The sequence below is a fragment of the Dysgonomonas sp. genome (genome assembly GCF_035323175.1).
Classification (GTDB): domain Bacteria; phylum Bacteroidota; class Bacteroidia; order Bacteroidales; family Dysgonomonadaceae; genus Dysgonomonas.
The window spans coordinates 1-57,671 of sequence record NZ_DAOKYH010000002.1 but is presented as its reverse complement, the minus strand read 5'-3'; the positions used below and the strand labels follow the sequence as shown (position 1 = coordinate 57,671).

41 protein-coding genes (1 of these 41 running past the window's edge) are annotated in these 57,671 nt (G+C 36.7%); 23 read left to right on the top strand and 18 right to left on the bottom strand.

Annotated features, from left to right (window positions below):
* The 3 genes in view from PKC55_RS03335 to PKC55_RS03325 are tightly spaced (at most 50 nt apart) and all read right to left on the bottom strand, a layout consistent with a single transcriptional unit that may run on beyond the window.
* Positions 1-442, bottom strand: the 5' portion of a protein-coding gene (locus PKC55_RS03335; protein WP_291128922.1) for a M48 family metallopeptidase. The gene continues 407 nt to the left of window position 1, outside the view; the window shows 442 of its 849 coding nt (coding positions 1-442); its start codon is at positions 440-442; the stop codon falls past the left edge of the window.
* Between the two features lie 40 nt (positions 443-482).
* Complete coding sequence (mscL, locus tag PKC55_RS03330) at positions 483-893, bottom strand: large-conductance mechanosensitive channel protein MscL (RefSeq protein ID WP_291128923.1); 411 nt, start codon at positions 891-893, stop codon at positions 483-485.
* Positions 894-943: 50 nt separating this feature from the next.
* A complete protein-coding gene (locus tag PKC55_RS03325; protein ID WP_291128924.1) occupies positions 944-1,768 on the bottom strand; it encodes a hypothetical protein in 825 nt (274 codons plus the stop codon).
* Positions 1,769-1,801: 33 nt separating this feature from the next.
* Between PKC55_RS03325 and gldG the strand changes: the two genes are divergently transcribed.
* From gldG to dapA, 5 genes are all read left to right on the top strand, one after another.
* Positions 1,802-4,195 (top strand): gliding motility-associated ABC transporter substrate-binding protein GldG, encoded by a 2,394-nt coding sequence (gldG, locus tag PKC55_RS03320; RefSeq protein WP_291128926.1) that lies wholly within the window; start codon positions 1,802-1,804, stop codon positions 4,193-4,195.
* Between the two features lie 119 nt (positions 4,196-4,314).
* A complete protein-coding gene (ligA, locus tag PKC55_RS03315; protein ID WP_291128928.1) occupies positions 4,315-6,312 on the top strand; it encodes an NAD-dependent DNA ligase LigA in 1,998 nt (665 codons plus the stop codon).
* A 35-nt stretch (positions 6,313-6,347) separates the two neighbouring features.
* Positions 6,348-7,490, top strand: a complete 1,143-nt coding sequence (gene galK, locus PKC55_RS03310; RefSeq protein WP_135104048.1) for a galactokinase — start codon at positions 6,348-6,350, stop codon at positions 7,488-7,490.
* Between the two features lie 90 nt (positions 7,491-7,580).
* Positions 7,581-8,093: a DUF6913 domain-containing protein gene (locus PKC55_RS03305; protein WP_324371855.1), complete on the top strand. Its 513-nt coding sequence runs from the start codon at positions 7,581-7,583 to the stop codon at positions 8,091-8,093.
* Positions 8,094-8,166: 73 nt separating this feature from the next.
* Positions 8,167-9,060: a 4-hydroxy-tetrahydrodipicolinate synthase gene (dapA, locus tag PKC55_RS03300; RefSeq protein WP_283686500.1), complete on the top strand. Its 894-nt coding sequence runs from the start codon at positions 8,167-8,169 to the stop codon at positions 9,058-9,060.
* Here the strand turns inward: dapA and PKC55_RS03295 are convergent, their stop codons facing one another.
* Positions 9,061-9,825, bottom strand: a complete 765-nt coding sequence (locus tag PKC55_RS03295) for a DeoR/GlpR family DNA-binding transcription regulator (RefSeq protein ID WP_291128932.1) — start codon at positions 9,823-9,825, stop codon at positions 9,061-9,063.
* A gap of 241 nt (positions 9,826-10,066) precedes the next feature.
* Here PKC55_RS03295 and PKC55_RS03290 point away from each other — a divergent pair, with 241 nt between their 5' ends.
* The 12 genes from PKC55_RS03290 (at position 10,067) to PKC55_RS03235 (ending at position 24,377) form a co-directional block, all read left to right on the top strand.
* On the top strand, positions 10,067-11,662 hold the full coding sequence (locus PKC55_RS03290; protein WP_291128935.1) for a glycerol-3-phosphate dehydrogenase/oxidase: 1,596 nt from the start codon (positions 10,067-10,069) through the stop codon (positions 11,660-11,662).
* A gap of 45 nt (positions 11,663-11,707) precedes the next feature.
* Complete coding sequence (gene glpK / locus PKC55_RS03285) at positions 11,708-13,198, top strand: glycerol kinase GlpK (protein ID WP_291128937.1); 1,491 nt, start codon at positions 11,708-11,710, stop codon at positions 13,196-13,198.
* 18 nt (positions 13,199-13,216) lie between these two features.
* Complete coding sequence (locus PKC55_RS03280) at positions 13,217-13,912, top strand: MIP/aquaporin family protein (protein ID WP_252636468.1); 696 nt, start codon at positions 13,217-13,219, stop codon at positions 13,910-13,912.
* 55 nt (positions 13,913-13,967) lie between these two features.
* On the top strand, positions 13,968-14,921 hold the full coding sequence (locus PKC55_RS03275) for an HAD family hydrolase (RefSeq protein WP_135104054.1): 954 nt from the start codon (positions 13,968-13,970) through the stop codon (positions 14,919-14,921).
* Positions 14,922-14,923: 2 nt separating this feature from the next.
* Positions 14,924-16,096 carry an OprO/OprP family phosphate-selective porin gene (locus PKC55_RS03270; RefSeq protein ID WP_324371847.1) on the top strand — a complete coding sequence of 391 codons (1,173 nt, stop codon included), beginning with the start codon at positions 14,924-14,926 and terminating at the stop codon, positions 16,094-16,096.
* 146 nt (positions 16,097-16,242) lie between these two features.
* The gene (gene glpA, locus PKC55_RS03265; RefSeq protein WP_324371845.1) at positions 16,243-17,859 is read left to right on the top strand and encodes an anaerobic glycerol-3-phosphate dehydrogenase subunit A; all 1,617 of its coding nucleotides are present in this window, start codon (positions 16,243-16,245) and stop codon (positions 17,857-17,859) included.
* A 7-nt stretch (positions 17,860-17,866) separates the two neighbouring features.
* Entirely contained in the window at positions 17,867-19,144 is a 1,278-nt protein-coding gene (gene glpB / locus PKC55_RS03260; protein ID WP_291127089.1) for a glycerol-3-phosphate dehydrogenase subunit GlpB, read from the top strand.
* Positions 19,125-20,339: an anaerobic glycerol-3-phosphate dehydrogenase subunit GlpC gene (gene glpC / locus PKC55_RS03255; RefSeq protein ID WP_291127087.1), complete on the top strand. Its 1,215-nt coding sequence runs from the start codon at positions 19,125-19,127 to the stop codon at positions 20,337-20,339. The genes glpB and glpC overlap by 20 nt, the downstream gene beginning before the upstream one ends.
* A gap of 384 nt (positions 20,340-20,723) precedes the next feature.
* On the top strand, positions 20,724-20,897 hold the full coding sequence (locus PKC55_RS03250; RefSeq protein WP_291127085.1) for a hypothetical protein: 174 nt from the start codon (positions 20,724-20,726) through the stop codon (positions 20,895-20,897).
* Between the two features lie 377 nt (positions 20,898-21,274).
* The gene (locus PKC55_RS03245; protein ID WP_291127083.1) at positions 21,275-21,844 is read left to right on the top strand and encodes a helix-turn-helix domain-containing protein; all 570 of its coding nucleotides are present in this window, start codon (positions 21,275-21,277) and stop codon (positions 21,842-21,844) included.
* Positions 21,845-21,924: 80 nt separating this feature from the next.
* Positions 21,925-24,138 (top strand): heavy metal translocating P-type ATPase, encoded by a 2,214-nt coding sequence (locus PKC55_RS03240; RefSeq protein WP_291127082.1) that lies wholly within the window; start codon positions 21,925-21,927, stop codon positions 24,136-24,138.
* 20 nt (positions 24,139-24,158) lie between these two features.
* Positions 24,159-24,377, top strand: coding sequence for a heavy-metal-associated domain-containing protein (locus tag PKC55_RS03235; RefSeq protein ID WP_283686510.1), 219 nt, complete (start codon positions 24,159-24,161; stop codon positions 24,375-24,377).
* A 173-nt stretch (positions 24,378-24,550) separates the two neighbouring features.
* On the opposite strand, the gene PKC55_RS03230 is transcribed toward PKC55_RS03235, so the two are convergent.
* From PKC55_RS03230 to dpp5, 3 genes are all read right to left on the bottom strand, one after another.
* A complete protein-coding gene (locus PKC55_RS03230; protein WP_283686511.1) occupies positions 24,551-24,931 on the bottom strand; it encodes a DUF3244 domain-containing protein in 381 nt (126 codons plus the stop codon).
* A 167-nt stretch (positions 24,932-25,098) separates the two neighbouring features.
* Complete coding sequence (locus tag PKC55_RS03225) at positions 25,099-26,805, bottom strand: tetratricopeptide repeat protein (protein WP_283686512.1); 1,707 nt, start codon at positions 26,803-26,805, stop codon at positions 25,099-25,101.
* A 197-nt stretch (positions 26,806-27,002) separates the two neighbouring features.
* Positions 27,003-29,081, bottom strand: a complete 2,079-nt coding sequence (gene dpp5, locus PKC55_RS03220) for a dipeptidyl-peptidase Dpp5 (protein WP_324371839.1) — start codon at positions 29,079-29,081, stop codon at positions 27,003-27,005.
* 402 nt (positions 29,082-29,483) lie between these two features.
* Here dpp5 and PKC55_RS03215 point away from each other — a divergent pair, with 402 nt between their 5' ends.
* Positions 29,484-30,515 carry a M57 family metalloprotease gene (locus tag PKC55_RS03215; protein WP_283686514.1) on the top strand — a complete coding sequence of 344 codons (1,032 nt, stop codon included), beginning with the start codon at positions 29,484-29,486 and terminating at the stop codon, positions 30,513-30,515.
* 164 nt (positions 30,516-30,679) lie between these two features.
* On the opposite strand, the gene PKC55_RS03210 is transcribed toward PKC55_RS03215, so the two are convergent.
* From PKC55_RS03210 to PKC55_RS03160, 11 genes are all read right to left on the bottom strand, one after another.
* Entirely contained in the window at positions 30,680-31,972 is a 1,293-nt protein-coding gene (locus PKC55_RS03210; RefSeq protein WP_291130542.1) for a 3-keto-disaccharide hydrolase, read from the bottom strand.
* 193 nt (positions 31,973-32,165) lie between these two features.
* Positions 32,166-32,987, bottom strand: coding sequence for an N-acetylmuramic acid 6-phosphate etherase (murQ, locus tag PKC55_RS03205; RefSeq protein WP_291130539.1), 822 nt, complete (start codon positions 32,985-32,987; stop codon positions 32,166-32,168).
* A 6-nt stretch (positions 32,988-32,993) separates the two neighbouring features.
* Positions 32,994-33,851: a BadF/BadG/BcrA/BcrD ATPase family protein gene (locus PKC55_RS03200; protein WP_324371833.1), complete on the bottom strand. Its 858-nt coding sequence runs from the start codon at positions 33,849-33,851 to the stop codon at positions 32,994-32,996.
* Positions 33,848-35,017, bottom strand: a complete 1,170-nt coding sequence (locus PKC55_RS03195) for an acyltransferase family protein (RefSeq protein WP_291128086.1) — start codon at positions 35,015-35,017, stop codon at positions 33,848-33,850. The genes PKC55_RS03200 and PKC55_RS03195 overlap by 4 nt, the downstream gene beginning before the upstream one ends.
* A 128-nt stretch (positions 35,018-35,145) precedes the next feature.
* A complete protein-coding gene (locus PKC55_RS03190) occupies positions 35,146-36,381 on the bottom strand; it encodes an exo-beta-N-acetylmuramidase NamZ family protein (RefSeq protein ID WP_324371830.1) in 1,236 nt (411 codons plus the stop codon).
* A gap of 22 nt (positions 36,382-36,403) precedes the next feature.
* Complete coding sequence (locus tag PKC55_RS18170) at positions 36,404-38,266, bottom strand: MFS transporter (RefSeq protein ID WP_524536932.1); 1,863 nt, start codon at positions 38,264-38,266, stop codon at positions 36,404-36,406.
* Between the two features lie 25 nt (positions 38,267-38,291).
* Complete coding sequence (locus PKC55_RS03180) at positions 38,292-39,587, bottom strand: SpoIID/LytB domain-containing protein (RefSeq protein WP_324371828.1); 1,296 nt, start codon at positions 39,585-39,587, stop codon at positions 38,292-38,294.
* A complete protein-coding gene (locus PKC55_RS03175) occupies positions 39,572-40,525 on the bottom strand; it encodes a DUF4922 domain-containing protein (RefSeq protein ID WP_291128077.1) in 954 nt (317 codons plus the stop codon). The genes PKC55_RS03180 and PKC55_RS03175 overlap by 16 nt, the downstream gene beginning before the upstream one ends.
* A gap of 85 nt (positions 40,526-40,610) precedes the next feature.
* Complete coding sequence (locus tag PKC55_RS03170) at positions 40,611-42,068, bottom strand: glycosyltransferase family 2 protein (protein WP_324371826.1); 1,458 nt, start codon at positions 42,066-42,068, stop codon at positions 40,611-40,613.
* Positions 42,069-42,078: 10 nt separating this feature from the next.
* Positions 42,079-43,557: a sodium:solute symporter gene (locus tag PKC55_RS03165; RefSeq protein ID WP_291130692.1), complete on the bottom strand. Its 1,479-nt coding sequence runs from the start codon at positions 43,555-43,557 to the stop codon at positions 42,079-42,081.
* A 12-nt stretch (positions 43,558-43,569) separates the two neighbouring features.
* Positions 43,570-44,733 (bottom strand): exo-beta-N-acetylmuramidase NamZ family protein, encoded by a 1,164-nt coding sequence (locus PKC55_RS03160; RefSeq protein ID WP_283686521.1) that lies wholly within the window; start codon positions 44,731-44,733, stop codon positions 43,570-43,572.
* Between the two features lie 557 nt (positions 44,734-45,290).
* Here PKC55_RS03160 and PKC55_RS03155 point away from each other — a divergent pair.
* The 5 genes from PKC55_RS03155 (at position 45,291) to PKC55_RS03135 (ending at position 57,554) form a co-directional block, all read left to right on the top strand.
* A complete protein-coding gene (locus tag PKC55_RS03155) occupies positions 45,291-47,147 on the top strand; it encodes a BamB-related PQQ repeat family beta-propellar protein (RefSeq protein WP_291128350.1) in 1,857 nt (618 codons plus the stop codon).
* Between the two features lie 148 nt (positions 47,148-47,295).
* Entirely contained in the window at positions 47,296-50,412 is a 3,117-nt protein-coding gene (locus PKC55_RS03150) for a SusC/RagA family TonB-linked outer membrane protein (RefSeq protein WP_291128351.1), read from the top strand.
* 19 nt (positions 50,413-50,431) lie between these two features.
* On the top strand, positions 50,432-51,907 hold the full coding sequence (locus PKC55_RS03145) for a RagB/SusD family nutrient uptake outer membrane protein (protein WP_291128354.1): 1,476 nt from the start codon (positions 50,432-50,434) through the stop codon (positions 51,905-51,907).
* 276 nt (positions 51,908-52,183) lie between these two features.
* Positions 52,184-55,693 (top strand): SusC/RagA family TonB-linked outer membrane protein, encoded by a 3,510-nt coding sequence (locus PKC55_RS03140; RefSeq protein ID WP_291128358.1) that lies wholly within the window; start codon positions 52,184-52,186, stop codon positions 55,691-55,693.
* 13 nt (positions 55,694-55,706) lie between these two features.
* Positions 55,707-57,554 carry a RagB/SusD family nutrient uptake outer membrane protein gene (locus tag PKC55_RS03135; RefSeq protein ID WP_291128361.1) on the top strand — a complete coding sequence of 616 codons (1,848 nt, stop codon included), beginning with the start codon at positions 55,707-55,709 and terminating at the stop codon, positions 57,552-57,554.
* The last annotated feature ends 117 nt before the right edge of the window (positions 57,555-57,671 follow it).

The window sequence follows — 57,671 nt, the reverse complement described above, 5'->3', positions numbered from 1 at the left end:
CATTTGCGTGTTTTGCTACAGCATGTGCGACTTCATGTCCTAAGACAACAGCCAGACCAGTTTCGTCCTGAGTGTAAGGCAGTATTCCTTCATATACGACAATTTTCCCGCCGGGCATGCAAAAAGCATTAACATCAGCACTCTTCACGAGGTTGAATTCCCACGCATACGATGCTAATTCATCTGCATAACCATTGTTTTTTAGATAAGTTTCAACAGCATTCGCTATATTTCTACCAACTTTCTGTACCAATGCCGTATTCTTCTTATCGGTTGATATTGGCGCAGATTTTATAAATTGTTGATATTGCTGCAAACTCAACGAAAGAACCTCTTGGTTCGAAACCAGATTCAATTGTTTACGTCCGGTTACAGGTACGCTGCCACAACTGGAGAACAATAGTGACATCGCTATAAATAAAATAGGGAAATACTTTACCATAATGCTTGTTTGTTAAGTTCAATTTATAAAAGGTATATATTTAATTTTTATTTTGTTCCTTCAATAAATCTCTGATTTCTGTTAGTAACGTTTCCTCTTTAGTTGGAGCCGGAGGGGCAGCAGGGACTTCTTCTTTTTTCTTTTGTAGCATATTGATACCCTTGATAGCAAAAAATATGGCACTGGCTATGATAACAAAATCAAAAACAGTTTGTACAAAAGAACCATAATTGATTGTTACAGCTGCTGCGTCACCTACTGCATCTTTTAGCGTTACCTTCAGGTCCGAAAAATTGACACCGCCAAGTACAACTCCAATTGGAGGCATGATAATATCGCTTACAAGCGATGATACAATCTTGCCGAATGCTCCACCTACAATGACACCGACAGCCATATCAACTACGTTGCCACGCATCATAAACTCCTTTAATTCTTTTAATACCGACATAATTATTTTATTAAATTGATAAATTGTAATATATTTTTATAAACACGAATTTAAAACTTTTTGTTTAGAAATATTTTTACGCTTACCGGTTTGTTGCCATTTTGTATGTTTATGCTGTCGATGCACATTCTATTCGGCAAATCCATTAATAAAGGGATTGTTGCGTAATCTAATTTGGTCGAATCGTTTGCTGCCTTCTGTTTGTTTTCTAGTATATAGCCTATTAGTTGTATTGAGCTGTTATAAGGAACATAATTAAGAGCCAACGTTTTGTCCTGCACTTTTGTGAAAATACAGACAGGTGTGCTGTTTCGAATTTTGGTTATAAACTCGATGTTATTTTCGTCCGAAAAGAATGTGTTTTCCGAGTCAGAATCAATAAATATTTCAATAGGCCTGAGATGGTTGCTGATGGCAAGCATTCCTTTGTAAAAAGAGCAAACGAGAAATTTATCATCCGGCTGAGTAAAATACCATACGATTGCATCTTTATATTCTCTTTTGTGAGGAGGAAAGTCCGATGCTATCTGATTTCTTATATAATCTGCTATCTCCGATTCTTTCTCTTGTTTTATTTTTGTTATTAAAATACTACTATTGTCTTTATACTTTGAAATAATCGTAGGAAAAGATAAATTTTCTCCGAGTACACTCGTTAAGCCGCGAAGTGAAGGATCGTACTGGTATAGCATATCCAGATTATACTCTCTATTGATATTTATTACAGCCACTGCCTGAGGAGATATATATTCATAAATATCAACAGAGAAAGATTGTTTGTTCTTTTCAAGTTTGTTATATAATCGCCATCCTCCGATAAGGACTGCAATTATCAGAACAAATAAAATAACTATCTTTATCTCTCGTTTAGCCATTGTGTAATTAAACATCAATTTATACAAAGATATATGAAAGCTTTAGTATTTAAAGAACTTAAGTCTGTTTTTTGCTCTTCCTTCGGAGCGTTCTTTTCTTTAGCTTTTCTTCTCATTATAGGAGGTTTACTATGGTTCTTCTCCGGAAAATACAATCTGGTGGATACCGGTTACGCTGATCTGAGCGGCTTTTTCGCTTTGTCTCCCATACTACTTTTGGTATTGATTCCGGCTCTTACCATGCGCTCTTTTTCAGATGAACGAAAGGGAAAAACTTTAGATATTCTAATGACGAGACCTGTTAGTATCTTCCATATCTATCTAAGTAAATACCTGTCTGTAGTTATCTTCATATCTATTACCTTATTGCCTACATGTGTTTATGTTTATTCTTTATCTCAACTAGCCAATCCAGAAGGAAACATTGACCTTAATGCTATTTTAGCCTCGTATTTTTCTTTGCTATTATTGGTTATGGTTTTTGTATCTATCGGTCTATTGGGATCGGCTTTGTCTAAGAATCAGGTTGTAGCACTTATCACTTCAGTAATCTTAAGTGTTTTTGTTTACTATGGCTTCGATTTGCTCTCCGGCTTATTTCTTACCGGAAAAACACAGGCTGCCGTGTCATCTCTGGGACTGCTTCATCATTACGAATTGATGCAAAAGGGGGTTATACGATTTAAGGACTTGCTTGTTGTTAATTATTTGGTTTTGTTTGTAATTCTTGCTCTTGTAGTATTAAGTGGGAGCAAATTAAGAGTTTTAGTCAGGGGGGGAGTTTTGTTTGTTATACTTAATGTTGGATTGTACTTTATACCTAATTATAGAATTGATTTTACATCCGATAAGCGTTATACACTAAGTGATTATACAATAAACCTCTTGAAGGGTACGAAGAATGAGATTCCTCTTAATATAAATATATATTTGAGTGGAGATCTCAACTATGGATTCCAGCGTTTGCAGGATGCAACCGTTAATCTATTAAATGATTATAACCGATATGTGAATAGTAATCTCGAAATAAGACAAACGAATATATATCAGTCCGAAAGCTCTGCCTCCGAGATATATGAGGCGATGGCACAAAGAGGTATGCCCGGTATTATTCTTAACGAGATCGATAGGGAAGGGAAAGCCAGCAAAAAAATAATATATCCATACGCCCAGATATCAAATGGAAAAGATACTCTGGTTGTTCCTTTGCTCAAAAATATTGCAGGGTACACAGCGGAAGAAAACATAAATGCATCTATCGAAGGTCTGGAGTTTGAATTTACAGACGCTATTCGCTTACTAAATCAGGAAGCATCTAAGTCTATTGCCTTTATTGAAGGTCATAATGAGATTTCACGTACGTATGTATATGATGCCGAGGAAGTATTATCTAAATACTACACAGTGAATAGGGGGCAGATTGGTAACGAAATTAATATATTGGACAACTTTGATGCCGTGATTATTGCCGGGCCTTTATCAAAATATAGCGAAACGGATAAGTATATCCTCGATCAGTATATAATGTCGGGAGGTAAGGTCTTATGGCTTATCGATGGAGCTTTTTACTCTCATCAGGATCTCGCTCAATTAGGACATTCTGCAAGTATGAAAAATGATGTCAATCTCGATGATATGCTTTTTTCATACGGTGTACGCATAAATTCAAACCTTATTCAGGATAGCCAGTGTGTTTCTACATATTTAATGAGTGATGCAGGAGGGCAGTCGGCTTCGGTTGTGCCCAGTTATTTTCAGCCACTGTTGATTCCGTCCCAGGATTTTCCCATCACAAAGAATATAAGGGACGTAAAAGCCGGGTTTGCCAGTTCTATCGATATTGTAAACAATTCTACTAATGTGACAAAGCATATATTATTGACTACTTCAGCTAACACGCATTTAGTAAAAGTGCCTGATGCGATTGATTTTGATATTGCAAAAATACAAAACAATAAAGACTATTTCGATCAGCAATTTGTTCCTGTGGCGGTAAGTCTCGAAGGTGTATTCACTTCTGTATTCCAAAATAGGATAATGCCTGATAGCATTAAAGCTGATAGTCATAAAACTAAGAATATAAGTGAAAGAACAAAAATGATCGTTGTTTCATCTTCCGATATCATAACAAATGAGATTCAGGGGCATGGACAAAGCTCACAGGTATTACCTATGGGTTATGATAGAGTTTCGCAACAGCAGTTCGGTAATCGTGATTTTATTGTGAATGCCGTAAATTGGCTGACAGGAGATGACGGACTGATGCAGTTGAGGACAAAGCAACAAAAGTTATATATACTGAACAAAAAAGAGGCTTATGAGAACAGAAATCAATATGCTATACTAAATATTGCTTTTCCTGTATTTTTTATTGCTTTGGTCATGGGTTCGATTTCTCTGTATAGAAAAAGAAAATATGAGAAGTAACTTGATATTCCGTTAGCTGAAGATAAGTCAATGTGTAAATAGATTTCTGAAAAATATCTAATTTTGCACATTTTCAACCTATTTCTTTTTATATTTGTATTTACGATTTTAACGAAATAATGGATCATATAAAGCACCAAATTGATACTCTTCGGGAAGAGTTGAACAAACATAATTACGACTATTACGTACTTTCAGCACCAACTATTTCAGATTTTGAATTTGATAAGAAATTAAAAGAATTGACCGATTTGGAAACTCAATATCCTGAGTATTTCGATCCTAATTCTCCGAGTCAACGTGTTGGCAGCGATATTAATAAATCATTCAAACAAGTCCCTCATAAATATCCCATGTTATCGTTGGGAAATACATATACAGAGGCAGAAATTACAGATTTTTACAATCGGGTAAAGAAAGGGTTGAATGATGATTTCGAAATTGTATGTGAATTAAAGTACGATGGAACATCTATTTCTCTTACATATATCAACGGTCAGTTAACTCAGGCCGTTACACGTGGCGATGGTGTGCAGGGTGATGATGTGACAGCTAATGTGCGTACTATTCGTAGTATTCCTTTGCGATTGCATGGAACAGATTATCCTGCCGAGTTTGAAATCAGAGGAGAGATTCTGATGCCGTGGTCTGTGTTTGATCAAATAAATAAGGAAAGAGCCGAACAGGAAGAAGCCCTTTTTGCTAATCCGCGTAATGCCGGATCAGGAACACTTAAGCAGCAAGACCCTAAAATAGTGGCTTCACGTAAGCTTGACTCTTATCTCTACTATTTGTTAGGAGAAGAATTGCCTACTGACGGACATTACGAAAATCTGATGAAAGCGAAGGAATGGGGCTTTAAAATTTCGGATGCAACCAAGAAGTGTAAGACTTTAGACGAAATATTCGCATATATACACTATTGGGATAAGGAGCGTAAAAACCTGCCTGTAGCTACAGATGGAATAGTCCTTAAAGTAAATTCGCTGACACAGCAAAAGAATCTAGGCTTTACCTCTAAGTTTCCTCGTTGGGCTATTGCCTTCAAGTTTCAGGCAGAGCAGGCTGTTACAACGCTAGAGTCTGTCTCATATCAGGTGGGGCGAACAGGAGCTGTTACACCTGTGGCCAACCTTAGACCGGTAAAGCTGTCAGGAACTACCGTTAAGCGAGCGTCACTTTATAACGAAGATTATATTAACTCTCTTGATTTACATATCAATGATCAGGTTTATGTAGAAAAAGGAGGAGAAATAATACCTAAGATCACCGGGGTAGATGTTACCCAAAGAAATATATTTGATACTAAAGTCGAGTTTATAAAAGATTGTCCCGAATGTGGTACACCTCTTGTCAAAGATGAAGGAGAGGCTATATATTATTGCCCGAACGATGTGTCATGTCCACCTCAGATAAAAGGGCGTATCGAGCACTTTCTGACCCGAAAAGCGATGAATATTGCCGGAGGGACAGAAACTGTAGAGCACCTTTACAATGCCGGATATATTCGAAATATTGCAGACCTATATACACTAAAGTGGCAGGATGTCTCTCGTCTTGAGCGTTGGGCTGAGAAGAGTGCCAAGAATCTAATAGATAGCATTCATGCATCGGTATCTGTACCTTACGAAAGAGTGCTTTTTGCTTTGGGAATCCGTTATGTCGGCGAAACCGTAGCGAAAAAACTAGCATTGGCTTTTCCTGATATCGACTTGTTACAAGCCGCTACAATAGAAGACTTGACACAGGTTGATGAAATTGGTGATCGGATAGCTCAAAGCATCGTTAAATATTTTAGTAATCCTAACAATCTTGAAGTCATAAATAAACTTCGTACATTTGGATTGCAATTTGAGCTTAGCGAATCTATTATTGCCCAGAGAACAGAAAAACTGAAAGACTTGTCAATCGTAATTAGCGGGACTTTCGAAAAATATTCCCGCGATGAATACAAGAGTATGATAGAACAGAATGGAGGTAAGAACAGCGGTTCTATATCTTCAAAAACTAATTATGTCTTAGCCGGTGACAATATGGGGCCTGCTAAACTCGAGAAAGCGAAAAGTCTGGGTATTCCTATTATTAATGAAGATGATTTTCTCAAAATGTTGGAATAATTTTTTGTATAAACCCTAAATAATTAAAATCGACCATGGAGCTAAATTTATTAAAAGAAAAATTTAAATCGCTATTCGGAACTGAAGGTACAATGTATACATCGCCGGGACGTATCAACCTTATTGGTGAACATACAGATTACAATGGCGGATTTGTGTTGCCGGGAGCAATCGACAAAGCCATGTATTGTGTGATCAAGCCCAATGGAACACCCGACCGTATTAAAGCATACGCTATGGATTTGTCTGAAATGGATGAGTTCGGACTAGACGATATTCCGATCAAACAATGGGGGAAATATATCTTCGGCGTATGTCACGAAATAATGAAGCTAGGAAAACAAGTTCAAGGTTTTGACTGCGTGTTTGCCGGTGATGTGCCTCTCGGAGCAGGAATGTCTTCGTCAGCAGCTTTGGAAAGTTGTTTCGGATTTGCGATCAATGATATGTATAATCTTGGCTTAGACCGTTTTCAACTAGCCAAAATAGGACAAGCTACAGAGCACAATTATGTAGGAGTCAAATGTGGTATTATGGATCAGTTCGCGTCTTGCTTTGGTAAGGCCGGATCATTAATTCGCCTAGATTGTCGCTCTCTTGAATATAAATATATTCCGTTCAATCCGGAAGGATATCGCTTGGTATTGTTAAATACTTGCGTAGAACATGAGTTGGCTTCCTCAGCTTATAACAAACGTCGCGAATCGTGCGAAAATGCGGCATCATACATTCGTAAGTATCATCCTGAAGTGCAGTTATTGCGTGATGCTACAATCGACATGTTGAAAGAAGTGGCTAACGAAGTTAGTGCCGAAGATTACATGCGTGCCGAATTCGTTATCGAAGAAATTCAACGTATGAGCGAAGCGTGTGATGCTTTGGAAAGAGGCGATTACGAAACCGTTGGTAAGAAAATGTACGAAACGCATATCGGACTTAGCCGTAAGTATGAAGTTAGCTGCGAAGAACTTGACTTCCTGAATGATATCGCACGTCAGTGTGGCGTAACCGGATCTCGTGTAATGGGAGGCGGCTTTGGTGGTTGTACTATCAACCTTGTGAAAAATGAGCTTCATGATGATTTCATCAAACGTGCTACCGAAAGCTATGAGCAAAAGTTCAGAATCAAGCCGAAGGTATACGATGTGGTGATCAGTGATGGTGCCAGAAAATTATAAAAAATAATAGAAGCAGAATTTATTTTTCCCGGTTGAAAACGAAATATACGACTGCTGGTTTATTATGATATCTAACACAACAAAATTATTATGTTTGATTTTTTAGTAAAATGGAAAATAAATTCTGCTTTCCGAGATAATAAAAGAAAACATGCTTTCCGAAATTTAGAGAGCATGAAAAGTGTACTTATTCTGTTCTCATATAACGATTGGTCGGCTATAGATGCTATATCAAAAGATTTAGCAGCAAATGGTAAAAAAGTTGTTTTGTGGACGTATCAATCTACAAAGAAGGCTCCGGGGAATACAATATTTCCGGCGAATGTGAGAATTATTCATCCTCAGGAAATGTCTTTCATTCAGATACTTGATCCATCCGTCCTGAATGAGTTCAAGGCATTGGAATATGATACGCTTATTGACTTGACTACTACCGAAAGTAAGGTTTATGAATATCTACTGTCTAATAATTCTTCTGAATTTAGTATCGGTATTGCAAAGCCGGATCAGCCTTACTATGACTTTCTGGTGCTCAAAACTGATGAAATGAATCTACAGGAAACTTATCAGCAAATAAAAAATTACCTGAGCAAAGTGCTATAGGGTGTAAATTAATTCTTAATTTTGCACAAACTGAAAAGAGATATACACTTTTCTAAAGATAAAGATTGACTTTATGTCCAGGATAAATCTGAGAGGAATGGGAGTTGCTTTAATTACTCCTTTTAAAGAAGATGAGAGTGTCGATTATGATGCCCTGCTTCGGCTTGTTGATTATCAGTTGCAAAATGGAACTGATTATCTGGTTGTACTTGGTACAACAGCAGAAACCCCAACATTGACCGAAGGAGAAAAAAAACAGATTGTCGAATTGGTAGTAAATAAAGTCAACGGTCAAATTCCTGTTATTATAGGAGAAGGTGGAAATAATACGCGTGCCATTGTCGATAAGTTAAAGAAAAATGATTACGTCGGCATAGACGGTATTCTTTCGGTAGTTCCTTACTATAACAAACCATCACAGGAAGGTATATATCAGCATTATAAAGCTATCTCGGAAGCATCTTCCCTCCCTATTATAGCTTATAATGTTCCGGGGCGGACAGGTGTTAATATGACGGCTGATACAACGTTGCGTATTGCTAATGAGTTCAGAAATATTGTTGCGGTAAAAGAAGCCTCCGGAAATATGACTCAGATGGATGATATCATAAAGCGTAAGCCCGAACATTTTGATGTGATATCAGGTGATGATGGGGTTACCTTTCCTTTGATAACCCTCGGCGCTGTTGGTGTCATATCAGTGATTGGCAATGCATTCCCTCGCGAATTTAGTCGTATGACTCGTTTGGCACTTGAAGGTGATTATGCCAGTGCTTTGACTATCCATCATAGCTTCAACGAGCTATTCAACCTTCTTTTCGTGGATGGAAATCCGGCAGGAGTAAAATGTATGCTCAATATGATGGGTTATATTCAAAATAAGCTTCGTCTGCCTTTAGTTCCTACACGTATAACTACCTATGAGCAAATAAGAAACGTATTGCTCGAACTCAATATTAAATGTTAGTTAGACAAGGGTTACTTCTATTTCTCTTTCTCTCATCATCTCAATTATATGGGCCGGTGCGTTTTTGTCTGTAATGATGTGATGTATTTTATTTAAATCACATATTTTACAAAACCCTCTTCTGCCAAACTTTGACGAGTCTGTAAGTACAATAATTTTTTGTGCGGCATCTATCATTTGCTGATTGATTCTAGCTTCGCTCATATCGCTGGTTGTTAGTCCATAATCGAGATCAATTCCGTCTACCCCCAAGAATAGCTTGTTGCAGGAGAGGCTTTCCAATATGTTTTCAGCATAGTGTCCAATCACTGATACCGAGTTTTTTCTCATAATGCCTCCTAATTGAATGATCTCAATATTCGGGTTGTAGCATAAGCTTAATGAAACTTTTACCGAAGATGTGATTACTGTAATACCTTCGCTGGTATTTATTTCGTTTGCGAAAGCGAGTAGGGTTGTTCCCGATGCTATTATAATTTTATCGTTTGGCTCCAATAATTTACTTGCTGCTTTTGCTATCGATGATTTTTCATCCATATTCAGCTTTTCTTTCACATCTATATGTTTGTCTGATATAATTGAACTGAGACTACTGGCACTTCCATGATTACGATATAACATCTTTTTGCTTTCGAGAAACTTTAAATCTTTTCGTATCGTAACTTCCGAAACTCCCAGTTTTTCGCTTAAGTCCAGAACTTTTACATATCCGTCTTCTTTAAGTTGCTCCAGTATATATTTATGTCGCTTAGCTATATTTCCCATATTATTTGCTAATTAGTTGTTAGATCTTGCTGCAAAGGTATAAATATTTCTATTGTTTATGTAATATGCCTTGCATCTTTATTGTTAAGTTTTTTATTTTGTTATATGTATTTCATTTCGTAATAGTATGTTTTTATTTCGAATTAACTATAAATAACTCCGAATTATAATAAAAAAGTTTCGAATTTATTTGTTTATTTCAAACTCTTAATTAATTTTGTGTGTATATAGATGTGATACAATGAAACGAGATGATTATATAAAACAAATAGCAGATAAATCTCTAATATGGGATTTTGTTGTTGTCGGAGGCGGAGCAACCGGGCTTGGTGCTGCAGTTGATGCTGCTTCACGAGGGTTCAAGGTTGTGTTGTTGGAGCAGGCTGATTTTACAAAAGCCACTTCCAGTCGTAGTACGAAACTTGTGCATGGTGGTGTGCGTTATTTGGCACAAGGAGATGTTAGTTTGGTTGTTGAGGCTCTTCGTGAAAGAGGTCTGATGAAAAAGAATGCTCCACATCTTGTGAAAGATCAACGTTTTATCATCGGAAATTATAAGTGGTGGGAAAAGCCATTTTATACAATTGGTCTTACTGTTTATGATTTATTGGCTGGGAAGAGAGGTTTGGGGCGTTCTTTGCCTATGACAAAGAAGGCTGTAGAATATGAGATACCTCAAATAAATAAGACTCGGCTAAGAGGAGGTGTTGTTTATCACGATGGTCAGTTTGATGACTCTCGTATGGGGATTAACTTGATGCAGACTGCAGCTGAACAAGGTGCAGTTGTGATTAATTATGCTAAAGTGACCAATTTGATAAAGGATGATTCTGGCAAAATATCAGGAGTAAATGTTTATGATGAAATAGGTAAGCAGCTATATTCGCTAAAAGCAAAAGTTGTAGTGAATGCTACCGGAATATTTGTGGATGGTTTAATGAAGATGGATGCTCCGGAAAAAGACAATATAGTTCGTCCGAGTCAGGGTGTCCATCTTGTTGTAGATAAATCATTTTTAGGAGGAGATACAGCAATAATGATCCCAAAAACGAGTGATGGACGTGTTCTGTTTGGTGTGCCATGGCACGATAAGGTTGTTTTAGGTACAACAGACACTCCATTAAAAGAGTTTGTTTTGGAACCTCAGGCATTGGAAGAGGAGATAGAGTTTATTCTGAGAACTGCCGGAGAATATTTAGCGAAGAAGCCAACACGGAACGATGTCCTTTCTGTCTTTGCTGGTTTGAGACCTTTGGCTGCGCCTAAAAAGGAATCTGACGGTAAGAAAACAAAAGAAATATCAAGAAGCCACAAAATTGTAATATCAGATAGTGGGCTCATTACTATTACAGGTGGTAAGTGGACTACCTATAGAGATATGGCTCAGGATGTTATTGATAAAGGTATTACTATAGGGGAATTGTCTCGCAAAGAATGCGTTACCAAAGATCTGCGAATACATGGATACAAGGAAAAGGTAGACAGGTCCAACTTTAACTATGTTTACGGAAGTGATATTGATAAGATTGTTGAGCTTCAAAACCAATCTCTGAAATTTGCCGAAAAATTACATCCCGATTATGATTATACGGTGGCTGAGGTTCTGTGGGCTGTTCGGGAAGAAATGGCTTTGACTGTAGAAGATGTACTTGCAAGACGTTTTAGGATTTTGTTTTTAGATGCGCGTGCAGCAATTGATATGGCTTCACAAGTTGCGTCGATTATGGCTATAGAGATGGACAAAGATAAGGAGTGGGAGGCGATACAAGTTCGTGAATTTGTGGAACTGGCTCAGCATTATTTATTAGTAGACTATAAGACGAATTATATACCTTAGCATATGGAATGATAGCAGAAAAACTAATCATATAACTAATATACCATGGAACAGAAATACATTTTATCATTTGATGCCGGTACTACCAGCTCAAGGGCTATCGTATTCAATCGCAAGGGGGAGATATGCTCTGTAGCCCAGAAGGAGTTTCCGCAGATTTTTCCACAGAGCGGTTGGGTAGAACATAACCCCCTCGAAATATGGGCTTCGCAAGCTGCCGTAGCTGCTGAAGCTATTACAAAAATTGGAATCAATGGTACGAATATCGCAGGAATCGGAATTACCAATCAGCGCGAAACTACCATTGTCTGGGATCGCGAAACAGGAGAGCCCGTATACAATGCTATTGTATGGCAAGACCGAAGAACATCCGAGTATTGCGATGCTCTGAAAAATGAAGGGCTACTTCCTGTTATCAAAGAAAAAACAGGCCTGATTGTTGATGCATACTTCAGTGCTACAAAAGTAAAATGGATACTGGATAATGTTCAGGGGGCGAGAGAAAAAGCAGAAAAAGGAAAATTGGTGTTCGGTACAGTTGATACTTGGATTGTATGGCAACTAACAAGAGGCTCAGTACATGTAACCGATGTTTCGAATGCTTCACGTACAATGTTGTTTAATATTCATACTTTGCAATGGGATAATGATCTTCTCGAGTTGTTTAATATACCGGTGAGTATGATGCCTAAGGTATGTGCTTCCAGTGAGGTGTATGGACATACGAGAACTACAATTTTTGCTTCCAAAGTTCCTATTTCGGGTATTGCCGGCGATCAGCAAGCCGCACTATTTGGGCAAATGTGCCTTGAACAAGGAATGGTAAAGAATACATATGGAACAGGTTGTTTTATTTTGATGAATACAGGGGATAAACCCGTTGTTTCAAAAAATAATTTAATATCTACGATAGCATGGCAGTTGGATGGAAAAACAACTTATGCTCTCGAAGGAAGTATTTTCGTTGGTGGAGCAATCGTACAATGGCTCAGGGATGGCCTTAAAATTATAAACTCTTCTTCCGAAATAGAGGAATTGGCTACACAGGTTAAAGACAATGGAGATGTATATTTCGTGCCTTCTTTAACTGGCTTGGGGGCTCCTTATTGGGATCAATATGCACGGGGTACAATTGTTGGAATATCGCGAGGAACTACTTCTGCACATATTGCTCGTGCTGCACTTGAAGGTATTGCTTATCAGACTATGGATGTAATCAATGCAATGATCTTGGATGCAGGCGTAGGGCTTAAAGAGCTCAGAGTAGATGGTGGCGCTGCTAAGAATAATTTATTGATGGAGTTTCAGGCTAATGTGCTTGGGCAAACTGTGATTCGTCCTCAAACTACCGAAACCACCGCTCTGGGGGCTGCTTACCTTGCCGGGCTTGCTGTTGGCTATTGGGAGAATGTAGAGGAGATAAAGAAACAATGGCATATTGATACTAAATTCGAGCCTGATCTTAAGATTGATATGCATTTGGCTAAGAAAAAATGGTCTGAGGCTGTTTACCGTGCCCAATCGTGGGTGAGATAATATTCTAATCTATATACCATGGGACAAGATATTTTATTCGAATTTATAGGCACAGCTATACTCATTTTATTGGGTGCAGGTGTTTGTGCAAATGTTAATCTCAAGAAGACATTGGGTAATAGTTCCGGTTGGGTTGTGATTTCTTTCGGTTGGGGCTTGGCTGTTTTTGTTGCTGCTTTTATTTCTGCTCCATATTCGGGGGCTCATCTTAATCCGGCTCTTACTATAGGCTTGGCAATTGCAGGCAGTTTCAAAGGGAGTGTAATCGGGTATATAGTAGCGCAGATGTTGGGTGCTATACTTGGTGCATCTTTAGTTTTTCTGATGTATAAGCCTCATTTTGATGCCGAGGAAAATCCAAATGCTAAAAAAGGTGTGTTCTGTACGGGTCCTGCAATAAAGGCCTATACTTATAATTTTATCAGTGAAGTAATCGGAACATTCGTCCTCATGTTTGGGGTGTTGATGGTCGGCGGTGCGCAAATAGATGGACCGCTTCCGGTATCGTTGGTTATAGTATCTATAGGTATGTCATTAGGGGGAACTACCGGATATGCTATTAATCCGGCTCGTGACCTTGGACCACGTATCGCACATGCAATACTACCTATAAAAAATAAAAGAGATAGCGACTGGGGCTACTCTTGGATACCTGTTCTCGGACCGATAGTTGGTGCTGCTCTAGCTTCGGGACTATATTTATTAATCAAGTAGAAACTATATCTAATACCAAAATCTAGTTGTTAAAACCTTTTTAAATTACTAAGTTATGAAAAAGATTAATTTTATGCGTAAGGCATTATGTCTTGCGGTAGTGATGATTTTGACTTCTTCGTTCGCTTTAACGGCTCAAACATACCGTTATATAAAAGGCTGGCCGAAAGAAGCTAACGATCGTATTGAGAGCTTTTTGAACTCTACGATTCCTATGAAAGAACGCAAAGTAGCCATATTTGACTGCGATGGTACACTGTTTGGTCAGGTTCCTTATTATCTGGCGGACGAAGCTCTTTTCGGTTTTGCACAAAAAACTTATGGAAATAGAACAGACAAAGAAGCAAAAGAAAAAATGGCAATTGTAGATGATATGCTTCATGGAAAAGATAATGTGGGAATCGCTTATGTGCAAAAGCGTGTGAGATTTTTTGCCGGATTATCTCCAGACGAAATATCTACAATAGGGAATGATTGCTATCACGAGAAATTTCAAGGGAAGTTCTATCCTGAGATGAAAGAATTCTTAGCAAATCTACAAGAGTATGGAATCGAAATATGGGTATTGACTGCATCTCCCGAGTTTTTGTATCAACGCTTTGTTCACGAACAGCTAGGTATTCCTGTAGACCGTATTATCGGAGTGAAATCTGCTGTAAGAAATGGAAAGACAACAGACGAATTAGTATTACCCACACCTCAGGATTGGGGTAAAGCTGAAACTATTCACACGTTTATAAAAGCTCGTCCGATTATCGTTGGTGGTAATAGCCGTGGTGATATGGAAATGATGGATGAGTCCGTAGGATTGAAGTTAATGGTTAATCCTGATAATGTGAAGATAGAAAAAGAACATGCCGGAAATATGGAAGGTATGACAGTAAAACAATATTGGGATAAAGATCCTAATTGTGTTATTGTTTATTGTAACGATGTTCCCGAAGGAAACTATAAATATACTACTCAGGAATGGGGTGTGAAAGTTAATAAAACCAATAAGAAACAATAGTCATGTCTAGTTGTAGATTAACTATATTGGCTACTCTTTCTCTGTTTGCATTTTCTTCATTGTTTGCCCAATCTGTGGATGTAAAAATCGCAGATGAAACCGTGAAAATAACTCCAATGGGTCGTTTTTATTTTGACGGAGCAACTTATATAGAAGACGGAACAGACCTAAGTAATGGGGTAGCTATGTCAGATGTCCGGTTAGGACTGAAAGCGAAATATAAAAGTTTCGATATGAAAGTTGATCTCGGATTTGCCGGAGGGAAAGTAGGCTATAAAGATATTTTCTTACAGTATAATCTGAATAAAACATCTTATGTTAGAGGTGGACATTTTGCCGAACCATTTGGTATCGATCATATGGAGAGTTCTGCTAACATCAAGTTTATTACAGCCAATGCTACATCGTTTGCTTTCTCTCCGGGAAGAAAACTGGGAGTTGAGTATATCGGTTGGAATAAATATGCATGGGTAGGCATAGGAGCATTTGCTGATGGCGACTCTATGACTAATTCTATTGAAGGAGATGATGGATATTCGGCCACAGGGCGTGTTGTCTTTAATCCGTTGCAGCAAGATGGTAAAATATTCCATATAGGCTTAGCCGGTTCTTACCGTAAGGCTGATGCTAATGGATTTGATGCCAACGGTGTACAGAAGCCGAAAGTAATCAGCTATGGAAGTTCGTTGATCACAAATGTAGAAAAGCGTAAATTTATTCAGGCGAGTATATCAAATGCCGATTATCAGGCTAAATATGCTGTGGAACTCATCGGAGCATATGGTCCTTTGTATCTTCAAGCTGAATATTTTCATAGTAATGTGGAAAGGAAAGATGATCTGCCTGCATATAAAGCCAGTGGGGCTTATGCTCAAATCGGTTTCTTGGCTATTGGTGGCAATTATACTTATTCATCTTCTTGGGCGAGGATGGGTACTCCTAAACCGAAGTCTTTAGAGTTTGCATTGAGGTACAACTATACCGATCTTGATAATAAAAACTCAGGGGTAAAAGGAGGTAGGATGAGCGATTGGACGTTTGCCGCAAATTATTATTTAAATAAATATATAATGTTAAGATTAGACTATTCTAATATTTCTTTAGGTAATACAAATCCTTTGGCTGCAGGAGAAACTATTAATGCTGTTCAAGGCAGGCTTCAAGTTGTCTTTTAATTATATATAGTTTTATATATTAACATCGTAATGAGAGGGTGGATTTAATTTCTACCCTCTTATTTTATTTATAAAATATTTCGATACCTTTCTTTTGTATTTCGAATAGTTTCGTATATTTGTGGATCATCATAAAAGTTATTCTTATGAAATATTCTTCAGATGTTTTTGATGTTGTAGTCATCGGTGGCGGAATTACCGGAGCAGGTGTTGCTAGAGATTGCTCCCGTAGGGGATTGAATGCTGTTTTGCTCGAGCGTTACGATATATCTACAGGTGCTACAGGACGTAATCATGGATTGTTGCATAGTGGTGCGCGTTATGCTGTAACAGATAGAGAGTCTGCTGAAGAATGCATCAAAGAAAATATGATATTGAAACGAATAGCCAGCCATTGTATCGAAGAAACCAATGGTTTGTTTCTAACACTTCCTGAAGATGATATAAACTATCAGGCAAAATTTGTAGAGGCTTGTAATCTTGCAGGGATAAGAGCTTATATAATAGATCCAAAAGAAGCGCTCTTACTCGAGCCCTCTGCCAATCCGTCGATAGTAGGAGCAGTACAAGTTCCGGATGGATCAGTAGATCCGTTTCGTCTGACGGCATCCAACATGATAGATGCAAGAGATCATGGAGCAAAGATATTGACATACCATGAAGTAATAGGGATGTTGAGAGAACAGGATCGCATAATTGGAGTAGAGGTATTTGATCATAAAGAGAAAGAAACAAAAAAGATATACGGTTCGATTGTTGTCAATGCCGGAGGAATTTGGGGACAGCATATTTCTATACTTGCAGGTGTTACAGTGAAAATGTTACCCGCCAAAGGTTCTCTATTGATTTTTGGTCACCGTGTTAATAATGTGGTGCTTAATCGATGCCGAAAACCTGCCGATTCGGATATCTTGGTTCCGGGAGATACTATTTCTCTGATCGGTACAACATCCATGAATATTCCATACGGTGAAATTGATAACATGACAGTGACTCCCCAAGAAGTTGATATTCTGATAAGGGAAGGAGAAAAGCTTGCTCCACGATTGGCGCAAACTCGCATCTTGAGAGCTTATGCCGGAGTCAGGCCGTTAGTTGCGTCCGATAATGATCCTACGGGACGAAATGTTAGTCGTGGTATCGTACTGCTAGACCATGCCGAACGTGATGGGCTGCAAGGTTATATAACGATAACGGGAGGTAAGCTGATGACTTATCGTTTGATGGCAGAATGGGCAACAGACCTTGTGTGTAAGAAGTTGAATGTTTCGTCGCCATGCACTACGGCCGAAGAGAGATTACCGGGATCTCGAGAAAATATAGAAGAAATAAATAAAAAAATAGTTTCGTTACCCGCTACGCAACGAAAAGCTGCAATATATCGCCATGGAGACTTGGCTGAAAAGCTCATAGATAATACACAATTAGATAATAGTCTGGTTTGTGAGTGTGAGGGCGTATCGGTAGGTGAAGTAAAATATGCTTTGGATGAATTGAATGTGAAAAGTCTTGTCGATCTAAGACGAAGAACACGCATTGGAATGGGTACTTGCCAAGGAGAGCTTTGTGCTTGTCGGGCATCCGGTGTAATGCGAAGTACTGAACGGTTTTGTACTAAGAGAGCAAAAGATGATTTGACATCTTTCTTGACTGAGCGTTGGAAGGGTATCTATCCTATAGCATGGGGTGATACTTTGCGTGAAAGCGAATATACTGCTTGGGTTTATCAGGGTGTGTGCGGGTTAGATTCAGTTGAAAAATAATAATATTATGAAGTTTGATACGATTATAATAGGAGGTGGATTGTCGGGGCTTGTTTGTGGTATCAAATTAGCTCAACAGGGAGAACGTTGTGTTATTGTTTCTTCCGGGCAAAGTGCTTTACATTTTTCTTCCGGTTCGTACGATCTATTGAATGCATTACCTGACGGAACAGCGGTGGATAATCCTTTATCCGCTTTGCCTGATTTAATAAAGCAAATGCCCAACCATCCTTATGCAAAACTGGGCGTAGACCGATTTCGACGTTTGGTTTCTGATGCAGAAAGTTTTTTTACAAATGTTGGGCTTCCTATGTTTGGGTGTGGTGATGCGAATCACTACCGAATTACTCCAATGGGGACATTAAAGCCAACATGGCTGACCTCTTTGGGCTTTGCAACAAGCGAACAAATTGATAGGCTAAGATGGAAAAAGGTCTCAATGTTCAATCCTGTAGGCTTTCTTGATTTTTATCCGCAGTTTATAGCTGATGAGTTCTTGAAGCTAGGCACAGAGAGCGAGATTCATTTGTTTGATATTCCCGATTTAGATTATCTCAGGCGTAATCCGACCGAAATGCGATCAACTAATATTGCTCGGGTTTTGGATCGAAATATAAGCCTTGTGGCTGAAATATTAAATGATAAAAGTGCAGATGCTGAAGCTATTATTTTACCTGCATGTATAGGGCTAAATGCAATAGCCTTTCAGAATTTACAAAAAGAGGTAAATAAACCAATCTTCCTGATTCCCACGATGCCGCCTTCTATTGTTGGGATTTATACACAACAATATCTTCATGATCATTTTTTGAAGCTGAGGGGAGTTTATATGCTTGGTGATAGTATCAAAAAAGCAGAAATTGAGAATAATACGATAAAGAGGGTTTATTCATTCAATCATGGAGACATTCCTTTTGTGGGTAAAAACTATATTTTGGCTACCGGAAGCTATTTCAGTCAAGGACTGATTGCCACATCGGATCGGATATATGAGCCGATTTTTAACCTGGATGTCGCATATTCAGATAACAGGCAAAAATGGTATAGCTCAAAAATGTTTGATACACAAGGTTATCAGCAGTTTGGTGTTAAAACAGATAATAATTTCAGAGGACTTTTTAACGGAACTGCATTGGATAATCTATATGTTTCAGGAGCTATCCTCGAAGGATTCAATCCTATAAAAGAAGGCTGTGGAGCTGGTGTGTCTATTCTGAGTGCACTAAGTATAGCCGAAAGCATAATAAAAATAAATAGGGAGAATTATGAATTTGCAACAACATAATATAAGTGAAAACAACTTTGAACAATGTATAAAATGCACCGTTTGTACTGTTTATTGTCCTGTAGCTGCTGTTAATCCCGATTATCCGGGGCCTAAGCAAGCCGGGCCGGATGGTGAACGCTTGCGTTTGAAAGAAGCTGATTTTTATGATGAGGCTTTGAAGTATTGTATCAATTGTAAAAGATGTGAGGTTGCTTGCCCGTCGAATGTTAAGATTGGCGATATAATACAATCTGCCAGAATTAAATATAGTAAAAAGAAACCCAAGGTTCGGGATTTTATTTTAGCAAATACGGATCTGGTTGGTAGCTTTGCTACTCCATTTGCTCCAATTGTGAATGCAACACTCGGTTTGAGCCCTGTAAAGTCTGTACTCGATTCTGTATTTAAGATAGATCATCGCAGAACTTTTCCTAAGTATTCGTTGGGTACATTTGAGGGTTGGTATAAGAAGCATGCTTATGAACAAAAGGTATTTCCGAAACAAGTGAGTTATTTTCATGGTTGTTATGCCAATTATAATAATCCGCAGTTGGGGAAAGATCTGGTTAAGGTTTTCAACTCATTGGGAATAGGTGTGCAGTTGCTAAAGAAAGAAAAGTGTTGCGGAGTCGCATTGATCTCTAATGGGTTTATTGATCAAGCCAAAAAACAGGCTAGGACAAATATTGCATCTATCCGTGAATCTATATTGGAGAAAAATATTCCAGTGGTTGCAACATCATCTACCTGTACTTTCACGATAAGAGATGAATATCCGCACTTATTGGGAATTGATACCAAGGATGTCAGAGAGCATGTTGAGCTTGCTACACGTTATATCTACAGGTTATTGAGTACATCTGATACAAATCTGAAGTTGGGAGATAAAAGAATAAAGGTAGCATATCATACACCGTGCCACATGGAGAAGCTGGGTTGGTCATATTATTCGATAGAGCTGTTGAAATTAATTCCGAATATCGAGCTCAAAGTATTAGACTCTCAATGTTGTGGTATAGCCGGTACTTATGGTTTCAAGAAAGAAAATTATAAAACATCGCAAGATATAGGAGAGTCTCTCTTTAACCAAATTGAAGCAGAGGATTATGATTATATAGTGACGGATTGCGAAACCTGTAAGTGGCAGATAGAAATGTCGACTACAAAACGTTGTGAACATCCAGTTTCTATATTGGCAGAAGCTTTGGCTTAGAGATAGAGATGATAAATTAAGTAGAGTATAACGTGGTTTCGAATAGGGTTTCGATCATTTTGGTGTTTTATAGGATAGCGAAAGGTATCTTATCCTATATTTTTCCAGATAGAGCTGATGATTTACTTTTTTAATTTGTGTATCGTATCTTATAGCGTTTTCAAAGTATTGGAATTGATCGCTTTATAGATATAGGTGTTGGTTTGTTTCGAACCGAAACTTTTCGAAGCTTTTTGTTGTCTTAAAATTAGTAAAAAAAGTATATTATTCGTATATTTGTTATAGAGGATAGTAGTAGAACTATTTATAATTTCAGATCGGGTTATTTTGTTGTTTTGCTATTATTACAGATGGGATTATAAACTTTATAAAATATAAAATATTATGTCAAAAGTCTACAGTATAAAAACAACTCAGAATATGAACGTGAATGATTATAATATCTTTGATAATTATGAAGTTATAAATAATTTATCACCAACATATATGGAGATACTGAAAATATTTAAAGAAATATTCAAGCATGTTGATATTTCTAAAATAATTAATGATAAGTAGTTAATTGTTTTATTTCAGACCTTCCTCTCTTCGATAAACTCCTATAAGAAGTTTTTATAGCTTCTATCTGTTCCTTACACACTATTCTTTTCTTTATTTTTATATTTGGTCTTATTAATCCTATCGATTGTTTATATTGGATAATTATAATTATCTAATATAAACTAACTTTTATGTAATTAGAGGTAATTAATAAAGTGACATTAAAAAACATATTGTAATCTGTCACTTTTGTCACCTTTTGATTGTATTGCTTTGTTCATTAGTGTGTTATGTTTTTCTGCTTTGTCACCTTTTCTAATAGAAGACAAGCATTGATAATTGAACTATTTGGTGCTATTTTTGTATATAAATAGTTAGTAAACTAGGAGTCCGATATGTTAGAAGAAAAATTATATATAAAGAATATGGTTTGCGATCGTTGCATAATGGTTGTGAAATCCGAACTTGAAAAGCTCGGAATTAGCCCTGCATCTATTATATTAGGTGAAGTAACCTTGTCGGGAGGTTTAAGTCCTGAACAGAAAGATATGTTGAGTAAAAAACTTGAAGACTTGGGTTTTGCTCTGATAGATGATAAAAGAGCACGCCTGATAGAGCAAATCAAGAATGCGATTATAGAACTGGTGCATTATAATAATAATGATCTGAAGGTGAATCTATCTGATTATATAAGCGATAAGCTTCATCACGATTATAACTATATTAGTAATCTCTTTTCGGAAATAGAAGGCACAACAATTGAAAAATACTTTATAGCACAAAAGATAGAGAGGGTAAAAGAGCTACTCGTATATGATGAACTGACGTTGAATGAGATTGCGTTTAAGTTAAACTATTCGAGTGTGGCACACTTAAGTTCGCAGTTCAAAAAAGTAACAGGACTTACGCCTAGTCATTTTAAACAGATCGAAACCAATAAGCGCAAACCTTTAGATGAGGTGTAAATCTCATAAACTTTTCGAGGAATAATATAACAGCCTTCTAGGCTATTGTTTCCATATTTGTATCACAAAAGAATACAATTATGAAAACTGATAATAGAGTAAAAAAAATATTTCCTGTATTGCAAATGAGTTGTGCTTCTTGTGCTATTAGTGCCGAAAGCATAGTAAAAGGGTTGAATGGTGTAAACAATGCTTCAGTCAATTTTGCTACGGCTACTCTAAGCGTAGAATACCAACCAGAAATAATTACCCCTGAGCAAATACGAACAGCCGTTCAAGATGGCGGATATGACTTGTTAATAGAGGATGACAAAGATACTGTAGCTGATGTATTAGAAGATATGCATATCAAAAAGTTTAATGTCTTAAACAGGAAGACAATTTTTGCAGTTATCTTCTCTCTGCCTGTTGTTATTATCGGCATGCTCTTTATGGATATTCCGTATGCCAATGAAATAATGTGGGTGCTTTCCACTCCTGTTATATTCTGGCTCGGAAGGGGTTTTTTTATCAACGCATGGAAGCAGGCGAAACATCGTTCGGCTAATATGGATACATTGGTTGCTCTCAGTACAAGTGTCGCATATCTGTTTAGTGTCTTCAATACCTTATTTCCTCAAATTTGGCTAGATAGGGGAGTTCATCCTCATGTTTATTTCGAGGCAGCCTGTGTTATTATAGCATTTATCTTGCTTGGACGATTACTAGAGGAGAAGGCCAAAGGGAATACATCTTCATCGATAAAAAAACTGATCGGGCTCCAACCTAAAACAGTTACAGTTTCCGAAAATGGGAATTATACAGAGCTTCCCATAGAGCAGGTAAATATTGGCAATATAATAGTTGTGAAACCCGGTGAAAAAGTCGCTGTTGATGGAGTGGTGATAGAAGGTTCATCTTATGTTGATGAAAGTATGCTTAGTGGTGAACCGATACCTGTATTAAAGAAAGAAGGGGAGAAGGTTTATGCCGGAACAATAAATCAGAAAGGGGCTTTTTTGTTTCAGGCAGAAAAAGTAGGAGCGGATACAATACTCGCTCAAATTATCAGGATGGTACAAGAAGCTCAGGGAAGTAAAGCCCCTGTACAAAAGTTGGTAGATAAAATTGCAGGTATATTTGTTCCCATCGTGATGTCTATTGCCCTCCTTTCTCTTGCTGTTTGGTTTATATATGGAGGCTCTGATGGGATTACTCATGGTATCTTAGCATTGGTTGCCGTGTTAATCATTGCCTGTCCTTGTGCTTTGGGATTGGCTACACCTACAGCTATTATGGTTGGAATAGGAAAAGGTGCCGAAAAAGGGATATTGATAAAGGATGCCGAAAGTCTTGAGTTAGCAAAAAAAGTAGATGTCGTAGTGTTAGATAAAACCGGAACCATAACAGAAGGTAAACCAGTTGTTACTGATATTTATTGGCTGAATGGCGATGATAATAAAAAAGATGTTTTGTATAGCCTAGAAAAACAATCTGAACATCCTTTGGCTGATGCTGTAACAAATTATTTGGCTGGTATTGTTTCAGTGCCTATTTGGGAATTTGAGAGTATTACAGGAAAGGGTGTGATTGGGCTTGTTGATGGAGAAAAATATTTTGTTGGAAATGAGAAATTCCTCGATGAAAACGGCGTAATTGTCGACAAGGTGCTACTTGAAAAGATGGAAAATTCAAGCCATTCTTTAAAAACTATGATATGGTTTTCTGACAGTAAAAAGGCCATTGCTTTAATAGCTATTACAGATGAAATAAAGACCACATCTTTATCAGCAATACAACAGCTTCAATCTTCAGGTATAGAAGTGTATATGCTAACAGGTGATAATTATGCCACGGCAAAAGAAATAGCTTCAAAAGTAGGTGTAAATCATTTTCATGCAGAAGTTTTGCCTCAGGATAAAGCTGAGTTTGTGGAGCAGTTACAATCAGAGGGTAAAGTTGTGGCTATGGTTGGAGATGGTATAAATGATAGTACTGCATTAGCGCAGGCGGATTTGAGTATTGCGATGGGAAAGGGGAGTGATATCGCCATAGATGTGGCTAAAATGACCATTATCTCTTCAGATCTGACAAAGATATCTGAAGCTATAAAATTATCAAAACAAACAGTCGCCACTATTCGCCAAAATCTATTTTGGGCGTTTGTATACAACCTGATTGGCATTCCTTTGGCTGCAGGAGTTCTTTATCCAATAAATGGATTCTTATTAAACCCTATGATAGCCGGTGCAGCAATGGCTTTAAGTAGTGTGAGTGTTGTAAGTAATAGTTTGAGATTAAAATGGACTAAATAGTTAATTTATATATTAAAGTTATGGAAAATAATATTTTGAAATTCAAAACAAGCATTAATTGTGGAGGGTGTATAGCTAAAGTGACTCCTTATCTAGATTCTGTGAAAGGTATATCTAAGTGGGAAGTAGATACAGCTGATAAAAATAAAGTATTGTCTGTCATATCTGATGAGGTTGTGGAATCAGATATTGTCAATGCTGTTCAGCAAGCAGGATTTAAAATAGAAAAGATCAATTAAATAAAAAAATAAAAGTCTGTCATTACCACAACGATAGACTTTTACAATAATTTAATTGAATGAAAATAAGTAACCGTAGTGCAAGCTGTAAATAAGAAGTATTGAAAAGCAAAATAATTGCCGCACTACGGTAATGAAAATCAGAAAAACCACTCTATATTTTTATGCTAACTTTATAAGATAAAATTAGCTGTTGCAGACTTTTTATAGGTAACGTTATTTAATACAATTTTATAAGATCCTGAAGCCCAGGTTGCCATGTCAATTGATAATACTTTACCTCCGTATTTAACAACAGTTTTAGTATATACTAATGTATTTGCAGCATTGTATACTTCTATCTTAAACTCACTCTTCGTATAAAAATACAAATCTAGATTAGTCCCTTCGATGTACATATCGATAGGCTCTACACCCGAAGTCTTAGTTGTACCTTCATCGGCTATATCACCTTTTATTTGTATTTTGTTATCGTTGATGGCAGTTGTGTCAGCATTTATAGTCGCCGGCAGTAAAAGAAAAATAAATGATAGAAGGTAAAGATATTTTTTCATAACATGCATTAATTTAATGTTTGTAATTCCAGACACTAAATTACTCAAGATATGCTATGCTTGTGCTATATATATAGGTGGATATGACTTTTTTTGACTATCCGTTTTTGATAAGTCTTTTTGTTACAGTTGTTTATTTCTATTCGAGAGGAACCGAAATATGACTTTTATTTTGACTTAGTCGGTGTTGAAAATGTCTCGTTTTGGTTCTTTGCAACATTACTATCCAAATAATCGACTATATTTCCATAATCTTTTACCCCAATTTTCTTTCTAATCGAAGATCTTTTCGAAGTAATTGTATTAATGCTTTGTTCCATGATAATGCTTATTTCAGCATTCGTAAAATCTGAATATATAAGACAACATATTCTAAATTCAGATTCATCTAGCTGAGGAAAGGCTTCTCTCAGCGAATCAAAGAATCCATCGTGTAGTTCATTCATTGTTTGATATAGCAAATCCCAATCAAGACTAGCTTGATTATATACAATTTCATTAAACTTCTTTAGTAGTTTTTCTCCATGCTTCTTTTCATCTTCGCGTAAAAAACCTTCCAGCAGAGCTGACTTCTTTAGGATATCGAAGTGGTGTAGTAGTTTATTTCTGAACGAATCTTCTTTTTTATCGTAACTTTTAGCCATTTGGTTCAATTGGCTTATTTTTTGTTCGGCTTCTAATAATTCTCTACCATTTTTCTGTGTTTTATAATAAAAGAAGAACCCTATAATAAGCGTAGTAAGTCCAAGTCCTAATAATATGATAAACAAAAATTGCCTTTGAATTAACAGTCGGTTATTCGTGTTTTTTACCAGCTCATAATCATACTTTTTCTGTATATCCAGAATAGCTTGATTTTCATTGTTTTCATAAATATTATAAAGATTATTAATACAATCTTTATTATAGTCTAATGCTCGTCTATAATTGTTTTTTTCTTCTTCTATCATAGATAAAGATTCATATATTCTAGATGTTAGAAATGGATCATTACTCTCTTTCAAAAATTTCAGAGATTTCTCAAAATAGAAAATAGCTGAATCACTTTTATTTTCACTATAAAGTACTTGCGCCAAAGATGAGTATATCTTAGCTCTGGTAATGCTACTGTTAGCGAAAGGGATCGCTTTATTCAGATATTCTTTTGATTTAGCAAAATTCCCTTCTTTTTTAAATATGAGTCCTAGATTATGCCTTATGTTTGATTGACAAATCGAGTCTTTTGTAATATCGGCAATTTCAAGCCCTTTTTGATAATAATAGAACGCACTGTCATTTTCTTTTTTCAACAAAAAACTGTTTCCTATATCTCTGAGCGAAAATGCTTCATTTTTATAGTTGCCTGCTTTTTCAAAATAGCTGGCAGCTCTCTTAAAACGAATAAGAGATTCATCTTGTAAGAGTTCATTATAATACAAATATCCTATATGTGATTGAATTAACCCTTTAATATTGAAATTGTTTATTGTTTGGTCTGCATAGGTCTCGGCATCCAAGTAAGCACTCATAGCCTCTTTGTTCTTTTTTTGATCTTTCAGAACCCTGCCGGAGTAAAAGCTAGCGAGAGTTCCGTTAACCATATCATTGTGTTTTATATAATAGTCTTTTACATTGAAGATTATAGTATCCTTCGAAATGTCTTTGTTGCTTTTATCTCTAGCCTGAATTCTTAAGAGATTGTATTTGTTGAATTTTTCTTTATTCAGATTTTCGGGATATAAAATAGAATCTAATAGAGCAAGAGCACTGTCGGGCTTGTTGTCTATAAGTGATTCTGCTTCAAAAATATACCTTTCAGCATTTTCTGATCCGGGGTTACATGCAAAACACGTAAAGGCTAAGATTAGAATAACAAATAATCTTATATATCTCATAATTCGTAAACTTCAATGTGAAAACTGTATACTTCTCTATATACAAAGTTACTTTTTATATTTTTTAATCTAACAAATGTTTGTTCTAAAATAGTTAAATTTTCGTTGTGTAGATTAATAATAATAGAATTAAATAGAGCAAACAAAAAAGGTTATTACCAATTAAGATAATAACCTTTTATATGAGTGCTAAATTTTTATTTTAGGTATGCATCAAACCAACGGAAGAACTCTCTCTGGAACAGAATTCCGTTTTGAGGTTGAGATATCCAGTGGTTCTCGTTTGGATAAATCAGCATTCGAGCTGGAATGCCTTTAAGTTTTGCAGCATTGAATGCCATCATACCTTGAGATGCAAGAATTCGGTAGTCAAGTTCGCCATGAGTGATCATAATAGGAGTATCCCACTTGTCTATAAACTTATGAGGAGAGTTAGCATAGGAGCGTTGAGCAATAGAATTGCTTCTATCCCAGAAAGAACCGCCTAAGTCCCAATTTGCAAACCACATTTCTTCAGTTTCAAGATATTGGGCTTCCAAATTGAAGATTCCTGCATGCGCAAGGAATGCCTTAAACCGTTTGTTATGATTTCCGGCTAACCAATATACCGAGAACCCGCCATAACTAGCGCCTGTGCATCCTAATTTGTCTGCATTTACATAAGGCTCTTTTGCTAAAGCATCAATTGCAGAAAGATAATCCTTCATATTCTGACCGCCATAATCTTTACTGATTTGCTCCAGCCATTCTTGACCAAAGCCGGGTAAACCTCTACGGTTAGGGGCTACAATGATATATCCGTTAGCTGCCATCATTTGTAAATTCCAACGATAAGACCAAAACTGGCTCACAGTACTTTGAGGTCCTCCCTGGCAGTATAATATTGCAGGGTATTTCTTATTCGGGTCAAAGTTTGGAGGATAAACAACCCATGTAAGCATTTTCTTGCCATCGGTAGTCGGTATCAAGCGTTCCTCTACTTTACCCATCGTTAATTGGCTGAGTATATCTTTGTTTTCGAAACTTAGTTCAGTCGCTTCTCCTGTAGAAATATTTACAGAGTATATTTCATTCGGCTTAGATAATGAATGACGAAGTGCTATAAGTTTGTCTCCGGCTATCTCAAATGATTCATAATCATGATCGCCTTTGGTGATTTGTTTTATCTCTTTTGTGTGAATATAAGCCTGGAACAATTGAGTTTTAGCTTCAACACAAGAAACAAAATAAATACTCTGATTATCATCACTCCATAAAAGGAAATCGGTATTATAATCGAATGCTTCGGTCACATATGTCTTTTCTTTTGTCGCTAGATTCATGACAAACATTCTGTTTTTGTCTGACTCGTAGCCTTCACGTTCCATACTTTGCCAAGCTATATATTTGCCATCGGGAGAGAATACAGGGTTTATATCATATCCCATCATACCCTCTGTGAGGTTTTCGGTCTGCTTATTTTCTATATTGAATAGATAAATATCTGAATTGGTAGACAAAGCGTATTCCAATCCTTTTTTCTTGCGACATGTGTATGCGATGGACTTGCTATCAGGGCTCCAAGCCAACTGCTCGGTGCCTCCAAATGGAAGCATTGGACATTCGTATGGTTCATCGCCAAGAATATCAATTCCGTCTGATACTTTTTCTCCATCAAAATCAGCAACAAAAGTATGAGGGATTTCTTCAACCCACTCAGACCAATGTTTATACATCAGGTCATCAATAATTCGTCCCGACGCTTTAGGTAGATCTTTGTAACGGTCAGTAGTACGCTCTCCGAATTTTATGTTTTTGATGTACATAATTCTTTTCCCGTCAGGAGAATAAGAGAATCCATTAACATCACCTTCTATATTGCTTATTTGCTTACGGTCGCTACCATCTGGATTCATTTCCCATATTTGAGAAGATCCACTCTCGCTACTCAAGAAGGCAATCTTAGTACCAACTTTCACCCAGATAGCGTTGTTTTCGCTTTTAGGAGTCTGTGTTATTTGTTTTTTGTCAGAACCATCTACGTTCATCGTAAATAGTTCTTTGTTTGTTTTATTCTGCTCAATGCTTACATAAGTTACACCATACAATATCTTCGATTTGTCAGGTGAGACCTGAACATCAGATACACGTCCAAAACTATACAATACTTCGGGCGTCATTATTCCGTTTTCTACCTTTACGGAGGCTTTGCCTATGATGGGCTCATCTTTTTCTGTATTTGCCTTCTTGTCGGCAGAATTACATGCGGCCAAGACTGTACCTAAAACTAATGCCATAATGGATTTATATTTCATATACTTATTTATTTTATGGCTTCAAAGGTATTGGTTTTTTGTAATACATACAACTTTAATTATAATTGTGAGGACAATATATTTTACATCTTTTTTATCCTTTTTATCTAGGATTACAGAATGATGCTTTGAGTATTTTTTTCAGAATACATGTTATAGCTTGAGACTAAATATCTATATGTAAATATTTTATACATCCAATAAAAAGTCATATATTAAGAAATTTATATTCTGTTAATTGTTTGTATATCAATTGTTTGTGTAGTTTGTGCTGAAGTAAAAAGTCACATTCAAAATAAAATTTTAAATATATGCATATATTTAATTTAAATTTATCTCTACATAGCAATATTGCTAAAGAACAGACCTTAGCTATCAATTATTATGAAAAAATTAACCTTTTCCTTATTATTCCTACTTACAATAGGATTTTTAAGTTGTCAGAACGATGATGTAGTTGATGAAAGTATATTTATTAACGTTTTAGAATTAGAGAATGATAAGTCTATAATTAAAGAATTAGGCTTTGATGTATCAACTCTAGTTGACAGAGGAGATTATTATTTGGTCGAGGGGGATATTGGTTTAATAAAAAAGAACTTAAAGCAACATCTCGCAGAATTTAAAGGAGAGTCTTATAAGAGTTCCAAAACTAAACAAGGATACTTTAGTGGAAGATTAGTATCTCTTGATAATGCAAAATCTATGTCAGTCAGGATAGATGCATCTGTTCCTGTTTCTGGTACAGGCTCTGATTGGAGAACAGCCGTGCAGACTGCTATAAATGCATGGAATAATATTTCCGGAAGTTGTATTTATTTCTATTTTACAACAAGTTCAACAGCAGATATTACAGTGAGGCGTGAATATAGTTCAGGTGGTGAATATGCTAGAGTCTCTGATTTTCCTCTAAATCAGAAACCATCAAAAGAAATTGTTGTAAACTCGATGCATGACAATGGGTATGCTTATAAGGCAAACACCTTAATACATGAAATGGGACATACTATTGGTTTCTTGCATACACATTACACTCCTGCTCAACAAGGTGGTGTGCTAGTTCCTAATACTCCCACAATAGATGACAATTCTATAATGTCTTATAATCGCGATCGCTCATTGATACCCGGATTTAGTTCTAATGATATTGCAGCAACTAAATTTTTATATCCGGTTTTACCTACTGATTATATTCCGATTCATGTAGGATATGTAAAAGTTGGTGATACATTCTCAATTCCATTAAATGGTAAAACCGTACAAGGATATGCTGCTTCTTTTTTACATCTTGGCGGTGGTCAATTTAGGGTAGAATATATTTCTAATGCTGTCGAAAGACAAGTTTTTGGTGAAATAGCGACATGGGATTCTTTCCAAAGAAAACAATTTGTATACAGGATCTTTTATGGTAATTGATATCTGTTAAATGAAGACAATATTAGAATCGCCAAGGTTTTTCAATCGCTATATTTTAGTTACACTATAATAAAAAGAAGATTCTATTAAAAAAAGTAGTGACGGTAGGAATGAATTCCTACCGTCACTATATTAAATTAAGTCTATATGAATTACCTTTTCTATTACAGTGTTTTTAGCTTTAAATTACGCCATAGAACTTTTATGCCGCCGCCATCATGTATTTGAAGCGCTATACGTCCTTGTCCTGCACCGATTTTCTCATCATCAAAGTTGACCATCTCTTGTCCATTAAGCCATGTCGTTACTTTGTTACCCTGAACGAGTATACGCATAGTATTCCAGTCGCCAACCTTAAGAAACTCTTCTTTCTCTTTAGGTATTTGAATCAACCATCCTCTGCCGTACGATTCGTAGATGCCACCTGTTCCATGACCTTTAGGCGCTACTTCTACTTGCCAGCCATTCACTTTTACATCTTCTTCGATAAACGAACGGATAAATACTCCCGAATTCCCATCTGCTTCTTGTTTAAATTCAACAGTCAGGTCAAAATTATCATAATATTCGCGCGTAGCTAGATACCCATATTGTTTGTCAGGCCCGCTTTCGCAGACCAAAAGTCCATCTTGTACGTACCATTTTTCTGTTCCATAAACGTCCCAGCCTTTCAGGTCAGTCCCGTTGAACAGATTTACTTCTTTCGATTTCGTTGGTAGTTCTTTAATCTTTATATTGCGGAACGATGCCGGATATCCATGATCCTGAAGACATAATACACCTTTTTTCGCCAGTCCGTATTCTGGAGCATCTTTCCATTTTCCACTATTCTTTCGTTCGAACCAATCATCAGTCCATGCTTCGAACTCTAATATTTTTACACCATTCAACCAGTGTTCTACATGTCCATTGTCAAATACAATTTTAGAATTGTTCCATTCTCCCTGAGGATTGACTTTCATTTTTGTTGTATCAGGAATATGCATAGCATAATCTGCACCCAGATCTTGCCAGGCTTCAAGTTTTTCCGCGAAATTAGGGGTGTCTATCAATTGGTATTCAGGTCCTGTAACATACGGAACTTTATATTGGGGTCTTTCCACTACATGATATAGCATACCACTATTCCCACCTTTCGATAATTTCCAATCCCAAGATAGCTCGAAATTTTCATACTTTTTTTCTGTAACAATGTATCCACTGGCATCGCTACCATCACCTTTAGCCTGAATGCAGCCATCTACAACATGCCAAGGCTCTGTGAGTGATGTGCCATTGTAGTCGCGCCATCCATTAAGTGTTTCTCCATCAAATAAAAGTTGCCAACCTTCTTGCTTCTCTTTTTCGGTCAGAGTGTTAGGCTTTTCTCCACCGATGCAGGCTGTAAAAGATACTGCCACAATGGAGCATAGTGCCAGTAGGATTTTAGGAGTCTGTTTTTTAATTGTAAACATCATATTTGATTTTGGTTTATAAATAGGTTAAACTTATCGGTAAAGATAATGAATTATGTATAAAACACTTACTGCTCAGCAGCAACACTTTGTATAAATCTACTTTTGGGGACGAATGACCCAATAATGCTGACGTATCGAATAAGTGCATAATCTTCTGTATAGTAGTGATCTATATGTTTACTATTTAGAGTGATTATTTATTGTCAGTTCTGTATGCATCCACAGCTTTTTTAACAGAACCATGTAGTAACAGTAAATGCTTTGCTTGTTCATAATCCAAGCCTAACTCTTCGGATACCATGCGTGTTCCTCTGTCTACAAGTTTTGCATTCGATAATTGCATGTTGACCATTCGGTTACCTTTCACCCGTCCTAACTTTATCATGGTAGCCGTAGTGATCATATTCAATATCATTTTTTGACCTGTGCCGGATTTCATGCGCGAACTACCTGTAACATATTCAGGGCCAACTATCATTTCTATTGCTATTTCTGCTTCCTGAGCAATAGGCGAATCGGGATTGCTCGAGATGGATGCTGTAAGAATTCCATGTTTGCGAGCTTCACGTAAAGCTCCTACAACGTATGGCGTTGTACCTGATGCTGCAATTCCAATTACTGTATCTTTATCATTTATGTTGTGAGCTTGTAGCTCTGTCCACCCAGATTCCATATTGTCTTCGGCTTTTTCTACAGGATTGCGCAATGCTATATCACCTCCTGCAATGAGCCCGATAACCAATGTTTTTGGCATACCAAATGTTGGTGGAATTTCGGAAGCGTCCAATACACCAAGACGTCCGCTGGTTCCCGCTCCCATATAGAAAATACGCCCTCCTTGTTGCATCCGGGGTACTATTTGCGAAACAAGTTTTTCTATTTGTGGTATCGCCTTTTCTACAGCTAAAGCTACTTTTTTATCTTCATTGTTTATATCTGTCAAGAGTTCAAGTACAGACTTGTTCTCAAGATTGTCATATAGCGACGGTTGCTCTGTTATCTTTACAAAAGCCATGTTGAATTAATTATGTATTGTTTGACATTCGCCTGCATAGTATTTGATGAGGCCCTCCATCGGAGACTGAGAGATGATACCTACCTTAATATTTAAGTCAGCACCAACTTTGCGCACCAAATCTTTATAATAGTATGCTACCGACCCGGTGAAATGTACATCATTATTTTTGTAGTCATATTGCATCACATTTTTTACAAAAAAGTCTTTGAAAGCATTGTATACTAGATCATACACCGTTTTATCATGTATATTCTCTACCAAAAACGGTGATAAACTTGCCAAAAAACGATTTGCTAGAGGTTGTCTATATACCATATCCAGAATAGCTGTAGGAGTGAGATCAAACTCTTTCAGGAATTTTTCTTTCAATCCTTTTGTTAATTGGTTTTTCAGACATGCTCCTAAGAATAACCTGCCAAGTACAGCGCCACTTCCTTCGTCACCTAAGACATAGCCCAGCGGAGAAACATTCTCAACAATTTCTTCTCCGTCGTAAAAACAGGAGTTTGATCCAGTGCCAAGTATACAAGCTATACCTTTTTTTGTTCCACATAATCCTTTTGCCGCTGCAACCAAATCACTATTTACTTCAATGTGAGATGTCTTTATGTTATCGGCTATCGCATCTCTTACAATTTTATTCTTTTCGGGTGATGCACATCCTGCGCCAAAAAAATGGACAGAATCTATTGTATGTCCATTAAGGACGGGGTTAATAACTTTCTTTATTTCTTCACTAATATTTTCTCGAGACCGAAAAAATGGATTTGCACCTTTGGTAGAAATCTGTTTGATCTCTTTAGTACCCTCTACTAAACGCCAATCGACCTTTGTAGAGCCGCCATCTGCTAATAATATCATATTTTAATATAGATTTTCTTTTTATACAATATATTTCCTATTATCCAATTAAATCCTACAAACAAAAGGGCATATACAAGCGAACCGAGGTAATTACCCAGATAAGGTTGTAGGCAGATTTGGTATATGAAATTTTTTAAATTAATTATATTTCCGTCATATGTAAAAATTATGTTTCCGAGCAAAATAGAGAAAATGCCTGCTGCAACATATATAAATAAAGGATTTACACCGAATGATTCAAAAAATACACTCCATTTTTTATGCCCTTTTATATCAATGATCCATATCAGAAGAGCAAGCAATGTTGATGCTAACCCACATGTTGCCAAAACAAATGTAGGAGACCATATTTTTTTATTAATCGGACAACCGTAACTAAGTAAAAAGCCCAAGAATGTCATTACCGCTCCAATTATAAATAAACGTTGTATTCGCTCGTTATTGTCTTTGGTTGTTAGGAGAATTTCTCCGCAACAGAATCCAATTAGTACGTGGCAGATTGCAGGAATTGTACTTAATAGCCCTTCAGGGTCAATTGCCAAACCGCTATCTTTATACATGTGATTTGTACCCAAAACAGCTCTGTCAAAGACTGAGATAATATTATCCTCGCTAAAGTCGAATCCGTTGCCAAATAAGAGCAGTAAAAAATATCCAATGAGTGTAACAACTATGATATAAGGGATATACTTATGTTTTACAAATATAGCTATCAGAGCTGTAGCACCGTATGTAAGTGCCAGTCGTTGCATAACACCGAGTATTCGGATATGCTTGAAGTTTGTAATAGCTGTTATAAATCTTTCAAAAAAGCCAATATCTTCACTCGATAGACTATTAAATGTTCTGAATGACAATGAGAGCCAGCCCAATCCAATCCCGATGAGGAATATAACTACCGTTCTTTTTAGTATTTTGAAGAGTGTAGGCTTGCTGAACTCAAAATTGAATTTTCTTAACGAGACGTAAGTTGATATTCCCATAATAAACATGAAAAATGGGAAAACCAAGTCGGTAGGAGTTAGTCCATGCCACGCTGCATGTCCCAGAGGCGAATATATATAGCTCCACGAACCCGGGTTATTTACCATTATCATTCCGGCAATGGTTATTCCCCGCAGTATGTCGAGAGATAGGAGTCTGCTACTTGGTTTTTGAGTCATTTGTTACTTTTTTTATATTGCTTATAATCAAGTATTATGGTGCTAAAAGGTGACAAAAGTGACACTTTTTCGGTATGTTTATATTGTAACCTTTTGCTTTGTAATTTTCAAATTGGTATCTCAAATAACTATTTATATAGATAATATTTTTTTGATGTCTTTTTAAACGGTTCTGTTTCTTTATACCAAAAATCTTTTATATCATCGAATCTATTATTCTTAGCAAATGTAAGTCTTACATAGTCACTTCCCGAAACCTGGTCAAACATTCTATAGCGTTTATCATTCGCATTGTCAAAAATAGCTTTGTCAGGATACAATCTAGCTATTTCCTGCATCACATAAAACTGTATTTCGGATAAACGAGCTTTTTCATAATTCATTATATGTACTTGTACACCTTCCAGTTGCTCTCCTTGTCCTACAGAATAGAACGGTTTCAGATATATTGGTCTGAAATGTATCCCCGGTAAGTTTAACTTGTTAAGATTATCAGCCAGATTGCTCGCTTTGATCCATTGGGCAGCAAACATCTGGAACGGAATTGTATAACCTACACCGATAGACATATAGCCTAATTCTCCTAAGATTCCGGATACGGGATACATAACTGCTGAAATTGGTTGTGGAATATGAGGTGAAGATGGAATCCATTGCAATCCTGTTTGCTCGTACGTCATTTTACGCTTCCAGCTTTTCATTTTTACTATTTGCAGTTTACACTGTTTGCTTAGCATATTCTCTCCGTTTAGCAGCAATGCTAATTCACCGCAAGTCAACCCATATACATAAGGTATTTTGAACTGGCTTACAAAGGAAATAAATTTGTCGTCAACCAGTCCGCCTTCAACTTTTAAACCACCCAGAGGATTTGGTCTGTCGAGAACTACGAACTCCACATTGTTTTCCGCAGCAGCCTGCATTGCTAGTCCCATTGTACTAATGTAAGTGAATGATCGGCAACCTATATCTTGTATGTCGTATACCAGCACATCAATGTTTTTAAGCATCTCGGTAGAAGGAAAACGTGTTTTTCCATGTAATGAATATACGGGTAATCCTGTTTTCGGGTCTGTTACATTATCTACATGGTCTCCTGCGTGCGCATCACCCCTTACTCCATGTTCGGGAGCAAAAAGTGCGACTAACTGTACATTCTTTGCTTCGTGAAGAATGTCGATGGAAGATTTCATATTATTGTCTACTCCTGTAGGATTTGTTATAAGTCCCACACGCTTTCCTTCCAATATTTTAAAGTTTTGTTCTTTTAAAACTTCGATTCCTGTTTTTATCTTTATCTTCTGTGCGAAGGTTGTGAAAGAGAACAAGAATAATACTGATAATATTATAGATACTTTTTTCATTGTTGATTGCTTTTTATTGTTTTTAAGATTCTTTATCCGTTGCTTTACCATAGCTTGGATTTATCTTCAGTAAAGAAACTGCAATGATCGGAATAATGCTACAGATCATTACCCAAATGAAGAAGTGATTGTATCCTAATTGTTCTTGAAGCCATCCTGCAAACATACCCGGAATCATCATACCCAATGCCATAAAGCCTGTACAGAAAGCGTAATGGGCAGTCTTATGTGTTCCTTCTGAAAAATAAATGAGATATAACATATAAGCTGTAAATCCGAATCCGTAACCAAATTGCTCAATAAAAATGCAGATATTTATTATTATAAGGCTATCGGTTTGCGTAAAGCTTAGATATAGGAATGTAGCAATAGTAAGCAGCATGCTTAGTGTCATTGGCCACAACCATTTCCTTAATCCGCCCTTTGCCGCCACAAATCCGCCGATAATACCACCTAGTGTAAGCCCGATAATACCGATTGTACCGTATACCAATCCAACTTCACCTGTAGTTAATCCCAATCCTCCGATATCTTTCGAATCTAATAAGAATGGATTGATCAGTTTTAGTAATTGGGCTTCGGAGAAACGATATGTCAACATAAAAAATATTGCTGCTGCTGCTTGAGGTTTCTTGAAAAACGAACAGAATGTAACTTCAAACTCTTTGAATATAGATTTGGCTGTAATATGTTGGTGAGGTTTATCTGAATCAGGCTTAGGTAACACAACCCGATGATAAAAGCTGAAGAATATAAATAATCCTGCTAATACGAAGAAGGTAATAGACCATGCAAAAGGAATATTTCCCGATAGTCCCTTATATTCTGCTGAACTAGCAGTAGTTAATTTGGGATCTACCTGAAAAATAAGGTATGCGGGTTTATTCCAGTTGCTTTCGGTAAAGGCGAGTCTTTCTCCATGTATCAGCGAAATACTATTGTCGCCTCTATTTATCGACGTGTTTAAAACCATCTCTTTCCCATCTTCGGGACGTTTAGATAACCATACAGCAACTAAGGCTATGTTGCCGGTATGCTCAGACTTGGCTACAAATCGTTTTTCGCCGAAATTTGTTTTTATCCAGTTTCCCAAAGGTTTGGATACATTCTTACTCCATAAGCTTTCTTCCTTTTCTATAATTAGTGTATTCGAAGTATGCTCTTTTGCTGTAAATCCATTGTTCTGATTCAATTTTGCAACACTATCCATAAAGACCTTGAGGCTATCTTTATTTACTCCATGCGTACCGATTTTTACTACAGCTTCATTTACGATGAAGTGTATATCCCCATCTTTTTCAGTAATATTTTGTACTTCCGGTACAAATAAAGTAGATTGGGTGTATTGTGGGGATACATCGATATTCACTTTCAGAGGTTCACATCCGGATGTACTTTCCAGAAAGCCGGCAAGAATAATAAGTACACCTTGCCCCATAATGGTAGCGATACGATAAAATGTACTTCTGATTCCTACGTATTTTGCTTGGTCGTTAGTGTTCAATCCTAGCATATAAAATCCATCGGCTGCAATATCATGAGTGGCAGAACTAAAGGCTAATAGCCAGAAGAATGCCAGTGTTGCCTGGAAAAAGACGGGTAGGGGAATAGTAAAAGCAATTCCTGCAAAGCCTGCGCCGATAAGTATTTGCATAGTTACTATCCACCAACGTTTTGTTTTTAATAAATCTACGAATGGACTCCAGAAGGGCTTGATCACCCACGGTAAATATAGCCAGCTGGTATACAGGGCTATATCTGTGTTTGATATACCCATTCGTTTATACATGATCACCGAAATAGTCATTACGGCAACATAAGGCAGACCTTCAGCCAGATAAAGCGATGGAATCCATGCCCACGGTGATTTTTTATTTTCTTTCATGGTTTTATCCTTCGTATAAATTTATTTAATATAACTTTTCAATAGTTGCATCGATATAATAATGCAACAATATTTGATTGTATTGATAGCCTTTTTCACCCATCACTGCAGCACCTATCTGGCAAAGGCCGACACCATGTCCCCAGCCGGCTCCTGTTAAGATGAATTGATCATCTTTTTTGTCGACAGTAAAAGCAGAACTATACAAGTGAGATTCGGATAAAGTACGCCTGATCTCCAATTCTTTGCCGATGGTCATGGTTTTCTTAGATCCTACTATTTTCAGCTTGATTAATCGTCCTGATGTTCCTCTTTCTATAGGGATTAGTTCTTGAATTGTTCCGAAATCTATACCCGAACGCCTGTATGCCAATTCGGATAATTCTGTTTGGGTGTATACTACTTGCCAACGATAAAAGTCGGTTGTTTCCTGATCATAATTATTCAGAACCTGACTTAATATCTTTTTATCTTGCGTATTGCAAAATGCAGAAGGACGAGTATGTATCCATTTTATCGATTCCTGTTCTTGTGTCAGATCAGGTATATCCTTTGTACTGTCATCATCTCTTAGTTTTACTAGGTAGGGGAATTTTGTATCTTCCCAGCAGTTTTGAAACTCTTCGACAATTCCTCCGCAACATTTAGAGAAACGAGCATCGCATATTTTGTTCTCAGACTTTAATACCTGTCCTCTGGTTTCTTCTATAGCTTGTTTAACGATATCAATATTTGAGTTGGCTCTTGTTATGCCCTGATAACGCTGACAATGATCGTCTGCGCATACGTCAAAATTGACGTGGTCTTCTCTATCGTACCAACGAATTCTTTCATCTTCAGTTTCGATGAAAGTGGTATATTTTTCTTCTTGTGCAATAATCTCGCGATTTTTTTCTATTTGGGCTAAGAGCCAACTACGAGATATCACTGCGTGAGCTTTTAGTAATTCGAGAGAAGCAGTGGCACTCATCTCGGAGGATATAACACTTGTCAGGTAATCTTCTACACCGATAATATTGATTGCGGAGATTGTATCATTCTCTACTATTAGTTTCAATGCTCCTTGAAATTCTTGATCTTCCTTCCGTTCCCAGTGGAAGTTGATGCCAATTACGACATCTTTAATAGTGAATGATGCATCTTTATGTTTTGGTTCGAAATATAATTCATCATAGGCACTTCCATTCCATACGATTTTTCCATCGATGAAAGAAACGGTGTTTTCTCCAGAGGCTTCTTGTCCTTGGTATAAATAGGCATCATTGAGAATAAAAGTTATTTTTTTATTCCATAAAATGCCGACACTTACTTTTGGTTCCATACGCTTTGTTTTATCTTATCGGTAATAGACTGCATTTGTTGACTGTCGATACATATCTCTTTTAATATGAGAGAAATGTCTTCTTTCGTAATTTTTTCAAAATCTTTTTCAAGAGGAGTGATAAATACACCTCCCAAATCTACAGAGGCAGGGCTGATTAGCAAGTTTTCTTCACCTTCGGCAAAGAAGCAAGACGGACGGTGCTTTTCTCGAGGAAAGATGCAACTGTACCATATATCATTGTCGTACCAAGTGATAATATTCATCATTGGTTCTGTGCCTTCTTCTTTTATCTCAAGGAGACTATACAACAGCTTGAAAAAACGGATGGCTTCTTCTCTATCTTTTGTCTCAATCAAAAAACAATTTCTTTGATAGCTTTTTAATGCAGAAACCGCTGTTGATTCGGTTGTATATATCGTTTCTTTTGGCAGGGACTCTATGTCATTTTCTATTGGCAAGAATCCTTTTATCCCCGCCTGAAAATGCGCGTGGTCGGGTGCTGAAGCACCACATTTAGGTCCATTGTAAAATATAGTATATTCACACAGGCTTTTTGTCAAGTCGAGCATATCACCATATCTGTTGAAGATAAGTTGATCGGTATGCTCGTATGTTGGTATTGTAAAGTGTTCAGGAAAAATAGGAAATGGATTTACAAGTATCTGATAGTTTTTGGCAAAGTCAATTCCTCTTTGTTCTTTTGGTAGATTATTTGGACAAAGAAAGCATTTTCTTTCCTGTATGGATTTCGCATCTACTTTTGCAGCAGATGATTGAATGCGTGCAGGATTGAATTGAACCCTTATTTTAAATCCATCAAAATGAAACTCTTTTGTTTTTACACGGTTAAGAGCTTCAAAATTTATTCTTGCCAAATCCCATTCTTTCAACTGAGATTGTAATAGCTCTTTTGCTTCTTTAGATGTACGATCCATATCTTTTTATTTGGCATCAAAAAATGAGGGCTTTTTCATGAGTAGTAAATCCAACCCTCATTTTTTCAAACTTTTTTAATTACAATTACCTATTGCTTTTGTTAAGAGCAATACGAGCTTCAACTTCCCATGTGCGAATTCTATCCTTATATGTATTGTGTGCATTCATCTTCACTATGTCTAATGATGCATCAGAGTTGTCATCCCAACGGCGGCAGAGGTATAAGACATCATATATGCGTCCTATTTGGTAGTTGCGCGAAAAATGTAGGCCTAACGCATAATCTTCTCCGTAACTGGTATTAGGTACTTTGATTTCTCTCAGAACAGGCGTGTAAAATGCACGTGGAGCACCCAAGCCGTTTATACGCAATGCATTGTTTCGTCCATTGTCTGGTGTCCATTCTTTATGATCAATAATACCCGGAGGTATCATTTTCATATCGAAGTCGGTAAGCATATATGTTCCTACTACCATGGCGCAGTTTTGTTCGTAGAACGCATCTACTATTTTTTGCAAGATATTTTCATTAGAATATACATCATCACTATCTAATTGGACGGCAAATTTTCCACACTTCGGGTGATGTACACCGGCATTCCAACAACCACCTATTCCCAGTTCTTTATTTTCGGGAATAACGTGTATAAGGCGTTCATCTGTAAATTTGTCAATAGCTTCGGTGGTGCCATCGGTAGAATAGTTATCTACGATAATAAGATTGAACTTAAAGTTTGTTTTCTGGCTTAATACAGATTTTATCGCATCAGAAATCGTTTTGATACGGTTTCTGACAGGAATTATTACCGAAGCCTCGTACTCAAAGTTTACCTGATCAAATTCTACTTTTCGGAAGTTAGGAGCTAAGTATGCACCAATTTTCTTCAGATGTTCTGTGCATGCTTTCTCCATCTCTATTTGTACCTCCCGATTTTTTGGGTCTACGTAGTCAAAAACTTTTTCGCCGCTTTTACGCGTATCGTTTTCTATTTCTGTATATAAATATTCATTTATATGTACAATCTCGGATTGTTGAGATACTTTTAATCGAAGATCATATATGCCTGCAAACTTATACTCTGTCTCCATATTGGCTACAGCTTTCTTTAATCTGTCGGACTTATATATTAATACTGATCCGAAATTGAAATCGTCGCGCAAACTCCCTTTCTGGTATGTGATTACAGGGCTGTTTTTCTTTTCGTTATTTGCTATTTGATAATGATCGGCATACACCATTCCTGCACCTGAGTCAGCCGCTATTTGCAACATACGGTCTAAGGCGAACATGCCAAGGCGTAGACTTGCAGACTTGGTGTAGATCAGGGTATATTCAGCGTCGGTTTTAGATGCTATTTTCTTTATTGTTGCTGTTGAGCGTAGCGTATCTATATCTAATATGTCGCAACCTTCAATGGCTTCTTGATTATCGTTTTCTTTTAGCAGATATATTTTATTTACTAACTCAGATTCCTTAAGAGATAATACAGTCTCTTTTACTTGACTTACGCTTTGAAAAGGTATAAAACAATTGATCTTCATCGTTTTCAGTTTATTTCGTTTGATAATATTCTACTGTTGATTTATTTTTAGTTGTAAGGATAAATAATCCTATGAATGTTAATATCGCATTTATAATCAATATTTCGTAGCTAAACCTATATCCGTTGAACCATGTTTCGGAGTTTTTATCCAGAATAAAACAGATTATAGGTGCTATAATTGTAACTAATGGTATATATCTGTCTTTGACTGCTTTTTTCGTAAAAATACCAAAGGCAAATAAGCCTAATATAGGACCGTACGTATAGCTGGCCAGAATATATACGGCATCAATAACGGAGGTGTTGTTGAGTAGGTCTATTATGATGATTGTCACTCCCATCGTTATAGCCATGCCTATGTGGACTTTTTTCCGTATCTGTTCAACCTCTTTCTCTGATTTTTTCTTTGTGCTTTCCAGTATGTCTACCGTAAAAGATGTAGTCAGAGCTGTCAATGCCGATCCGGCAGCAGCATAGGCCGCAGATATCAAACCGATAATAAACAATACGCCGACTATGGTAGGGAAGTATCCGCCCGTGGCTAGTAGGGGAAATATTTCATCGCTTTTTCCGGGAGTAGATATATTGTTCTGAAATACATAGGTATATAATAAAACCCCAAGCATTAAGAACAATAGATTAATTATTAATTGCATTGAACCACTGATAATAATATTTTTTTGAGAATCGCTGGAATTCCTACAGCTCATATTTTTCTGCATCATATCTTGATCTAGTCCTGTTGTGGCTATCACAGTAAATATGCCGGCAAGAAACTGTTTGAAAAAGAAGCGTCTATCATTTATATCATCAAAGAAAAAAGTTTTAGAGAAATCATGTTCGTTAATGGTTGATAACATACTCGAAAAATTAAGTCCTAAGTCTGATGCAATATAATAGATACATAATCCTACCGAAACAATCAAACAGAATGTTTTTAAAGAATCCGTCCATATTAATGATTTTACTCCACCCTTGTATGTATAAAGCCATACCAGTCCCACAGTGAACATCACATTCAAAATAAAAGGAAGCTTAAGTGGAGCAAAAACTAATAGTTGCAATACGATACACACTAAAAATAATCGAACAGCAGCTCCCAACATCTTAGATATGAAAAAGAGCCAAGCACCTGTTTTATATGATGCAATACCAAAGCGGTTTTCTAAATATTCATATATGGATGTCAGGTTCATCTTGTAAAATAAAGGAACCAGAACAAATGCAATAATAAATTGTCCTAGGACAAACCCCATCACCATCTGCATATACGAAAATCCACTGGTGGCAACCATACCCGGGACAGATACAAAAGTTACCCCAGATATAGCAGATCCAATCATAGCAAAGGCAACGACATACCATGGCGATTTACGGTTTCCGGTAAAGAATCCCTGATTGTCTGCTTTGCGTCCTGTTATATATGATATGGCAAAGAGTATGCTAAAATAAAATGCTATAGTTAATAGTACTAATATAGGACTCATTCAACTGTTTTTTTATTCTTCGTATAATAGATAAGGCTTCCGCTGATTCTTGAAATTTTCAACGTCATCTTTCCACATTTCTTTAATCTCTGAGGCCGATTTTCCTTGTTTGATCATATCTCGTACATAACTTACTCCAATGAGTTTTTCAAAAAAAGGAGTAAAGAACTTGTCTCCCATGTTTAAATTTTTATATGCATCTATAATATACGAGAGATCAATTCCTTTCTTGTATATATCTTCGTCGGATATGTTTCTTAAATCTACTCCATAGCATTTTTGATTTAAAAGAGGCGGATTCTTTGCTCCGGGTATGCTTTTGGGTGTAAAAGAGAATGTATATCCTTTCATTTGAGGATGACCGTATACCTGAAATGGATAAGTTGTACCTCGTCCCAAACTCACAGGTGTCCCTTCGAATAAGCATGTTGATGGATACAGATATATTGATTTCATATTCGGTAAATTAGGAGATGGAGCTATAGGCAATTCATAGAGGGTTTTATGGGTGTAATTTTTGCATTTAACCACTGTCAGGTCACAAGCCCGGTTTTCTGTAAGCCAATGTTCACCATTCACCATCAGAGCCAACTCTCCTAAAGTCATTCCATGTACTATGGGTATCGGGAGCCATCCTACGCCTGATTTATATTTCATGTCTAGTATAGGCCCATCTACATAATGTCCATTTGGATTAGGACGATCTAAGACGATAAATTTTTTGTTATATTCTGCACATACATCCATAAGTCTTACCATTGTAATATAATAGGTGTAGAATCGAAGACCAACATCCTGTATGTCGAATAGCATAACATCAAATGAATCCATCGCTTCTTTACTTGGCTTGCGACTGTTGCCGTCATATAAGGATCTTATAGGTATACCTGTTTTTTTGTCCACCGAATTCGAAACATGTTCTCCTGCGTCAGCATCACCTCTAAATCCATGTTCGGGAGAGAAGATAGATGTTACATTAACTTTCTCTTGTACTAATATATCTACTAAGTGTTTATTTCCAACCATGCCTGTATGGTTAGATAATACAGCTATACGCTTATCTTTTAATAATGGTATGTATTCTTCTGTTAATTCCGCAGCAACAATCGGGCTATTCTGTCCGTACATGTTTGCCATAAAAAGCAATAAAAGGGCTATATTCAAAAGTCTTTTCATAGTTTAATCCTTTGATTGTTAATTCTAATTCGAACTCCAAAGATAAGATATTAGAGATTATATAGTTCAGTGGCTTTAATTTTATTAGGATTACACAACAAATATAAGAGGATATCTTTAATTAGGCATCTTTATCATTATAATAAATTGTTAAATTAACAATAATTTAGTGTTATATACAGATATTTGCATTGTTGGCAATGCTGTTATATATTTATTTCTTTAAGTATCTTTGTTTAGTTCTTATTTTTGGTCTGTATTTTCTCTTTTTATAGTTATTTTTAGTATTTGGAGTGGTTTGATGATATTAATATATATTGTTTTCTGCTTATTTGGGTTCGTGTGCTTTTTCTCTTTTATATGTCTAACATATTATCTATTAGGTATATATTTTACTCTTGTGAATATTGTATTGTATAAAATTTATGTATAAAATATAATAAATATTAAAATTAATGAATGACTCAAAAAATGTATCTAAAAACCTTATATATTTGTATAGTTCAAGTCGGGAAGTGATCTTATTTATTCAGCTTATCTATACAAACCTTGTTTATATGAAGAACCTATCTTGCCGTTTACCTCTATTAATATCCTTATTGTTGCTTGCTGGAATAATAAAAGGGCAAAGTTTCAATTTTGCTCTAGTAACAGATACGCATGTAACGAAAGATTCTTTGGCTTATAATGATTTGAAACGTACTGTTGATCAGATCAATAAAACGCCCGATATTAGTTTTGTTTTGGTTACGGGTGATTTAACTGAAGAGGGAGATAGGGCATCTTTAGAAAAGGTAAAAAGTTTGTTGGATCAACTTAGTGTGAAATATTATCCGTTATCGGGCAATCATGAGACTAAATGGAGCGAATCCGGTGCTACTGATTTTGGCCATATTTTCGGCTCAGAACGATTTAAGTTCGAATATAATGGAATTACATTTCTAGGATTTGCTACAGGGCCAATAATTCGGATGATGGATGGGCATGTTGCACCCCAAGATGTAGCATGGTTGAGAAATGAATTTTCATCTGCTAAGCCAGGCACACCTTTTGTTCTTGTAACACACTATCCTTTGCAAGATGGAGATGTCGATAATTGGTATGAAGTAACAGATTTAGCAAGGAAATACAACGTTAAAGTAGTTTTAGGAGGTCATTATCATCGTAACCTATTGTTTTCTTATGATGATATACCCGGTATTTTGAATAGATCTAATTTGCGAGATAAATCGGATGGATTGGGAGGCTATTCCTTATATAGAGTAACACCAGACTCAATATTGGTTTATGAACATAAAATAGGACAAGAGCCTAAAAAATGGGGTGGGTATTCTTTATCTCAAAAATATTACACTGAAGATAATTCTATTTATAAGCGACCATCAGACTCTGTAAATCACATTTATCCTCAAGTAAAAGAAAAATGGATTACAAATATAGGCAACACTATATATTCATCTCCTGTTGTTTATCAGAATAAAGTTTATGTCGGAGATGATTCGGGCATTTTATCTTGTTTGGCTTTGCGAGACGGGAAGGAGATTTGGCGCTTTAAAACAAATAACAGAATTGTTGGAACTCCTGCTGTAAGCAACGATATTGTTGTTTTTGGGTCTGCGGATAAGTATATATATGGAATACATGCAAATACAGGTAAGCAGATATGGAAATATCCGGCAAAAGAAGCTGTTTTAGGAGCCGTTACAATTCAGGATGGAATTGCTTATATTGGTGCTAGTGACCATACGATGAGAGCTATAAATATAAAAGATGGCTCGCTTGTCTGGGAGTACAGTCAGGTTGAAGGGTATATAGAGACTCGTCCTTTAATTTATGAAGACAAGGTTATTTTCGGAGCTTGGGATAACAATATGTACGCTTTGGATAAAAAGACGGGTGGTTTTTTGTGGAAATGGAATGGCGGTTTGACTCGTATGCATTTTTCTCCGGCAGCAGTGTGGCCTGTAGCCGCACATGGTAAGGTGTTTTTTACGGCTCCGGATAGGGTAATGACCGCTGTAGATGCACAAACGGGCAACACAGTTTGGCGCACAAAAGAATCAATGGTTCGTGAGACAATAGGTTTATCCATCGATAAAACCAGACTGTATAGTAAAACAATGCAAGATAGTGTTGTTTGTTATTCAGTATTAAGTGATACACCGAATAAAATATGGTCTGTTAATGCTTTTTATGGATATGATCATGCCCCATCAATGCCAGTGGAAAAGAATAATATTGTATATGGCAGTACCAAGAATGGAATTGTTTTCGCTCTGGATGCGAGAACGGGCAAACTATTATGGAAACATAAAAAAGGGAATTCATTAATAAATACAGTAGTTCCCTTAGGCAATAAAGAATGTCTATTTTCTTCTAGTGAAGGGATTGTTGGTCTTTTGTCTTATCGGTAAATAGAAGAAAATCACAAATTAAATATTTATATAACCTTTTATTAAATGGACGTATGAAAAAAATATAGACCTAAACTAATCTTAAATCTTCTCATGTTTTATACTTATTAGGAAAAAGTATTTTTTAAATTTTAATAAACAAAGCATCATGAATAACTCAAAAACAAACAGAAAAACACTACCAAAGAAAATTCTTTGTTTGTTAGCTATTGGGCTGGTTTGCTCATTTACGGTTGAAGGTCATGCTTCTGATACGAAATCGAATGCATTGATCGAGCAACAACAAGCAAAGGTAACTATTCAAGGGAAAGTTATAGATTCTAAAGGAGAACCACTTATTGGTGTTAGCGTAACCGTGAAAGGAACAATTGATGGAACTCTAACCGATTTAGATGGTGCATATAGTATCACTACTACTACCGATGCCAGCCTAACTTTTACTTATGTAGGTTACAAGTCTCAGACCGTCGTGGTTGGTAATCATAAGTCTATTAATGTGACTATGATTGAAGATGTAACTATGATGGATGAAGTAATTGTCGTTGGATATGGAGTGATGAAGAAAAGTGATGTAACAGGCGCTATATCTTCAGTTAAGTCTGATGCAATTGGTCGCCAGCCTGTGTCTAATGTAGCGCAAGCTTTGCAAGGACAAGCTCCTGGTGTTATCGTTACGTCTAACTCTGGTGCACCCGGCGGTTCTATAAACGTAAGAATCAGGGGTATTGGTACTGTAAATAATTCAGATCCATTATATGTGGTTGATGGAATGCCTGTAAGTAATATTGATTATTTAAGTACTTCAGATATACAATCTATGGAAATACTTAAAGATGCTTCTGCTACAGCTATTTATGGGGCAAGAGGTGCGAATGGTGTTGTATTGATCACTACTAAACAAGGAAAAGCAGGGAATACTACAGTTACTTTAGATGCTTATTATGGAGCAAGTAAAATCAATAATAAGCTGGATTTGTTAAATGGCTCTCAATGGTATGACTTACAAACGGAAATAAATAAAGTGAGAGGCTCTGCACCAATAGACTTAAGTAAAGTGAGTAGGGATACATCTACGGATTGGATGAAGGAAATTACGCGTACGGCTGCCATACAAAGTTATAATCTTGGAATTTCCGGGGGGATGGTAGATGAATATACATATAATTTGGGAGTAGGATATATCGACCAGGAAGGTACAATAAAGAAGACTGATTATCAACGTCTGTCTTTGAGGCAAAATATAGAGAAAACTGTTATAAAGAAAATTCTTTCTGTAGGAACTAATCTTAATATATCACAGTCTAAAACTAATAAAATACTTGAAGGTAGTAATACTGTTGGTATAGTAAACTCTGCCATTAAGTTAGAACCGGTTATTCCTGTACGTGATGCTAATGGTAAATATGGTTATTCACCATATGTAGATTATAATAATCCTGTTGCTGATATTGATTTTACAAACAATAAAAGCAAAATAACTAGTATTGTTGGGAACATATATGCAGATCTGAACTTCTTGAAATACTTTAAATTCAAAACTAGCTTTGGTGTAGATATGAGAAAGACTGATGATTATCAGTTTACTCCTGTATATACAGTCTCGAGCTATCAGAAAAATACTGTGAATATGGTTACTCGCGGATATCTAAAATATGATTACTATGTTTGGGAAAATACTCTAAATTACAATAGAGTCTTTGCTCAGAAGCATACGTTGAATGCACTTGTTGGCTATACTAGAGAATGGGGACGTACAGAGACTTTGGAAGGTAGTAAAAAGAATACTCCAAACGATAACCCAGACCTGCAATATCTCGATGCAGCACAAGATGCATCATCAGCCACGGCTACAGGGATAGCATATGAGTCGGCATTGATCTCATATTTGGGGCGTATTAATTATGATTTTGACGATCGCTACTTGATTACTGCATCTGTGCGTCGAGATGGTTCTTCTCGATTCGGTAGCAAGCATCAATATGGTAACTTCCCTTCTTTTGCTTTAGGTTGGAAGGTATCGAATGAAGATTTCTTTAAAAATTTAAATGCAGATTGGGTCTCTTCATTGAAGTTGAGAGCAGGTTGGGGACGTATAGGAAATCAGAATATTGATAACTATATATATCAGAATTTATTATCTTCTAATATTCAGTATTCATATTTATTTGGTAATGGTTCTGCTCAACAATTATTCCAAGGATTAACAGCCGTAAAAATGGGTAATGCAGATGTGAAATGGGAAACTACAGAATCTACAAATGTGGGATTAGATGCTAACTTTCTTAATGGCAGGTTAAACTTTAGTGGAGAGTATTACTATAAGAAAACCAAAGATATGTTGGTTACAGAGCCTATTCCTAACTATTTAGGTTTTGAAAGTGGACCGGTAACAAACATTGGTAGTGCAGAGAATAAAGGCTTTGAGTTTGATGTTAGTTGGAGAGATCAAATTAGTACAGATTTCAGCTATAATGTAGGCTTTAATATTTCTACTATTAAGAATAAGATGTTGAGTATAGGTAGTGGTTCTCCATTAACCGGAGGTTCCCTTAGAAACGGGAATGCAACAATAACGCGCGTAGGAGATCCTATTGGAGCATTTTATGGATATAAGACAAATGGATTAGTGCAAACGGCTGAGCAGCTTGCTGAGGTTAAGAAGTTGCAACCTAATGCCGAATTAGGAGATGTCGTTTTTGTTAATACTAATGGAGATCAGGCTTTGAGTGATAAGGATAAAGTTATAATAGGAAACCCAATCCCTGATTTTATCTATGCAATAAATCTAGGTTTTGCTTATAAAGGTTTTGACATGAATATGCAATGGGGAGGAACGGTTGGAAATGATATATTTAATGCTATGCGCTACTATACATATGATTTATCCTCTGTAACAAACAAAGACGTGAAGGTATTGAACTATTGGAGAACAGATAATACAAATACATATATCCCTCGATTGGCAGGAAAAGATGTAAATGATAACATGCGTATTTCGGATCGTTATGTAGAAAATGGATCATATTTACGTCTGCGTAACGTTCAGCTGGGATATACATTCCCTGTTTCTTTAACGAAGAAGGCATATATGCAAAAATTAAGAATATATGTAACAGGTCAAAATTTGTTAACATTTACCAGCTATAGTGGAGCAGACCCAGAAGTGGGACAGATAACTTCAACTAACTATTTGAGTCGAGGTGTTGATATTGGTACATATCCTCAGGCAATGACTATAACAGGTGGCGTTAGTATAACATTTTAATTAAGAAAGGAATATAGCAATGAAAACAAACAAAATATTATGTTTATTTATCGGACTTAGTATGTTCCTGATGAATGGTTGCGATGATGCTCTTGACAAAAGTAAATTGGGGAGCCTTACTACAGATAATTTTTTCAATACAGAAGAAGATGCATTTCAGTCTTTAATTGCAGCGTACTCAGATATGAAAGATTATCGTTATACTTGGACTTTGTGGGCTTTTGGAGATGTACTTTCTGATGATGCTACTTATAGTGGTTCGGATGCTGACGTTTCGGGGTATGCCCGCATGGAAGCTTATGATTATCCTGCAGATAATGGACGTATACTGAATAGGTATATGTTATGCTATAGGGCAATAAATAAGGCAAATCAAACTATAGATGGAATCAATAAGATGAATGATGCTCTATTTTCTACTTATAAGAAGAGTGCATTGTTAGGCGAAGCTCTTTTCTTGAGAGGGTACTTTTATCATGAATTGGTAAAATGTTTTGGAGATGTTCCTCTATTAACCAAGACTCCAACGGTTGCAGATAAGGGTAAGCCAAGAACACCTAAAGCAGAAGTATATGCCCAAATAGAAGAAGATTTGAAAGCTGCTGCTGCTTCATTGCCTAGGCGGTCGGAGGTTAATTACAATACTTATGCCGGACGTATTACTCAGGGAGCTGCTTATGCTATGCTTTCAAGAGTTTATTTATATGAAGAAAAATTTGATGAAGCAAAGGCTGCTGCATATGAGGTGATTAAATCTGGAGACTATACTCTTGTTGAGGACTACGGATATCAATTTACTTTAGCTGGAGAACATTGTTCGGAGTCTATATTAGAAATCAATCATTATAATTCTTCAACCCAATCTGGGGCTACAACTAATAATGGTAATTTCCATGTATTAATGATGTTACCATTTGGTGTAACTTATGGCTATGGAATAAATCAACCATATAAGGCTCTTGCTGACGCATTTGACGCAATCGGTGATACTGAAAGAAAAGATGCTACCTTATTAACAGAGGCAGATCTTAAGGCGTGGGAAGCACCTGCTGATTTTGCTAAATTGGAACGTAATAGGACCGGTTATTATAATCAAAAATATTACTTACCTCCAAGTGAGCGTTCTAAAGAAATTAGGAACAATCCTTTGAATATTAAACTTATTCGTTTAGCTGAGGTGTATCTTAATTATGCAGAAGCTTGTACAAGAGGTACAACAAAGGATGAAGGAGAAGCTAAGAAATATTTGAAATTATTACGCGATAGAGTTGGCTTGCCTGCAATTACTTCAACCGGTAATCAGCTTGTCGAGGATATTCTGAAAGAACGACGCCTCGAACTAGCAATGGAAGGCTTTCGTTTTTGGGATGTAATTCGTTTTGGTAAAGCTCCAGAGCTGTTTAGTGGGTTTAAGGCTAATAGAGATGAGATATTACCTATACCTCAAGACGAAATAGATAAAAATAATGGTATTATTACTCAAAATCCAAGATAACGTATTGTTATCGTTATTTCCCTCTGGAATCTAGTTGTTTCATACCTATGGGACTTGAACTTTCAAGTCCCTTGTTCTCTTGTTGATATGAGCAATGACCAGAAGCCAATTGTCTTGTCAGTAAGAAAAAGAAAATTAGAAATTAAATATTTGTATAACCTTTTATTAAATAAACGTATGAAAAAAAAGCTATAAGCCTAAAATTAATCCTTAATCTTCTCATGTTTTATACTTATTAAGAAAAAGTATTTTTAAAATTTTACTAAACAAAGTATTATGAATAACTCAAAAACAAACAGAAAAACACTGTCAAAGAGAATTCTTTGTTTGTTAGCTATTGGGCTAGTTTGCTCATTTTCCATGAGTATTTATGCTTCGGGGACGAAGTTAAATACATTTATGGAGCAACAACAAGCAAAGGTAACTATTCAAGGGAAAGTTATAGATTCTAAAGGAGAACCCCTTATTGGTGTTAGCGTAACTGTGAAAGGAACAACAAACGGAACTCTCACTGATATGGATGGGGGATATAGTATTTCCACTACAGCTAATGCTACACTGACTTTTACATATGTGGGTTATAAACCACAATCAATAGTTGTAGGGAATCAGAAAGTCATTGATGTAACAATGCAAGAAGATTCTCAAATAATGAGCGAAGTTGTAGTGGTAGGTTATGGAGTGCAGAAAAAAGAAAACTTAACAGGTGCTGTATCTTCTGTAGATATAGGGAAAACCTTGGAGAATCGTCCGATAGCTGATGTTGGACGTGGTTTGCAAGGTTCTGTTCCAGGCTTGTCTATTGTTATACCTAGTGGAGAAGTAGGTTCTGATCCCATTTTTAGAATACGTGGGCAAATAGGATCTATTCAAAGTTCAACCAAATCTGATCCACTGATTTTGTTAGACAACGTTGAAATTCCAAGTTTGACACTTGTTAACCCCGACGACATAGAAACAATAAGTGTATTAAAAGATGCTGCAGCATCTTCTATATATGGAGCCAAAGCTGCATTTGGTGTAATATTGATTACTACAAAGAAAGGAGCTAAAACGGATAAAGTAAGCGTTCAGTATTCTGGTAACTTTGCTTGGTCTAAAGTTACTAAAGATGTTGATATGGCAACTCTTGACGGACTTGAATATTCAATTTCGGCAATGGACAGAGTTGGCACAAGCCTTAGTGGAGCCTTTTGGAAACTGAATAAAGCAAGTTATGAGCGATCTAAAGAGTGGTATTCAAAATACGGAAATTTGGGAGTAAATGATCCGATGGTATATGGCCGTGACTGGTACGTAGATGGAACAAATAATATGGGAGTACGCCTGTACAATGCTTATGACTATATGGTTGAAGAATGGACACCTACGCAAACGCATAACTTATCGGTAAATGGACAATCAGGAAAAGTAGGTTATAACATCGGTCTGGGATATTTTAACCAAAGCGGCTTGATGAAAGCGGCAAAAAAGGATAACTATGAACGCTACAATGCTAGTGCAAAATTAAGTACAGAGATCAATAAATATGTGACTTTGAGAAGTGGATTTATGTTTTCTCAAGGAACAAAATATTATCCGTATATGACAAACTCTGTGACTGCAGACCCATGGCTGTACATATATCGTTGGGGACCTCTACAACCATTTGGTATGGATGAAAATGGAAACATTATCCGGAGCCCTGCATCAGAAGCGGCACAAGCTAATACAGCAAGCAGACAGACAAATTATTTGAATGTAAATATTGGAGCAACTGTCAATTTTACAAAAGACTGGAATCTGGAATTCGACTATACTTATGCAAATCGTGAATTCTTATGGGATAGACCCGGAACACGTTATACAGCTGCAGATTCATGGTCAGCAGCAGTGCCTAGAATGGATGCAAATGGAAATCGTATTTATGTAGATCAGGATGGAAATGTTGTTGCTGCCGGAGATACTGGTGCAATGCCAGCTTATAGTTTACCGTTGAATACTTATACAGGTAAAGGTGCCAATCCTGATCATTTCCGCAGAGATTCGGAAAATGAGCAACAACATACTTTTAATGCTTATACAACATATAATCTGAATTTGGCCAGTATTCATACATTTAAATTTATGACAGGTTTGAATGCTGTGAAATCGAAAAGAAAACAATATTGGGCTCAGAAAACAGAATTGTTGGATTATAAAAACCCGCAGTTCGATTTGGCTACAGGAGCTACTCCTACGGTGGGTGGTGGAACATGGTGGGAATCGCAAGTTGGCTTTTTCGGCCGTGTGAATTATGATTTTCACCAGAAATATCTATTGGAAGCTAATTTACGTTATGATGGTTCTTCAAAATTTCCAACAGAACTTAAATGGCGTTGGTTCCCTTCTTTTTCTGCAGGTTGGCGTACAAGTGAGGAATCTTTTATGGCATGGGCTAAACCTACTTTAAGTTCCTTAAAATTCAGAGGATCATGGGGCTCAATAGGGGATCAGACTGTTGCATCAAGTCTTTATACGCAGACGCTTTCAGGTTTCACTTCTTCTTGGCTTGATGGTACTACTAAGTTCCCTTATTTTAGAACACCAGCACCTGTAGACAGAAATATTACATGGCAAAATATAGAAACGCTTGACTTTGGTGTAGACGTTGTCCTCTTTAATGAATTAAGTGCTACCTTCGACTGGTATCAACGTAATACACGAAATATGATTGTCCCTGGTGTTACATTACCTAATACTTTTGGTGCAATGCCTCCAGATGGTAATTATGGCGAATTAAGAACAAGAGGTTGGGAGTTTTCACTTGATTATAACCATCGATTTGCCAATGGGTTGAGTATAAGCGGAATGTTTACATTGTCTGATGCTCAGACATATATAACAGATTACACAGAAGGAGCGATCAAAGGTACTTCTGCTACCTTATGGTGGGCTGGAAAACGTTATGGAGATATTTGGGGATATAAAGTAGATCGTCTTTATCAGAAAGATGATTTCGAGTATGATTCTTCCGGTAATTTGATTGTTATTTCAGTGCCTTTAGATCCCAATAATCCAAATTCACCTACTAAGCAGATGTATAAACTGAAAGGGGATAACCCTGTATACCAGCCATTTGTTCAGACAACAGCTGACTTTAAATTTGGCCCAGGGGATGTAAAATATAAAGATTTGGATGGAGATGGTAGAATCACCAATGGTAGTAATACGGCGGATGATCCTGGAGATTTAACTGTAATAGGAAATACGACACCTCGCTTCAATTACGGATTCCGAGTAGGTGCCGATTATAAAGGATTCGATATGCAATTGTTTTTCCAGGGAGTAGGTAAACGTAGTATATGGGGGGATGGAGCATTGGCTATACCGGGATACAATACTTCGGATGGAGCTATGGCTCAGGCAATAGCCGGAGATTTCTGGCGCGAAGATCGTACAAATGCTTTTTATCCTCGTCCATATAATGTAGCAGCAGTAGCCGGTGGATCTACAGCCGTAAATAATACCCATGTATCAGATCGATATCTTCTGAATATGTCTTATTTAAGACTCAAGAATGTAACCCTTGGATATAGCTTGCCTCCTGCTCTTACACGCAAGGCATATATAACTAAGGCTCGTATATACCTGTCTATGGAAAATATATATACTTGGGATAAATTAAATGGCCTACCTGTCGATCCTGAAGTGATGAATGGAATCTCTATGTGGGATACTACGAATAATAACTATAACTCAGGGCGTACTGGTGTTGGCGCGCCGATGTTTAAGAATGTTTCATTTGGTGTTCAATTAACTTTTTAAAAATTAAGCAATAATGAAGAATATCAATCTAATAAAGAAAACTATTCTTGTGTTCGGATTAGTCTCTGCTACTCTCTTTCAGGGCTGTTCCGATTATTTGAATCGTTCGCAATTGAATAGTATAGATGATGATAAATATTGGGTACAGGAAAATAATGTGCGTTTATATGCTAATGAATTTTATACACAATTCTTTGTTGGCTATAATTCTTCCTGGACGTTAGATTATTCTCTCTTCAAGGGATATATGTTCAGTGATGATGTTGTTTCTAAAAATGTACAATCGTTGTTTGAAGTCAGTGTGCCTGCTACAAGGGGTAGTAACAGTATTATTAGTCCGCCGGCTTGGCTGACCCAGTACGCTGGTCCTACTTGGTATTTCGGGTGGATACGTAAGTCTAATTTAATGATAGACCGTATCGAAACTCGTATGCAGAATGTTCTTACACCTGAAGCCTATAACCATTGGATGGCTGTGGCACGTTTTTTTAAAGCGCTTGATTATTGTCGTTTAGTAAGCGTATTTGGTGATGTCCCTTATTTTGAGAAAGATTTCTCTACTACAGATAAAGATATCATGTACAAAGACCGGACGCCTCGTAATGAAGTAATGGATAACGTATATAATGAGTTCAAGTATGTATTGCAAAATATTCGTACTAATGATGGAGCTCAAACTCTGAATAGAGATGTTGCGGCTGCTTTTATCTCAAGATGGATGCTATTTGAAGGTACTTGGCAGAAATATCATAATGCAGATCAGACAAGAGCGAAAAAATTTCTTGATTTTGCAGTAGAAGCTTCCGAGTTACTTATGACTGGTAAGTATGCGATAGATACTGACATGCATACCCTTTTCGGGTCTGAAAATCTCTCAGGTAATAAAGAATGTATTATGTACAGGCATTATGACGCATCAGTGAGTATAACACATTGTGTGGCTTCTTATAATTGCAATTATGAGGCACAAGATCAGTCTGCAAACCTAGATGTAGTGAAAGCTTTTATCTGTAATGATGGAAAGGTTTGGCAAAATTCTTCAGTAGCTGCTGCTGCTAAATTTGATCTTGAAAATCTTATGAAAACACGGGATCCTCGCTTTGAGTCTTCATTTTCGAATAAATTAAATTCAAAAGCTGCAGCATTGCTTTTTACAAATAAATTTGTGGATAGGACAGGCCCTACGCTTTCACTTCCGCTTCCACCCAAGTATACAAGCAATACTAATACAAATGATGCCCCGGTTATACGTTATGGAGAAATCCTTCTAAACTGGATAGAAGCGAAAGCAGAGCTTGCTACAATAGGAGGTACTGCTGTTACACAGCAAGATATAAACCGGTCTATAAATGTTTTGCGTGATCGTCCTTTAGATGCTGAAGCGATTAGTAAAGGCATTGTAAAAACTCCACATATGAATTTGGGCGCATTACCTGTTGATCCGGCTCGTGACCAAGATGTTCCCGCTCTGATATGGGAGATTCGTCGTGAGCGTCGCATGGAGTTATTTATGGAACCATCTCGTTTGTTGGATTTGAAAAGATGGAAAAAGATAAATTACATGAAAGGTTCTGTGAAATCAGATATACTAAAAGGCATTTGGGTGGATATTCCTAAAGAAATACCAGAATTGGTTGCAGCTACAAAGAAAAACATCACACAGGTAATGAAGGAAGATGGAACTATTGTTAAATTCAATGGAAGTAATGCTGCTGATATGGTAGGGTATTACTTACCTGATGGTGTGAAAGATAGAGATAATTTTACCGATAGGGTTTATTTGTCTCCAGTTAGTCAGGATCAGATTAACTTGTACTCTAGTCAGGGATATAAATTGACTCAAACCAAGGGGTGGGAATAACAAATATTATGATATAAATGAAGCATTGTTACCATATTCTTCATATTATTGAATAGACTTTTTATATAGAAGGAGACATCCTGGGATGCCAAGTTGTCTCCTTCTTTTATCTTAATC

What these genes read in the sequence shown, in the direction of transcription:
- mscL (WP_291128923.1), bottom strand. Translation starts at nt 893, where the DNA reads ATGTCGGTATTAAAAGAATTAAAGGAGTTTATGATGCGTGGCAACGTA.
- PKC55_RS03325 (WP_291128924.1), bottom strand. Translation starts at nt 1,768, where the DNA reads ATGGCTAAACGAGAGATAAAGATAGTTATTTTATTTGTTCTGATAATT.
- gldG (WP_291128926.1), top strand. Translation starts at nt 1,802, where the DNA reads ATGAAAGCTTTAGTATTTAAAGAACTTAAGTCTGTTTTTTGCTCTTCC.
- ligA (WP_291128928.1), top strand. Translation starts at nt 4,315, where the DNA reads ATGGATCATATAAAGCACCAAATTGATACTCTTCGGGAAGAGTTGAAC.
- galK (WP_135104048.1), top strand. Translation starts at nt 6,348, where the DNA reads ATGGAGCTAAATTTATTAAAAGAAAAATTTAAATCGCTATTCGGAACT.
- PKC55_RS03305 (WP_324371855.1), top strand. Translation starts at nt 7,581, where the DNA reads ATGTTTGATTTTTTAGTAAAATGGAAAATAAATTCTGCTTTCCGAGAT.
- dapA (WP_283686500.1), top strand. Translation starts at nt 8,167, where the DNA reads ATGTCCAGGATAAATCTGAGAGGAATGGGAGTTGCTTTAATTACTCCT.
- PKC55_RS03295 (WP_291128932.1), bottom strand. Translation starts at nt 9,825, where the DNA reads ATGGGAAATATAGCTAAGCGACATAAATATATACTGGAGCAACTTAAA.
- PKC55_RS03290 (WP_291128935.1), top strand. Translation starts at nt 10,067, where the DNA reads ATGAAACGAGATGATTATATAAAACAAATAGCAGATAAATCTCTAATA.
- glpK (WP_291128937.1), top strand. Translation starts at nt 11,708, where the DNA reads ATGGAACAGAAATACATTTTATCATTTGATGCCGGTACTACCAGCTCA.
- PKC55_RS03280 (WP_252636468.1), top strand. Translation starts at nt 13,217, where the DNA reads ATGGGACAAGATATTTTATTCGAATTTATAGGCACAGCTATACTCATT.
- PKC55_RS03275 (WP_135104054.1), top strand. Translation starts at nt 13,968, where the DNA reads ATGAAAAAGATTAATTTTATGCGTAAGGCATTATGTCTTGCGGTAGTG.
- PKC55_RS03270 (WP_324371847.1), top strand. Translation starts at nt 14,924, where the DNA reads ATGTCTAGTTGTAGATTAACTATATTGGCTACTCTTTCTCTGTTTGCA.
- glpA (WP_324371845.1), top strand. Translation starts at nt 16,243, where the DNA reads ATGAAATATTCTTCAGATGTTTTTGATGTTGTAGTCATCGGTGGCGGA.
- glpB (WP_291127089.1), top strand. Translation starts at nt 17,867, where the DNA reads ATGAAGTTTGATACGATTATAATAGGAGGTGGATTGTCGGGGCTTGTT.
- glpC (WP_291127087.1), top strand. Translation starts at nt 19,125, where the DNA reads ATGAATTTGCAACAACATAATATAAGTGAAAACAACTTTGAACAATGT.
- PKC55_RS03250 (WP_291127085.1), top strand. Translation starts at nt 20,724, where the DNA reads ATGTCAAAAGTCTACAGTATAAAAACAACTCAGAATATGAACGTGAAT.
- PKC55_RS03245 (WP_291127083.1), top strand. Translation starts at nt 21,275, where the DNA reads ATGTTAGAAGAAAAATTATATATAAAGAATATGGTTTGCGATCGTTGC.
- PKC55_RS03240 (WP_291127082.1), top strand. Translation starts at nt 21,925, where the DNA reads ATGAAAACTGATAATAGAGTAAAAAAAATATTTCCTGTATTGCAAATG.
- PKC55_RS03235 (WP_283686510.1), top strand. Translation starts at nt 24,159, where the DNA reads ATGGAAAATAATATTTTGAAATTCAAAACAAGCATTAATTGTGGAGGG.
- PKC55_RS03230 (WP_283686511.1), bottom strand. Translation starts at nt 24,931, where the DNA reads ATGAAAAAATATCTTTACCTTCTATCATTTATTTTTCTTTTACTGCCG.
- PKC55_RS03225 (WP_283686512.1), bottom strand. Translation starts at nt 26,805, where the DNA reads ATGAGATATATAAGATTATTTGTTATTCTAATCTTAGCCTTTACGTGT.
- dpp5 (WP_324371839.1), bottom strand. Translation starts at nt 29,081, where the DNA reads ATGGCATTAGTTTTAGGTACAGTCTTGGCCGCATGTAATTCTGCCGAC.
- PKC55_RS03215 (WP_283686514.1), top strand. Translation starts at nt 29,484, where the DNA reads ATGAAAAAATTAACCTTTTCCTTATTATTCCTACTTACAATAGGATTT.
- PKC55_RS03210 (WP_291130542.1), bottom strand. Translation starts at nt 31,972, where the DNA reads ATGATGTTTACAATTAAAAAACAGACTCCTAAAATCCTACTGGCACTA.
- murQ (WP_291130539.1), bottom strand. Translation starts at nt 32,987, where the DNA reads ATGGCTTTTGTAAAGATAACAGAGCAACCGTCGCTATATGACAATCTT.
- PKC55_RS03200 (WP_324371833.1), bottom strand. Translation starts at nt 33,851, where the DNA reads ATGATATTATTAGCAGATGGCGGCTCTACAAAGGTCGATTGGCGTTTA.
- PKC55_RS03195 (WP_291128086.1), bottom strand. Translation starts at nt 35,017, where the DNA reads ATGACTCAAAAACCAAGTAGCAGACTCCTATCTCTCGACATACTGCGG.
- PKC55_RS03190 (WP_324371830.1), bottom strand. Translation starts at nt 36,381, where the DNA reads ATGAAAAAAGTATCTATAATATTATCAGTATTATTCTTGTTCTCTTTC.
- PKC55_RS18170 (WP_524536932.1), bottom strand. Translation starts at nt 38,266, where the DNA reads ATGAAAGAAAATAAAAAATCACCGTGGGCATGGATTCCATCGCTTTAT.
- PKC55_RS03180 (WP_324371828.1), bottom strand. Translation starts at nt 39,587, where the DNA reads ATGGAACCAAAAGTAAGTGTCGGCATTTTATGGAATAAAAAAATAACT.
- PKC55_RS03175 (WP_291128077.1), bottom strand. Translation starts at nt 40,525, where the DNA reads ATGGATCGTACATCTAAAGAAGCAAAAGAGCTATTACAATCTCAGTTG.
- PKC55_RS03170 (WP_324371826.1), bottom strand. Translation starts at nt 42,068, where the DNA reads ATGAAGATCAATTGTTTTATACCTTTTCAAAGCGTAAGTCAAGTAAAA.
- PKC55_RS03165 (WP_291130692.1), bottom strand. Translation starts at nt 43,557, where the DNA reads ATGAGTCCTATATTAGTACTATTAACTATAGCATTTTATTTTAGCATA.
- PKC55_RS03160 (WP_283686521.1), bottom strand. Translation starts at nt 44,733, where the DNA reads ATGAAAAGACTTTTGAATATAGCCCTTTTATTGCTTTTTATGGCAAAC.
- PKC55_RS03155 (WP_291128350.1), top strand. Translation starts at nt 45,291, where the DNA reads ATGAAGAACCTATCTTGCCGTTTACCTCTATTAATATCCTTATTGTTG.
- PKC55_RS03150 (WP_291128351.1), top strand. Translation starts at nt 47,296, where the DNA reads ATGAATAACTCAAAAACAAACAGAAAAACACTACCAAAGAAAATTCTT.
- PKC55_RS03145 (WP_291128354.1), top strand. Translation starts at nt 50,432, where the DNA reads ATGAAAACAAACAAAATATTATGTTTATTTATCGGACTTAGTATGTTC.
- PKC55_RS03140 (WP_291128358.1), top strand. Translation starts at nt 52,184, where the DNA reads ATGAATAACTCAAAAACAAACAGAAAAACACTGTCAAAGAGAATTCTT.
- PKC55_RS03135 (WP_291128361.1), top strand. Translation starts at nt 55,707, where the DNA reads ATGAAGAATATCAATCTAATAAAGAAAACTATTCTTGTGTTCGGATTA.